Below are 55,214 nucleotides of genomic sequence, written 5' to 3' on the forward strand. Positions count from 1 at the left end.
CTCCGGCGGAGTAGAACAGCACCTGCCCTTCGGCCAAGGTCATTCCGCTGCCATCCGCCATCTCGACCGGGCCTCCGGTCAGAACCACCGCGTGTTCGTCGCCCGGGTGCGCGTGTTTTTCGATCCGCCCGCCCGGCATCACCGTCACGCGAGTGAGCACCAGCTTCAGATCCTCGGCATCGCTGACCGGCTGGTCCTGCAAGATCTCGCGTTTCACAAGGTCGCTGGCGACCACCGGCGCGGCGATCATCATCAATGCAGCAATGGTCAGGGCAGTTCTGAACATCTGGGTCCTCCAATCCTCGGGACCGGCCGGATAGGCCGGCGTGTGGCTCAGGCGAGCCAGCGCTTGCGGCGCCGGTAAGAGCGGACGTCACGAAAGGATTTGCGCCCTTCATCCGACATCCCAAGGTAGAATTCCTTGACGTCGGGGTTTTCCCGCAGCTCGGCGGCGGGCCCCTCCATCACCACGCGCCCGTTCTCCAGGATGTATCCCGAATGGGCATATTTCAGCGCGACGTTCGTGTTCTGCTCGGCCAGCAGGAAACTCACGCCCTCATTTTCGTTCACCGATTTCACGATCTCGAAAATCTGCTCCACCAACTGCGGCGCCAGCCCCATGCTGGGCTCATCCAGCAAGATCGTTTCCGGGCGGCTCATCAGGGCCCGACCGATGGCCGTCATCTGCTGTTCCCCACCAGAGGTATACCCCGCCTGCGACCTGCGGCGCTCCTTCAGGCGCGGGAAATAGGAATAGACCATCTCCAGATCCTGCTCGACGGCGGCTTTGCCGTCGCGGCGGGTATAGGCCCCGGTGCGCAGGTTTTCCTCGACGGTGAGGTGTTCGAAACAGTGGCGGCCTTCCATGACCTGGATTACGCCGCGCTTTACCAGCGCTGCCGGATCAAGGTCCTGCACTCGCTCGCCCTTGTAAACGATGGAGCCCTTGGTGACCTCGCCACGTTCCGAATGCAGCAGGTTCGATATTGCCTTCAGCGTGGTTGTCTTGCCCGCGCCATTGCCGCCCAAAAGCGCGGTGATCCCGCCCTTCTTCACGGTCAGGCTCACGCCTTTCAGCACGAGGATCACGTGATTGTAGATCACCTCGATGTTGTTGACCTCTAGGAGCGCCTCGTCCGTCCGGCCTGTATCCAGCATCATCTCACCTCGCACACCGGGTCGGATCCGCGCCGCCCCTTTGGCTTCTTCCCTTTGAAAATACGCAAGAAATCCCGGCGGCGCCCGCGCGCCGCCGGGACAGGACGCGATTACATCGCGTCACAGCCTTCGGCCATCGGCCAGGGCGCATTGGCGTCGGCGTATTCCTTCGCCTTTTCCTCGGCCAGCGCCTTGTAGCCGGCAACATTCGGCGTCAGGTGGTCAGAGACCTTGACGAACTTGGAACCGTCCCATTCCAGCATCCAGCCACCCGAGTGGCCGGTGTGGTTGGAACAGGAGGTCGAGAAGGGCGGCACCATGCCGGTCAGGCCCAGCTCGTCGATCCGTGCTTCGGTCATGTCGATGTTTTCCAGACCCCAGCGCAGCTGTTCGGCGCTGATCTCGGCGGTGCCGTATTCGGCCTGCGCCACGCGGATGCCTTCGGCAAGGATGGCCGAAATCACGATGCCGCGCGAATAGAACACGCCCGACATCTCGGTCGCGTCCGACTTGGACTTGCCTGCGTCGACAACGTGTTTTTTGATGTCGGCCATGACCGGCGCGTCCATGTTCGGGAAGGACCAGCTGATCGACTTGTAGCCCTTGCCGTCCTCACCGACGATGGCAAGGTCCGCGTCATGCCCGGACCACCAGACACCGACGAAGTTTTCCATCGGGAACTTGGTCTTGACCGCTTCGGTGATGGCGCCCGCGTTCATCGCGCCCCAGCCCCACATCACGACGTAGTCAGGACGCATCCGGCGGATCTGCAGCCACTGTGCCGACTGGTTCTGCATTTCCTTCAGGCCGACCGGGATCGGGTTCAACTCAAAGCCCTTTTCAGCGGCCAGCTGTTCCAGCACCGGGATCGGCTCTTTGCCATAGGGGTGATCAAGGTGAAGGAAGGCGATGGTCTTGCCATCAAGGCTGCCCTGCCCTTCGAGATACTGGATGATCATGTCGGCCGCATCCCAGTAACCCGACGGCGTGTTGAACGCCCACTGGAAGGTCTTGCCGTCCATCATCGGGCTAAAGCCATAGCCCGGCGCGAGGATCGGGATCATGTCGACGTTGGTCTTGGGCAGCACCTGCAGGGTGATCCCGGTCGACCACGGCTGCGTCACGATCGCCTTGCCCTTGGTCTTTTCATAGCATTCCACGCCCTTTTCGGTGGAATAGCCGGTCTCGCATTCCTCTGCGTTGACCGGAATGCCGCCAACGCCGCCGTCGCGCGCGTTGAGCATCGCCAAATAGTCTGCCTGACCGTTCATCAGCGGGATGCCGGTGGCGGCAAAGGGGCCGGTCCGGTAGGCTAGGTTCGGGGCAAAAAGCTCCTGCGCGTAGCTGGCTCCGGCGGTCGCTGCCGCCAGAGCACCCGCAAGCGCCAGTTTGGTGAAGTGTTTCATAACGTTCCTCCCTTGGAATGTCTCATTGATACGTGGTCTTCTTGGTCTTGGGCCGAGGTCATGCGGCCATCGGGGGCGTGCAGGCACGCCCCACAGTTCAGTGCGGGAATGGCCAGAGGATCAATTTCTCCCGGATCAGCCGCCACAGTTGCGCCAGCCCGTGCGGCTCGACGATCAGGAAAAACACGATCAGGCTGCCCACGATCATGATGTTCAGATGCTCGACCATGGACGACGAGATCGGAATGCCCAGCGCCTCGGGCAGCAGGTTCAGCACCACTGGCAGCCCGACGATCAGGATCGCCCCCAGGTAGTTGCCCATGATCGACCCCAGCCCGCCGATGATCGCGATGAACAGGATGCGGAAGGACAGCGGAATATCGAACAGGTTCGGCTCTGCCGCGCCGCGCCACATGAAGACGAACAGCGCACCTGCGACGCCCACGATGTAGGACGAAATGGCAAAGGCCGTCAGCTTGGACCGCATCAGGTTGATGCCGATCAGTTCGGCGGCGATGTCCATGTCACGCGTCGCCTTCCACGTCCGGCCAAGGGTGCCGCGCGTGAGGTTGATGCACAGCATAGTCAGCAAGCAAACGATGAACAGCACGACATAGTACTGCACCATCGAATCCGCCTGCGGACCGGACACATAAAGGCCGAAGATATCAAGGTTCGGCACCTGGATCGCGCCGGAGGCGTTGTAGTTGTAAAGCCAGGCCCATTTCTCGAACAGCCAGACAAGAAAGAACTGCGCCGCCAGGGTCGCGATGGCCAAGTAAAATCCCTTGATCCGCAGGGAGGGGATCCCGAACATCACCCCCACACCGGCGCTGAACACCCCCGACAGCAGGATCGCGATGATCGGGTTCATCCACGGCATGATCGTGATCATCTTGTAGCAGGCGTAGGCACCGACCCCCATGAAGGCCGCCGTCCCCAGCGACAACTGCCCGGCATAGCCGGTCAGGATGTTCAGGCCCAAGGCGGCCAGCGAATAGATCAGGATCGGGATCAGCAGCGTCTGGAAGGTGAACTCGCTCGCCGTCAGCGGAAAGATCACCCAGACGAACAGCAGGATGATCCCCAGCAGCACGGCATCCTGCCGGACCGGGAACAGCGCCTGGTCGGCCTCGTAACTCGTCTTGAACTGTCCTGCGGTGCGATAGAGCATCCGCCCCTCCCTCTTGTTTGCCGCGATTCAGGCCGCGGCGTCGTTCATTTTCCCGCCGGGTGGCACAGGCCATCCCCGCAGGCAGAAAATTCCCAGCGCAATCAGCGCCGACAGCGGCACCAGCAAAATCGCCCCTGGAAGTGCAGCCAAGACAAGAACGCTCCACCCCTGCCAAGGTGCTGGCCCGGGATTGGCCGGTTCCCGTCTGGTATCATGGAGGCGAACAAGACCCCCAAACACCAGCCAGGGCACAATCGCGGCGAATAACAGTCCCAAAGGCCACCATTGCAGGTGCGGTGCGTCAAACAGCCGGGCAACAAAGAATGCCGCCGGAAGCAGGGCGCAAAGGCCTGTGACCACGGCAGAAATCAAACCCGCCCTTAGCCAGCCGTTATTGCACCGGGCCCGCTCCATGCGTCAGACGTCCTCCCCGTCGCGGCGCCCGGATCCAAGGCTCCAGACTCGCGCCGCCGTCGTCGCGGCCACACTCATCCCCGCCAGTGACAGGGCCGCCATGTTCCAGAAACCCGCCGTGACCAGCCCCGCCATCGGTAGCCCCCCCCGGTTGACCGCTTCTTCCGGTTCCCCTACCCCGTTGGCACTGCGCGCCAGATCGGCGATTGCCGGATCTGGGCGGTTGACGGGGCGCGCGCTGGCGCTTTTGTCCATGGGCAGCGTCATCTCAGGCATCCAATCCTTCATCAGCCTCGAACCGCGGACGGCTGGTGCTGCGTTTCGCATAGCCGGTCGCCTCCGTGTGTTTGACCAGCCAGAAATAGGCCCACATGCCCACCGCCGCCCCTGCCGCCGCCAGCAGCAGCGCGATGACCATGCTTCCGCCCTGCGCCGGATCGGCGGTCAGCGCGAGGTAGCCGAAGGCCCAGAACCCTGCCCAGGCAATCACGTTCAGAATTGCGATCAGTTTCGACATGGCAGTTCGATCCTTGTTTTGCCGTTTTCCGTAGGGCGGGGTTCACCCCGTCGCCCTCGGCGCGTATTTTGGCGCGGCGGGGTAAACCCCGCCCTACACCCTTTCAATGATACGTTCCCCGAACAGCCCCTGAGGCCGGAACAACAGCACGATCAGCGCAAGGACAAAGGCGAACCACGTCTCGGTGTTGCCACCAAGGATCGGCTGGCCCCAGTAGATCTCGAACAGCTTTTCCGACAGCCCGATGAGAAGCCCGCCAATGATGGCGCCGGTGATCGACTCCAGCCCGCCCAGCATCAGCACCGGCAGCGCCTTGTATGCGATCACCTCCAGCGCAAAGGACACCCCTGCCCGCGCGCCCCAGGCGATGCCTGTGACCAGCGCGATGATGCCCGCGATGAACCAGACTAGCACCCAGATCGTCTGCAGCGAGATGCCCACCGACAGCGCGGCCTGATGGTCGTCGCCCAGCGCCCGGATCGCGCGGCCCATCTGCGTGTAGTTCAGGAAGGCCAGCAGCGCACCCACCAGCAGCACGGCCACCGCAACCACCGTCATGTCGAGGTGCTGCAGGATCAGCAATCCGCCCCAAGGCTCCAGCACCGTGTCGCCGGTCGGGATGCCCAACTCGGCGGAAATCATCTGCTTGTTCTCACCGCCAAAAATGATCTCGCCCAGACCGATCAGGAACAGCGTGATCCCGATGGTCGCCATGAACAGGATAATGTCCGGCTGACCCACCAATGGCCGCAGCACCACCCGTTCGATGCTGACCGCCAGCACGAACATCACGCCCAGGGTCAACGCCACCGCGATCCAAGCCGGGATGCCGAAGGCATGCAGCCCCACCAGCGTCAGCGCGGCAAACACCACCATGATGCCCTGCGCAAAGTTGAAGATACGGCTCGAGCGGAAGATCAGGACAAAGCCCAGCGCGATCAGTGCATAGAGCACGCCAGACACCAGCCCCTCCCACAACACCTGCAACAGGAAATCCGGAGCGGCGACCATGTCGACAAAGGGCGCGACGAAGATTTGATTCAGAAGGTCCAACTCAGCTCTCCCCCGCCGAAATTTCAGGATGTACGATTTGTCTGGAAGCCATGGTCAGAACGTAGGTCTTGTACAAAACAGGCGTCATCAGTGCGGCACCCCCAGATAGGCGTCGATCACGTCCTGATTGCCGCGCACCTCGTCCGGTGTGCCGTCGCCGATCTTCTTGCCGTAATCCATGACCACGACCCGGTCGGACAGGTCCATGACCACGCCCATGTCATGCTCGATCAGGCAGATCGTGGTGCCGAACTCGTCGTTCACGTCCAGGATAAAGCGGCTCATGTCCTCCTTCTCCTCGACGTTCATGCCCGCCATCGGCTCATCCAGCAGCAGGATCGACGGCTCCGCCGCCAAGGCGCGCGCCAGTTCCACCCGCTTTTTCAAACCGTAGGGCAGCCTGCCGACAGGCGTCTTTCGGATCGACTGGATTTCCAGGAAGTCGATGACCTTCTCGACGATCTCGCGGTTCGCCATTTCCTCGTTGCGCGCCCGGCCCCACCACAGCGCCTGCGCCGGGATAGAGGCGTTCATATGCGTCAACCGGCCCGTCATGACGTTGTCCAGAACGGTCATGCCCTCGAACAGGGCGATGTTCTGGAACGTCCGCGCCACACCCATGCGGGCCACCTCGTAGGGCTTCATGGGGGGGCGTTTCGCGCCCTTGTACCAGACCTCGCCGATCGTCGGCGTGTAGAACCCCGAGATGATGTTCAGCATACTGGACTTGCCGGCCCCATTCGGCCCGATGATGGCGCGGATCTCTCCTTCCCGCACATCAAAGGAGATGTCGGAAATCGCCGTGACCCCGCCGAATTTCAGGGTGATGTTCTTCATCTCCATCAGAACGCCGCCGATCTGGCGCCCATCCGCGGTGACATATCCTTCGGTGTCTTTCACGCACCTGTCCCTTTTTTATTGTAATTGGGCTGCGCCATCGAAAAAGCGCCGCTGTTCAGGCAGCGCCCTGCGGGATGGCGGGCGGGGCGATCCGCGCAGCGGGAGCGTCCGAACATCATTCCGCCGCCATCGCCTTGGGCGTCACCGGCACGACCTTGGCGTCGCGAATCTGCAGCGTTGCCTTGATCTTGCCCTTGCGCCCGTCTTCGTAGGTCACTTCCGTCTCTGTGTAGACGCTCTCGGAGCCATCGTACAAAGCGGTCACAAGGTCGGCGAATTTCTCTCCGATCACCTTGCGGCGCACCTTACGCGTCCGCGTCATCTCTCCATCGTCCGCGTCCAACTCCTTGTGAAGAATAAGGAAACGGTGAATTTGGCAACCAGACAGCATCTCGTCTGCGGCGACACTGACGTTCACCTCTTCGACATGCTTTTGCACGGCCTCCAAAACCTGCGGGTGCTGCGCCAGTTCCTGGTAGGATGCATAGGCGATGTTGTTGCGCTCGGCCCAGTTGCCCACAGCCGTCAGATCGATGTTGATGAAGGCCGTGCAGCGATCCTTGTCCGCGCCGAAAACCACGGCCTCCAGGATGTTGGCGTAGAACTTCAGCTTGTTTTCTACGTACTTGGGCGCGAACAGCGCCCCATCGGCCATCTGACCCACATCCTTGGCCCGGTCGATGATCCGCAGATGCCCGCTGCTCTCTTCGATGAAACCGGCATCCCCGGTGGCGACCCAGCCCTCCGGGTCCTTGGTATCCGCGGTGCTTTCCGGGTTCTTGTAATACTCCACAAACGCCCCGGGCGAGCGGTAGAAAACCTCGCCATTCTCGGCGATCTTCAACTCGACGCCGGGCGCTGGCACCCCAACGGTGTCCGAACGGACCTCTCCATCCGGCTGCACGGTGATGAAGACGCTGGCCTCAGTCTGGCCATAGAGCTGTTTAAGGTTGATCCCCAAAGAGCGATAGAAATCAAAGATTTCCGGCCCGATCGCCTCGCCGGCGGTATAGCCCACGCGGATCTTCGAGAAGCCCAGGGCATTCTTCAGCGGGCCGTATACCAGGAATTCACCCAGCGCGTATTTCATCCGGTCCATGATCCCGACGGGTTTTCCATCAAGGATCGCGGGACCCACCTTGTGGGCATGGGCCATGAAATGGTCGAACAACCGCTTCTTGAAGGTCCCCGCATCCTCCATGCGGATGGTGATCTGCGTCAGCTGCGTCTCAAAGATCCGCGGCGGCGCAAAATAATAGCTGGGCGCGATTTCGCGCAGGTCCGTCAGCAGGGTCTCTGCCGATTCCGGGCAATTCACGCAGAACCCCGTCCAGTAGCCCTGACCGATGGAAAAGATGAAATCGCCCACCCATGCCATCGGCAGATAGGCCAGCACGTCATCGGTGCGCTGGATGTTGTCGAATTCGGAGGCGGCCCGCGCGCTTTCGATGATGTTCCGGTTCGACAGCACCACGCCCTTCGGCTTGCCCGTGGTGCCCGAGGTATAGAGCATCACGCAGGTGTCGTCATAGGTCAGCCCATCGCGGCGGCGGCGCAATTCCTTTTCATATTCGTCACGGGCAGCCCTGCCCTGTTCCTGCACATGGCTGTACTGGTGCATATGGCTGTGGTCATATTTCCGCAGGCCGCGCGGATCGACATAGATCAGGTGCTCGAACTGGTGCAGGTCGTCCTGCACTTCGATCACCTTGTCCGCCTGTTCCTGGTCGGCCACGATGGCAAATCGCGCGCCGCAATGGCCCAGAACGTATTCCATCTCTTCGGCAACGGCGTCCTGATACAGAGGCACGGGGACGGCGCCCACGCTCTGCGCGGCAACCATCGACCAGTACAGGGTGGGGCGGTTGCGCCCGATGATGGCGACGAAATCGCCTTCGTTCACGCCAAGGTTCAACAGACCAAGCGCCAGCGCCTCGATCTCGGCCTCTGTCTCGGCCCAGCTCCAAGTTTGCCAGATCCCGTATTCTTTTTCACGGTAGGCAGGCGCCGAACCGAATTTGGTGGCGTTGCGGTGCAATAGCGCCGGAACCGAGCGCAGACCCTCTGCGCCCTCAGCCTGATGTGCCAAGTCTATTCCTCCCCATGCCGGTTTCCCCGACATCCCTCGTGGCCCGTCGTTGCGTGCCGATCGTGGTTCTCCCACGATTCTGACCGCCATTTGGGCAATTCAAACACTCGGGGTCAACTTTTTCCTGAGGTTTTCCGAATTGTTACGAATCCTTTCAGCGCCAGTTGCGTCCCTGAACGCGGGGGGCGACCGGAGCGAAGGTGCTCAAAAGCAGCAGCCGGACCCTGCCAATCCACGCGGCCCTCCACTGCCTCCGCTCCGTTCCGCCCCCATCCCTCTGGCCAGCACCGCCAAAACCCGCTAAAGCGCAACCTTCCGCATCCTTAGCCAAAGCCAGACATGACCAAACGCGCCGGTTTCATCGCCCTGATCGGAGAGCCCAACGCGGGCAAATCCACCCTGACCAACCGCATGGTCGGGGCCAAGGTCTCTATCGTCACCCACAAGGTTCAGACCACCCGCGCCCGCATTCGCGGCGTGGCCATGGAAGGCGACAGCCAGCTTGTCTTTGTCGACACACCCGGCCTGTTCAAACCCCGCCGCCGTCTGGACCGCGCCATGGTCGCCGCCGCATGGGGCGGGGCTGCCGACGCGGATGTAATCGTCCTGCTGATCGAAGCGCACAGAGGCATCACCGAAGGGGTCGAACGCATCCTGGACGGCCTGAACGAGCTGCCCAAGGGCCGCACCGTCGCACTCGCCATCAACAAGATCGACCGGGTCGAGGCGCCCAAGCTACTGGCTCTGACAAAGGATATGAACGAGCGCTTTTCCTTTGCGCAGACATTCATGATCTCGGCGGAAAAGGGCTATGGCATCGAGGAACTGCGCACATGGCTGGCCGGGGAAGTCCCTGAAGGCCCCTGGCTCTATCCCGAAGACCAGATCGCCGATCTGCCGATGCGCATGATCGCGGCCGAGATCACGCGCGAAAAGCTGACCCTGCGACTGCATCAGGAACTGCCCTACCAGCTGACCGTCGAAACAGAGAGCTGGGAGGAACGCAAGGACGGCTCTGCGCGTGTGGATCAGGTGATCTACGTCGCCCGCGATGGCCACAAGGGCATCATCCTTGGCCACAAGGGTGAAACGATCAAGGCGATCTCCAAGGCCGCGCGCGAGGAACTGACCGAATTCGTCGGCCGTCCGGTCCACCTCTTCCTGCAGGTCAAGGTGCGCGAGAACTGGCTCGAAGAGGCCGAGCGCTATTCCGAAATGGGTCTGGATTTCAAGGACGGCAACGCCTGATGGCACGGCTGACCACCCGTTTCTGGGTCGATGCCTACCTTGCCCGCCTGCGTCTGTTCGATATCCCGGCTTATGTGACGTCGCACGGCGACGATCAGGCCGGCGCGGTTCTGGTCAAACTCTGCCCGCTCGACGGCAGCGCCCGCGCCTTTACCCGCGGATTCGACCTGACGACCGGCGACCGCCAGTGGACTGAACTGACCACCGGACCAGAGGCCGTGGTCGATGCCACCGTCTCCCGCCAGCGCAGCTTTGACCCCGATCTCTGGGTGATCGAGGTCGAGGACCGGCAGGGTCGCCATCTGCTGGACGATCCCTCGCTCGCCTGACCTGCCCCTCAGTCTGGTTGGGAACGCCCCGGCCCGAGGCCCTGCAAAGGGCCGAGATATCCTGTGCGGCCGCAGGCTGCGCCTTTGGATCACGGCTTGCCAAACCGCCGCCACATCCCGATCTTGACGCCATGGACTGGCGCGACACTGGCATTCTTCTCAACACCCGCAAACACGGAGAGACCTCGCTGATTCTAGAGGTATTCACGCCGGAACACGGACGACATGCGGGCGTCCTGCGTGGCGGCACCTCGCGCAAACTTGCCCCGCATCTGCAGCCCGGCGCACAGCTGGACCTCAGCTGGCGCGCGCGGCTTGAGGATCATATCGGAAGCTTCACCGCTGAACCGCTCCGATCCCGCGCGGCCAGCGCGCTGTCGGACCGGCTGGCGCTGGCGGGGCTCAACGCCGTGACCGCCCTGCTGGCCTTCTGCCTCCCCGAACGCGAACCGCATCCCGGTCTCTATGCCCGCTCGGAAAAGCTGCTGGATCTGCTCCCCCACCCCGAACTTTGGCCACTGGCCTATCTTCACTGGGAACTGGCCCTGCTCGAGGAGATGGGTTTTGGGCTCGACCTCTCCGCCTGCGCCGTGACGGGTGCATCCGAGGGGCTGGCTTTTGTCTCGCCAAAATCCGGGCGCGCGGTTACTCACGCAGGCGCAGGCGACTGGTCGGACCGCCTGTTGCCGTTGCCAGAGGTGCTGTTGGGTCGCGGAGAGGCCAGTGATGCGGACATCCTGCAGGCGCTGGCGACCACTGGCTATTTCATGGAAAACCGGTTGGCCCCTGAACTGCGCGACAAACCCCTGCCCGCTGCACGCTCGGCCTTTCTGAGCCGGCTCAGGGCGCGCGCGGCATCCTGACCTCACACGCCCCGACCGCATCGCCAAGCCTTCCCCCTTCCCCGAGAACCGGCTAGAGAAGGCCACGATGAAACTCACTCTGCCCAATATCCTGACCATCCTGCGTCTGCTCGCCGCCCCCGGGCTGGCGATCATGTTCCTGTATTTCTCGCGCCCCGTTGCAGACTGGTGCGCGTTGATCTTGTTCATGGGCGCGGCCATCACCGATTGGTTTGATGGCCACCTTGCGCGCAGTTGGCAGCAAATCACCAAGCTCGGCACCATGCTGGATCCCATCGCGGACAAGGCGATGGTGCTCATCGCGCTGACCGTCATCATCGGGTTTTCCTCCTGGTCGCCTTGGCTGGTGTTGCCGGCCACGGTCATCGTCTTCCGCGAGGTATTTGTATCCGGCCTGCGGGAATTCCTTGGTGACACGGCGGGAATGCTCAAGGTGACAAAGCTGGCCAAATGGAAGACCACGGCCCAGATGGTTGCGATTGCTGTGCTCTTTGCACAGGGCATATTCGAGCACTATCTTGTCGTATCAAGCATCGGCATGGGCGATGAGATCATCGGTCAGGTCCTGCGCGGAGAGGTCGAGGACGTGATGGGCCTGCGCTGGAAATATCAGGGGATGGTCTGGTCCGGGCAGGGCGGGCTGGCGCTGCTCTGGGTCGCTGCCGCGCTGACGCTGATCACCGGGTGGGACTACTTCCGCAAGGCCATGCCGCATCTGAGGGAGGATCGCTGATGGACGTTCTCTATTTTGCATGGGTGCGCGAACGCATCGGTTTGCCCCGCGAAACGGTCGAGACCGGGGCGGCCACAGTGGCCGACCTTGTGGCGGAATTGAAGGCCCGCGAAGAACGCTATGCCGCCGCTTTCGAAGACCTCAGCGCGCTTCGGGTCGCCGTCGATCAGGAACTGACCGATTTTGACGCCCCGCTGAATGGCGCCCGCGAAGTTGCCTTTTTCCCACCGATGACCGGGGGCTAAACGATGCGCGTCGTCGTGCAGGAGCACCCTTTCGATTTCGGGGCTGAGGCCGCTGCCTTTGCTTCAGGACACCATGATATGGGCGCCGTCGTGACCTTTACGGGCATCGTGCGCGATCTGGCCGAGGGCGGCCTGCAGGCGATGGAAATCGAGCATTACCCGGGCATGACCCAGAAGGCGCTGGAAAAAATCGCAGCAGAGGCGGTTGAACGCTGGTCGCTGGGGGATGCACTGGTGATCCATCGCTTTGGCCGGATGGAACCCGGTGCGCAGATCATGATGGTTGCCACCGCCGCACCGCATCGCAAAGATGCCTTCGAGGCCGCGGAATTCCTGATGGACTATCTCAAATCGCGCGCGCCGTTCTGGAAAAAGGAACACACAGCGCAGGACGCCGGATGGGTAGCAGCAAAAGACGAGGATGAGGCCGCGCTGACGCGCTGGTAACGTCCTCTTGCTCCGGCGCGATGGTGGTCATATCATCTGACCAATTCGCGCAGGACACACATGCCTTTTCAGCCCGTCACCCCGGAAAAGTTATCTACCGCTGTCGTTCGGCAGATCGAGCTTTTGATCCTGCGCGGCGTTCTGCGCCCCGGAGAACGCCTGCCCTCAGAACGTGATCTGTCCGAGCAGTTGGGGGTGTCGCGTCCGTCGCTGCGGGACGCGGTGTCGCAATTGCAGGAACGCGGTTTGCTGACCTCCAAGGCGAATGCCGGCATCTTTGTCACCGATGTCCTTGGCTCCGCCTTTTCCGAACCGCTGATCCAGCTTTTTGCCAGCCATGATGAGGCGGTGTTCGATTACCTGTCCTTTCGGCGCGATATGGAAGGACTGGCCGCCGAGCGCGCCGCCATCCACGGAACGGATACCGATCTGGCGGTGATCGCTGCCGTCTTTGCCAAGATGGAAGCGGCCCATGCCAAGCGTAATCCGGCCGAGGAATCCGGGCTGGACGCCGAGTTTCATCTCGCCATCATCGAGGCCAGCCACAACGTCATCATGCTGCACATGATGCGGTCGATGTACCAGTTGCTGCGCGAAGGGGTGTTCTACAACCGCCAGATCATGTTCAAGCAGCGCACCACCCGCGACAGCCTTCTGCAACAGCACAGGGCCATCAATGACGCGCTTCAGGCCCGGGATGCCGCGGGCGCGCGCGCGGCGGTCGAGGCGCATCTGGGCTTTGTCGAGGCCGCGTTGAGCGCCGACCGAACCGCCGACAAGAACGAAGCAATCGCGCGCCAGCGCCTGCAGCGCGAGGCCGACAGGGGTTGACCGCAACTGGCCACCAAGAGGATCAGCTTTCGCGGAAGGCCTTGGCGAAATAGTCCGTGAAGGGTTTCACCAGATAGGCAATCGGTGTGCGGTCCTCTGTCCGGATAAACGCCTCCACCGGCATACCGGGGATCAGCACCGCGCCTTCGGGCAGGCGGTCGATCTCACCATCCCTCAGCACGATCTCTGCACGGTAATAACTGACCTTCGACGTCTCGTCGGTAAAGGCATCCGCCGAAATCTGCGTCACGGTCCCGAACAGCTCCGGGGTTTGCCGCTGATCCAGCGAGGAAAAGCGCAGAGACACCTCCTGTTTCACAAAGAGTTTGTCGATGTGGATCGGCTCGACCTGCGCAGCGATGACCAAGGGGCGATCCTGCGGGACAAGGAACAGGACCGGGTCGGCGGGCCGGATCACCGACCGTTCGGCGTACACCGTCAAGCCGTAAACCACGCCGGATACCGGCGCGCTGATATCCAACCGGTTCAGACGTTCGCGAATCGCAAGACGCTGTTCGGCCAGTTCGCGTTCGCGGAACAACAGATCACGCAGGGTGGTGATCGCTTCTTCGCGGCGCTTGTTCTGCAGGGTCAGGATCTGGATATCGATTTCCGTGATCCGCCCCTCGGCTTGCGCCTTGGTCGACTTCAGCTCACCTGCCGTGCCCGCAAGACGCGCTTCCTCACGCTTCAGCGCAAGGATTTCCGGCGCGCGGACAAGGCCCTGCCGCTCCAGTTCTTCCTTGTTGACCAGTTCCTCGCGGATCAGTTCCAGTTGGCGATCCAGCGCGGCCTGCTGCGCCTCGACCCCGATCACCTGATCGCGGATCTGATCGGCACGTTTGCCCAATTGCTCGATCTCGGCCTTGATCGACTCGCGCCGGGCAAAGAACTGATTGCGCTGACCTTCGACCAGTTCGGCCACTTCGGCGTTGATCTCCGCCCGTTGCAGGACCTCCTCGGGAAAGACGATCTCATCCTCCAGGTCGCGTTCCGCCTGCAACCGCGCCCGGCGCGCCATCAGTTCGAACAACTGACCTTCGATGATGTTCAATTCGGAGAGCAACAGGGTCGGGTCCAGACGGATCAGGGTGGCCCCGGCTTCGACCGTGTCACCCTCATCTACGAGGATAGACGCCACGACGCCGCCATCCGGATGTTGGACCACTTGCCGGTTCTGATCGACCTCGATGGACCCGCTGGCCACGATGGCGCCCGAAATATTGGTTGTCGCGGCCCATGTTCCAAATCCGCCCACAAGGACGGCCAGCAGCAGGATACCGCCAATCATCGGGCCGCGCATGGGAAATTGCTGTTCGGGTGTCATCGCACACCTCCCGGTCCGGCTTTCTGCAGTTGCTGGTGGTTCTTGACCATGGCCTGCAACACCTCATCCTTTGGACCAAAGGCGGCGCGCCCGCCGTTTTCGAGCATCAGAAGCACGTCGCATTCCTTGATCGCCGCTGGCCGGTGCGCCATGATCAGCACCGCCTTTCCTTCTTCCTTGAAACTGCGGATCGCCTTGTTCACGGCCTCTGACCCTTCGTTGTCGAGGTTCGAGTTCGGCTCATCCAGCACAAGGATGACGGGATCGCCGTACATCGCGCGGGCCAGACCGATCCGCTGCATCTGTCCACCAGACAGCCGCCCGCCCGCGGCGGAAACGCGCGTGTCATAGCCCTGCGGCAGCTTCAGGATCATTTCGTGGGCGTCGGCCTTCATCGCCGCCGCGACCACCTTTTCGGCGTCCGGCTGCGGAGACAGGCGGGCAATGTTCTCGGCAATCGTACCGTCGAACAGAGTGACCCGCTGCGGCAGATAACCGATGTGTTTTCCCAGCGTCTCAGGCCCGTATTGGTCCAGAGAGGCACCGTCCAGCCTGATCTTGCCGCCCGCAGGCCGCCAGACCCCGGTCAGGGCGCGCGCCAGTGTCGACTTGCCCGCCCCCGATGGACCGATGACGCCGCAGGCCTGCCCGGGATTGATGTTGAACGACACCAGTCGCAAAGCGGCCTGCTGTTCTCCGGGGGCCACGACGGTCAGTTGCTGCACGTCCAGCTTTGCCTGCGGACGCGGCAATTCCGTGCGGTCGATATCCGGCGGGATCTCGGACAACAGCTGTGCAAGGTTGTCCCAGCCTTTGCGCGCACGGGTCACAAGAGCCCATTGACCGATCAGCAGTTCGATGGGCGCCAGCGCGCGCCCCATCAGGATCGACCCCGCAATCATCGCCCCGGGCGACAGTTCTCCCTGAAGCACAAGATATGCGCCCAGACCCAGCATCGCGGATTGCAGCAGCATCCGGAACGTCTTGGTCAGGGTCGAGAATGTGCCGGTCAGGTCTGCCGACGTGATCTGTCCGCTCAACGATTGGCTGCGCGCGGTCATCCAGCGTTTGAAGGCGTCGCCGCGCATCCCTAGAGCCTGCACCATCTCCGCCTCTTGGCGGATCTGTTCGGCGGTCCGCTCGGCCTGCATGACGGCCATGTTCGATTTCAGTGTCGGTGTCTTGCTGATCAACTGGTTCAACAGCGTCACAAGGATCAGGGCCACGCCGCCGCAGATGGCCAGATACCCCATCCAGGGGTGAAAGATCATGATCGCGATGATGAAGAACGGCGTCCACGGGATGTCGAAAAACGCCATCAGCGCCGGCGAAGACATGAGCCGCTGCACCGATTCCAGATCGCGCAGCCCCGTCTGGGCCAATTCGTCATTCTGGACCGCTGCGCGCCGCACCACCGCATCGAAGACCCGCAGGTCCAGCGCCGACTGGAACCGTGCCGCCACGCGCCCCATGATTCGCCCGCGCACATAGTCGAGCATGCCCATCATCGAATAGAGAAACAGCACAAGGACCGACAGCGCGATCAGCGTCGCGACGGACCGGGAGCCCAGAACGCGGTCGTAGACTTGCAGCATGTACATCGGGCCCGTCAGCATCAGGATGTTGACGAACAGGCTGAAGATACCGACGAACCAGTAATAGGGACGACTTTTCCGACGGGCGGCGCGCAATTCTTCGCGGCCGTTGTCTTTCTGTGCGGTGCTCATGCGCCTCGGTCGCCCTTTGCTTTGTCACGGGCCGGAATGTGTGACAGTCTGATTCTGTCTTATACCTTGTCGCCATTGTGCCACAGGGTAAGGGTTTCCGGCATCCTACGTTGGGTACAATCGGATATGGAATTAGATAGCCTTTTACGGAAGCTTTCCGGCTTTCCCAAGTGCTTTGAAAAGGACGGGGCGCGCATGTTGCGTTTGAGGGCGGTCTTACTGACGGCAGTGGTATGTGGTGTGGCTGCCTGTTCGGTCCCCGGACCCGGCGACGCGCCGGACGGGATTCATGATCCCTACGAGAAAAACAACCGCAAGGTGCATGAGTTCAACCGCAAAGTGGACAAGAAGCTGTTTGCCGGTTCTGGTCCGGGATATGCGGAAACCGTGCCGCTGGGCGTTCAGCAGTCAATCTCCAGCTTTGCGGACACCGTTTCGCTGCCGAAAACGGTCGTGAACCAGTTGCTGCAGGGGCGCCTTGTGCGGGCCAGCAACAACACCGTGCGGTTTGCGCTGAATGCGACCATCGGGATCGGTGGACTGTTCGACGTGGCCAACGAATGGGGCCTGCCCCGCGATGAGACCGATTTCGGTGAAACGCTCGCCGTCTGGGGTGTGCCCGAAGGGGCCTTTGTCGAGGTGCCGTTCTTTGGCCCCTCGACCGAGCGCGACACGGCAGGCGATGTGGTCGATCTGTTCACCGATCCGCTGAGTTACGTGGTGCCAGCGCCGGATCGTTATATTGGCACCGTAGCCAAGACGCTGGACAAGGTCGGTGAGCGGTCGCGGTTCAAGGATACTGTCGACTCGATCCTGCACGACAGTCCGGACAGTTACGCGCAACTGAGGCTGATGTACCTGCAAAACCGCCGCTTCGAACTGGGCCAAGAGGCGCCGGGCGGCGATTTTGATCCACTTTCCGTGGATACAGAAGGCTTCTGAAAGCGTTAGAAACAAGTTATTCGAAAGGAGCCCGCCATGACGCACCTCACTCGCCGCGCGTTTTTTACCGGAAGCGTCGCGCTGGCCACGTTGCCAGCCCTTCCCGCCTTTGCCCTGACCGCCCAGCAGGCCGCGAACCTCGTAGGCGGGATGGTCAATGAAATCAATGCGGTGATCGCCTCGGGAAAATCCCCAAGCGCGATGTACCGGGATTTCGAACGCATTTTCAACAAATACGGCGACACCCGGGTGATCGCGGCAAACGCGCTGGGTGTCGATGCACGACGTGCCAGCAATGCCCAGAAGAAAGCCTTTACCGATGCTTTCACCGGCTACATTTCGCGCAAGTACGGCAAACGTTTCCGCGAATTCGAAGGCGGACGGCTGGAAGTGCAATCGGTCGGCCAGATCCGGCGCGGTTTCGACGTACGCTGCATTGCGTACCTGCGCGGATCCGATCCCTTCCGGGTCAGCTTTCACGTCTCCGATTCCAATCGGTTCTACAACCTGTTCATCGAAGGTGTGGACATGCTACTGACGGAACGCAGTGCCATCGGATCCATGCTGGACGCCCGTCGTGGCGATATCGACGCGCTGATCGCCGACCTGCGCAAGGCCAGCTGATCGGCCGCAATTGGCCTGTTTGGACAGTCAAAGGCCCCCGCCCCAATGGGACGGGGGCCTTTTGTCGGCTGGACCTGTGCCATGTAGCCTGTTTTGCGTTCCGCGCGCCCAAAGGCCAGGGCGTACCGCTCAGTTTCCGCCAAGGATGTCCCGCAAGACCTGCTCCAAAATAGTCTGGCGCTGCCGCCGCTGTTCCGGCTCCGAAACCGGCGGGGGGGCGGGCTGTGTGATCACCGGCGCGACCGGTTCAGACATGGGCAACCCCTTCGCCGGCAGGCCTTCGTGAACGCGGACCATCACCTCGTGCCAAATCTCGGCCGGCAGACCGCTGCCGGTCACGCCGGTCAGGGGGGTGTTGTCGTCATAGCCCATCCAGACCCCGGCGACGTAATCGGCGCTGAAACCCACGAACCAGGCGTCGCGCGCCTCCTGACTGGTGCCGGTCTTGCCCGCAACCTGTCGGTCCGGCAGCGCCGCGCGCCCGCCGGTGCCCTCTGTCACCACGCGGTTCATCATCCAGACCAACTGACGGGCGGCCTCTTCGCGGATCACCCGCTCTCCCATGCCGCCACCGGTGCCCATCAGCGGCTCACTTGCACCTTTCAACCGCAACACACGCAGACCGTAGGGCGTCACCGAGGAGCCGCCGTTCAGAATGCCCGCATAGGCCCCCGTCATTTCCAGTAGGGTCGCCTCTGCCGCGCCCAGCGCCAGCGCGGGCGTATCGGCCAGTTCGCGGTGAATGCCAAAATCCCGCGCCACCCGCAGAACAAGGTCCCGGCCCACGGCCTCGGACACCTTGACCGCCGGGACGTTGAGGGAACTGCGCAGGGCTTCGGCCAGCGTTACGGTACCATAGTGCCGGCGCGAATAGTTTTCCGGACACCACTGACCCGAGCCGGGAATGTTCAGGCAATAGGGTTCATCCACCACCGTATCCAGCGGCGAATATCCCAACTCCAGCGCGGTGGCATAGACAAAGGGCTTGAAGGCCGATCCGGTCTGCCGCACCGCCTGCGTCGCGCGGTTGAACAGTCCCGTGGCATCGGTATCGCGCCCGCCCACCATGGCCCGCACCGCGCCATCTGCGGACATCACAATCACGGCGACCTGCGCCTTTGACCCCGCCTTGACCTTCTCGGAAAAGATCTTGTCGACCGCCTGCGCGGTGGCCCCCTGAATGCGTTGATCCAGCGTGGTTTCGATGACCACGTCCTCTGTCGTGTCGCGGGTAAAGAAATCCGGGCCGGACTGCATCACCCAATCGGCAAAGTATCCGCCGCCAAGGTTCTCCGCATTGGTCGCCAGCGTTGCCGGATTGTCCTGATAGCGCTGCGTTTCCGCGTCCGACAGATAACCCTGATCGTTCATCAGGCGCAAAACCGTGGCTGCCCTTGCCTGGCTGCGTTCAAGGTCGGACGTCGGGGCCAGCGTCGACGGCGCCGTCAGCAGGCCCGCCAGCATCGCGGCCTCTGCCGGGTTCAGCGCCGACGCCGGTTTCGCAAAGTAACGCTGTGCGGCGGCCTCTGCCCCGTAGGCGCCTCCGCCCATGTAGGCACGGTTGAGATAGATCGAAAGGATCTCGTCCTTGCTGTATTTCGCTTCCATCGCCATCGCGAAAAGCGCTTCCCGCGCCTTTCGGCTCAATGACGTGCGACGGCAATCGGCCACATATTCGGCCTCGTTCTTCCACTCCGTCGGGTCGAACTCCACCCCAAGGCAGAGCAGTTTCGCCGTCTGCTGGGTGATCGTCGATCCGCCATGCCCTGACAGTGGCCCGCGCCCTTCGCGCAGGTTGATGCGGATGGCGCTGGCCACGCCACGGGGGCTGACGCCGAAATGCCAGTAGAAACGCCGATCTTCGGAGGCCACGACAGCGTTCTTAAGATGTGGGCTGACACTGTCGGCGGTCACGACACCGCCGAACTGGTCGCCGCGCAGGGCAAAAACCTCTCCGTTGCGGTCCAGCAATGTGACAGAGCCCCGGGCCCGTCCGTCCAGCAGCGTGGGTAGCTCGGGCAACGTGCTGTAGACATACAGGACGGCGCTGCCGACCAACAGGAAGGCAACGACCGTTGCCGTCAGGGTCAGACGCCAGATCAGCCGCAATACCCAGCGCACGATACCGGCAAAGAACCCGATGATACCGCCGCGCCCGCGGCGGACGGGTTTGCGCTTGGTACGTGTGCGGGCGGTCCGCGCCGTCTTGGACAATTTGGCAGCAGGCTTCGTGGCCGCACCGCGCGGATGACGCCGGTCAGCGACCAGGCGTTTGCCCTTTCCTCGTGTTGTACTCATCAACTCTGCCCGTGACAGTCCTGCTCTTTGGTCCGAGTCTACCGGGAAGCGCAGGGAATGTTGACCACCCCCAGCGCCTCGTTGACTTTATTTTCAGCCTAAATTTTCACCACTTTCCAATTTGTGCGCAAAAATTAGACGCTCAAAGGCCTTTTGCTGCCCGGAATCCGGGCTTCTCCCTTCTAATCCGGGCGGGCGACCCGTTTTGCTGCCGGTGCAAACAGCGGGGGACACCCTGCCAGACCGAAGGGGACCAAGGTGAAACTGATCATTGCAACGATCAAGCCGTTCAAGCTGGAAGAGGTGCGTGAAGCTCTCACCGGGATCGGCGTGCGCGGCATGATGGTGACGGAAATCAAGGGCTTCGGCTCTCAGTCCGGCCATACCGAAATTTATCGCGGCGCGGAATACGCTGTGAACTTCGTGCCGAAAATCAAGCTGGAAATCGTCGTCTCGGCTTCGATGGCCGACCAGGTGATCGAAACCATCAAGACCACCGCGCAGACCGGCAAGATCGGCGACGGCAAGATTTTCGTGCTCGACGTGCTTCAGGCCGTGCGCGTGCGCACCGGCGAAACCGACGCAGACGCGCTCTGACGCGCAGTTCATCGTGAGGGAAACAGACATGAAACTACTCAAGACGCTCGCTCCGGCTGCCGCGCTGACGGCCCTGCCGAGCCTGGGCTTCGCACAGGACGCGGTGGCGGGGATCGATGCCTCGTCCGACTCGATCTTCATCTTCAACTCGCTGCTGTTCCTGATCGGCGGCTTCCTCGTCATGTGGATGGCTGCGGGTTTTGCCATGCTTGAGGCCGGCCTCGTCCGGACCAAGAACGTGGCGATGCAGCTGACCAAGAACATCTCGCTCTTCGCGATCGCCGCCGTCATGTACTACCTGATCGGCTACAACCTGATGTACCCGCTGGGCAGCTGGTCCATCGGCACCGATGAAACCGGCGGCTACCTTGGCGCCTTCGGCGTTGCCGTTCTCGAAGCCGTTGGCGTTGGCCGCGACGCAGCCGATGACTATGGCTATGCCTCGACCGGCTCGGATTTCTACTTCCAGCTGATGTTCTGCGCCACCACCGCCTCGATCGTTTCCGGCACCCTGGCCGAGCGCATCAAGCTGTGGCCCTTCCTGATCTTCACCGTCGTTCTGACCGGCCTGATCTACCCGATCCAGGCGTCGTGGAAGTGGGGCGGCGGTTTCCTTGACAGCCAGTATGGCTTCCTCGACTTCGCCGGTTCGACAGTTGTGCACTCGGTCGGTGGCTGGGCGGCTCTGGCAGGCGCGCTGATCCTCGGCCCGCGTATCGGCAAGTACACCAAGGACGGTCGCACCGTGCCGATCATGGGTTCGAACCTGCCGCTGGCGACGCTGGGCACGTTCATCCTGTGGCTGGGTTGGTTCGGTTTCAACGGCGGCTCGCAGCTTGCCATGGGCACCGTGGGTGACGTTGCAGACGTGTCGCGCATCTTCGCCAACACCAACACCGCAGCCGCCGGTGGTGCCATCGCCGCGCTGATCCTGACGCAGCTGATGTACAAGAAGGTCGACCTGACCATGGTGCTGAACGGCGCGCTGGCTGGCCTCGTATCCATCACCGCCGAGCCTCTGACCCCGACGCTGGGTTCGGCCACCCTGATCGGTGCCGTGGGCGGTGTCATCGTGGTCTTCGCCGTGCCGATGCTCGACAAGCTGAAGATCGACGACGTGGTTGGCGCCATCCCGGTTCACCTGCTCGCAGGTATCTGGGGCACCCTCGCCGTTGTCCTGACCAACTCGGACGCCACCATCGGCGGCCAGCTGATCTCGATCATCATCGTCGGCGTGTTTGTCTTCGTCGTCTCGGGCGTGGTGTGGTTCATCCTCAAGGCCATCATGGGCATCCGGGTTTCGGAAGAGGAAGAAATCACCGGTCTCGACATGGCCGAGCTGGGTATGGAGGCATACCCGGAGTTCTCCAAAGGCTGAGGTTCTCCTTCCACTCAGTCTTTGATCCACTGGCCCGGGCGTTCGCGCCCGGGTTTTTTATTTTCGATCTGTTCCGTCCCGGTAACGGGCCACAGCTTGCGTGCCCGTCACCCCGCCGCTAGCGTGGCGCCAAACCTCACGGAGCTTCCCATGACCAATTCCATCGACGCGCGCCTTGCGGAACTGGGCCTGACGCTGCCCGACGCGCCCGCCCCTGCCGCCAACTACGTGCCCTTCGTCATCTCCGGCAACACGGTCTACGTGTCCGGCCAGATCAGCATGGGGCCCGACGGCCTGATTACCGGCAAGCTGGGCGACACCATGAGCGTCGAAGAAGGCGCGGCAGCGGCCAAGTCCTGCGCGCTGAGCCTGCTGGCACAGGTCAAGGCCGCCTGCGGCGGTGACCTGTCGCGGCTCAAGCGCGTGCTCAAGTTGACCGGCTTCGTGAATTCGACCCAAGACTTCACCGATCAGCCCAAGGTGATCAACGGCGCCAGCGACACGCTGGTCGAGATCCTCGGTGACGCAGGGCGCCATTCGAGATCGGCGGTTTCGGCGGCCTCCCTGCCCTTGGGAGTCGCGGTCGAAATCGAAGGCATCTTCGAGATCGCCTGATGATCCTCCTTCCGTCGGTCTTCCTTGACCGTCCCATCGCGCACCGTGGTCTGCATGGTCAGGCGGGTCCCGAAAATTCGCGCGCGGCGGTTCGGGCCGCCGTAGCGGCCGGATATGGCATCGAAATCGACCTTCAGCTGTCCAAGGACGGCTGCGCCATGGTCTTTCACGATTATGATCTGAAACGCATGACCGGCAGTTCCGGCCCGATCCAGCAGCGGTCAGCCGCAGATCTTGCCGATCTCACCTTGATCGGCGGGAACGAAGGCGTGCCAACACTGATCGAGGTTCTGCAAATCGTGGACGGCGCAGCGCCGCTCTTGATCGAACTCAAGGATCAGGACGGGCAGATGGGCCCGAACATCGGCACGCTGGAGGCAGCGACAGCTGCTGCGCTCGACGGGTACACCGGCCCCGTGGCCCTGATGTCCTTCAACCCGCATTCGGCGGCAGAAATGGCCCGGATTTGCCCAAGCCTGCCACGCGGCCTGACCACCTGCGCCTATACCGCCGATGACTACCCGACGCTGAAGGAGGAACGCCGCGACCTGCTGCGTCAGATGCCGGGGATAGAGACGATGGGCGCGAGTTTCATCAGCCATGACCACGATGACCTTGCCTCGCCGCTGGTGGCCAAGCAAAAGGCACGTGGGCTGAACATCCTGTGCTGGACAATCTGCTCGCCCGAGGAAGAGGCAGAGGCGCGGCGTATCGCCGAGAATATCACCTTCGAAGGTTACGCCGCTTGATCCGTGGCGCGGAGGTGCCAGATTGACAGGTGTCATGATGCACCAGAGCCCTTCGCCCACGCTGACCGTTTCGGTCCTGACCTCGCTCGATCAGATCGACGCTGCGGTCTGGGATGCCTGCGCCTGCCCGGAAACGGCAGAAGGCGGGCGTCCCATTGACCCGTTCACCACGCACCGTTTCCTGAAAGCGCTGGAGGACAGCGGGTCGGTCGGGCGCGGCACCGGGTGGGACCCGCGCTACCTGATGGTAGAGGCCGACGATGAGGTGATTGCTGTCGCGCCGCTGTACGCCAAGAGCCACAGTCAGGGTGAATACATCTTTGACCACAACTGGGCGCACGCCTTGGAAAGCGCCGGCGGGCAGTATTATCCAAAACTGCAGATCGCTGTTCCCTTTACGCCCGCCACCGGGCGACGGTTCCTGACCAAACCGGGGCGTGAGGTTGCTGGCATTTCGGCGCTGGTTCAGGGCGCGGTTCAACTGGCCTCTGAAAATGAGCTGTCGTCCCTGCACATCACCTTCTGCACCGAGGCCGAGGCGATTGCCGGGGAGGAAATGGGCCTGTTGCGCCGCACGACGCAGCAATTCCATTGGCAGAACCACGACTATCGGGATTTCGACGCCTTCCTTGCCAGCCTCAGTTCCCGCAAGCGCAAGAATATCCGCAAGGAGCGCGCCCGCGCGCAGGACTTCGGCGGCGAAATCTGGACCTTGACCGGCGACGCAATCAAGCCCGAGCATTGGGAGGCCTTTTGGCATTTCTATCAGGACACCGGTGCGCGCAAGTGGGGGTCACCCTATCTGACGCGCGCATTTTTCGACATCGCCCATGAAACCCTGCGCGACGATATCGCGTTGGTCATGTGTACGCGCGATGGCCACTACGTTGCCGGTGCGCTGAACTTCATCGGACGTGAGGCGCTTTATGGGCGCTATTGGGGATGTGTCGAAGATCATCCCTGCCTGCACTTCGAAGCGTGTTATTATCAGGCCATCGACTTTGCCATCGCCCACGGGCTGAAGTCGGTCGAGGCGGGTGCCCAGGGGGAACACAAGCTGGCGCGAGGCTACCTGCCGCGACAGACACACTCGCTGCACTGGCTGGCAGAGCCGGGCTTTTCGGATGCTGTCGCGCGGTACCTTCAGGCCGAACGCCGCGCGGTGGACGAGGATATCGAAATCCTCACCGCCTATGGCCCGTTCCGCAAGGACAGAAGGGAAGAGAGAGAATGACCGAGAAACTGTCGGACACCGCCCGCAAGACCGTGCTCGAACCCCTGCTGAACAGCGGCTGGACCATGGTCGAAGGACGCGACGCCATCTGCAAGACCTTCGAGTTCAAGGATTTCACGGAGGCTTTTTCATGGATGACCCGTGCTGCGCTCTGGGCCGAGAAATGGAACCACCATCCGGAATGGTTCAATGTCTACAAGACCGTGCAGGTCACGCTGTCGACGCATGACGTGGGCGGACTGTCAGCGCTGGACGCAAAACTGGCCCGCAAGATGGACAGCCTTTGATACGCGAAGGGGCGCCGCCGATGCAGCGCCCCGATGCGTTTTACCGGCCCCTGTGCACCTTCGTAGATGAACTACGCACAGGTTTCCGCCCGTGTTACATCGCCGCCAAAAGCGCCTCGCCGGACGAGGTCTCACACACACCGCGGCCCAGTTCCTCATGCAGGATCGTTACCTTGCCATCGTTCACAAGCATCGTGTAGCGCTTTGACCGGTCGAAAAAGCCCAGTTCGGGCACGCTGAACTCCATCCCAAGCGCCTTGGTATAGGCCGCGTCCAGATCGCTCAGCAGCAGGATCCCCGCCTTGTCTGCGCCGGTGTCCTGCGCCCAGGCTGCCATGACGAAGGGATCGTTGACCGACACGCAGATGACGTCCTGAACGCCTTTTGCTTCCATCGCTTCCTTCGTCCGGATCATGCTGGGCATGTGGGCGGTGCTGCAGGTGCTGGTAAAGGCCCCCGGCAGGCCAAAGATCACCACCTTGCGTCCTGTGGTCAGGCTGCTCAGCGGTACCTGTTCGGGTCCCTTGTCTCCCATACGAACCAGAGTTGCCTCGGGGAGGCTGTCGCCTTCGGAAATGGCCATTGTCCTGTCGCTCCTGCGAATTGCGTTTTACCTAATGCCGATTATAGGGTTGCCGTGGCCAAGGAAAATGGGGAACCGTCAAATGAGCGACGTCGTGGTGATCGGAGCGGGGCAGGCAGCGGCCTCTCTGGTGGCGCGTTTGCGCAACAAGGGCCATGAGGGCAAGATCACCGTGATCGGTGAGGAACCCGCCCCGCCCTATCAGCGTCCGCCACTGTCCAAGGCTTATTTGCTGGGCGAGATGGAGCTTGAACGGCTCTACCTGCGGCCCGAAAGCTTTTATGCCGACAGCGGCATCACCCTGCATCTGTCGGAAACCGCCATCGCGATAGACCGCGCCGACAAGAAGATTGTCGCAGGGGGCCAGTCGATTTCTTATGACCACCTCGCCCTGTGCACCGGATCGGTGCCGCGCCGCCTGCCCGCAGCCATCGGCGGCGCATTGGAAGGCGTGCATGTGGTGCGCACGCTGAAGGACGTGGACGAAATGGCCCCTGCCTGCACCGCCGGAAAACGCGTGCTGATCGTCGGCGGTGGCTATATCGGGCTGGAGGCGGCCGCGGTCTGCTGCAAGCTGGGCCTGAAGGTCACGCTGGTCGAAGCGGCGGAGCGCATTCTGCAGCGCGTGGCCGCGCCTGAAACCTCTGCATGGTTCCGCGAGTTGCACAAATCCCATGGCGTTGACCTGCGCGAAGGCATCGGGTTGAAACGCCTGATCGGTGACGGGCATGTGACCGGCGCGGAACTGGCGGATGGCACCACGCTGGAGGTTGATCTGGTGATCGTCGGCGTGGGCATCACCCCCGCCACCCAACTGGCCGAGTCCTGCGGGTTGGAAATCGACAACGGCATCGCCGTCAACGCGCACGGCCAGACCAGCGACCCGGCAATCTGGTCCGCAGGCGACTGCGCCAGCTTCCCGCAGGGCGACACCCGGATGCGGCTGGAATCGGTGGGCAATGCCATCGATATGGGAGAGTTGGTGGCAGACAATATCATGGGCGCAAACCGGGCTTATGAGGCCAAGCCCTGGTTCTGGTCGGACCAATACGACGTCAAGCTGCAGATCGCCGGCCTGAATACCGGGTATGACCACGTCGTGGTCCGCAGGGACGGCGAGGCGCTGTCGCACTGGTACTACGCGGACGACACCCTGTTGGCGGTGGATGCGATGAACGACAGCCGCGCCTACATGGTGGGCAAACGCCTGATCGAATCCGGCAAGAGCCCGGCCCCTGAGGTGGTTTCCGACCCGGAAACCAACCTCAAGGCACTGCTCAAGGCGTGAGGATCATTGCCGGAGATTGGCGTGGGCGGCGACTGACAACCGTGGGCAAGGGCGATGCGGGCGCGCATCTGCGCCCCACAACCGACCGCACCCGCGAAAGCCTGTTCAACATGCTAGCGGGCGGGCGCTTTGGCGACCCGTTCGAAGGCGCGCGAGTGCTGGACCTATTCGCCGGGACCGGCGCGCTGGGGCTGGAGGCGCTGTCGCGCGGGGCGGAGCACCTGACGCTGGTCGATGACGGGCGCGTGGCCGGAAAGTTGATCCGCGAAAACATCCGCAAGTTGGGCTGCGCGGACCGCACGCGCCTGATTGCCCAGAACGCTACCCGCCTGCCCCACGCAGATGCGGCCTGTGACCTGATCTTTCTCGATCCGCCCTATGGCAAGAATCTGGGCGGCAAGGCGCTGACCTCTGCCCAGTCCCAAGGCTGGATCACGCCCGGCGCGCTGGTGGTCTGGGAAGAACAAAGCCCCCAGGATGCTCCTGAGGGCTTTGCGTTTCTTGAAACGCGCCGCTACGGCGACACGCATGTGACGCTACTGGAGGCTCAGGAGCCCGACGCCTCCTCATGAGCTTCGGCCACAAAGGCGCGCGCATCATCGACCAGTTGTTGCGCCGGCAGTCCCTTATCGGTCTTGTCGGCGATCCACTCTGAAATCACCTCATCCCCAAGCGTCTTGATCCGCGCAGTTTCAGCTTCGGACAGGGTGGCGATCTGGTTGCCTGCGGCTTCCATCACCAATTTGCCCTCGGCATCGCCGGTGTCATGCGCGCGCCCAGCCCAGGCCGAGGCCATCAGACCGGAGTTGGCGTCGATGACAGCCCGCAGGTCGTCCGGCAGGCCTTCATAGACGTCCTTGTTCATCGCCCAGATGAAGTAGAGGTTGTAGAGCGAAAACTCACCGGCCACATCGGTGTGGCTGTCGGTCAGTTCGTCCAGCTTCAGCGAGGGCGACATCTCCCAAGTGATGACGCCACCGTCAACAACACCCTTGGACAGCGCCTCGGGGAAGGCCGGGACCGGAATGCCGACAGGCTCTGCACCCAATTTCTCAAGGAGCAGAGTCGCCGGGCGCGACGGGCCACGCAGCTTCAACCCTTCCAGATCTTCGACCGTCTCGATGGCCGGGCCTTTTTTGTGGACCAACCCGCGCCCGTGCATGTGCGCGGCGATCAAATGGACGTTCTCGAAATCATCGGCGAGATACTTTTGAGTAAAGTGCCACGCGGCGATGGAAGCTTCCTCGGCGGATTTGGTGACCATGAACGGCAGTTCCAGCACCTCGGCCTCGGGGAAACGGCCGGCTTGATAACCGGGAATGACCCAGCCGCCGTCAATGACGCCGTCCTGAATAAGGTCGAACTGGTCCGGCGCGGACCCGCCCAATTGCATGAAGGCGTAGATCTCGACCTTGATGCGTCCGTTGGAGTCCGCCTCGACCTTCTCGGCCCAGGGTTCGATGAAATGTTTTGGATTGGCAGAGTTGGGAGAGACAAAATGCTGGAAACGCAGCGTGACCTCCTGTGCCAATGCGGGACCGCTCAGCAGGCTGGCGGCAAGGGCAATAGCGGTGGTGCGGAAGGTCAGGTTCATGGCGATCTCCTTTAGGATCGTGTCTTCGCCGCAGTGCAGCGGCGGCACAGACATACGGCGCGTTTCGAACTGTCGCAACCGCCCCACAGGGACAAACCGCCGCAGAAACATCTTTAACCAATTGGTAAAAAACATTATTTTCGCTACCTCAGTGAATTCAGGATGTCTTTCCCTCTGGACGTATTGAACTGGAAATTTCGCCTTTCCCTGATATTATCTCATGCGAATGCATGAATGACTGGGAGGACTCATGTCGATTTTTCGCCCCTCGCGCCGCGAGATTCTCAGCCTTGCGGCAACGGCCCCGGCGCTGGCCCTGCCCGCTTTGACCGCCACTCCCGCTCGCGCACAGACGCTTGGCGCGCCCGCCGCCGCCAACCCCGCCCATTTTCGGTTCCAACTGGGAGAAGCAGTCCTGACCGTGGTCTCGGACGGACATCTTGAGATACCGGCAAACGGGCTGGGCGTGAACGCCGACCCCGAAGAGGTCAAAACCTTCCTCGAAAGCTACTTTCTGTCGCCGGAAACCAATTACTCACACACCAACCACCTCGTGATCGAGATCGGCGATGCGACGGTTCTGGTCGACGTGGGGTCCGGCAACCGTTTTCTGCCGACCGCGGGCAAGCTGATGGGAAACCTCGACAGCGCCGGGATCGATCCGGGGGCGATCACCGATGTGGTCATCACTCACGCCCACCCGGATCACGTCTGGGGCATCCGGGACGATTTCGATGAGGCCATCCTGCCCGACGCCGCCTACCATATCGGGGGCACCGAACGTGATTACTGGCTTCAAGACGGCCTGGCCAATCAGGTGCCGACAGAGATGCAGCAATTTGTCGTCGGGGCGGTGAATTCACTGAATGTCGACGGGGCGGATTGGTCCGTCGCCAGCGACGGGACAGAGATCGTGCCCGGTGTTCGGGTGATCGACACCCCGGGGCATACCCTGGGTCATATGTCGGTTGTGGTGGAGTCTGGCGGCAAACAGCTGATCGCGCTGGGGGACAGCATGAACCACGCCTGGATGAGCACGACGCGCCCCGACTGGGTCAGCAATTTCGACATGGATGCGGATCTGACCGTATCGACGCGCAAACGTCTTCTGGACATGGCGGCGACCGACCGGATGGCGGTTCTGGGCTATCACTTCCCCTTCCCCGGCGTTGGTCACATCGCGCGCGAGGGCGATGCCTATCGGTTCGTTCCGGCGCTCTGGCAGTGGTGAACCACCTGTAGGGATGAAACCGGGTCGGGCTCAGCCGTCGAACATGTCGGCCTGGCCCGGGGCCCGGGGCGCAGGCAGGCCAAGGTGTGTCCACGCCTTGGCCGCCAGCATACGGCCGCGCGGGGTGCGCTGAATCAGCCCCTGTTGCAGCAGGTAGGGTTCCACCACTTCTTCCAGCGCGTCGCGGCTTTCGGACAGTGCGGCAGAGATTGTCTCGATCCCCACCGGGCCCCCGGCGTAGTTTTCCGCCAGCAGGCTGAGATAGCGACGGTCCGCGCCATCAAGACCAAGACCGTCCACGCCAAGGCGCGTCAGGGCGCTGTCGGCAAGCGCGCGGGTCACCACGCCGCCCCCTTCGACAACGGCAAAGTCCACCACGCGGCGCAGCAACCTCCCGGCGATCCGCGGTGTCCCGCGCGCCCGGCGCGCGATTTCCATGGCACCGTCTCCTTCGACACGCACGCCAAGTTTGACTGCGTTGCCGGCAACGATCGTCTCAAGTTCCGGAATGGTGTAGAAATTCAGCCGCGTCGGAATGCCAAAGCGATCGCGCAACGGCGTTGTCAGCAGGCCCAGCCGCGTCGTCGCCCCGACCAGAGTAAAGGGCTGCAACTCGATCCGCACGGTGCGGGCCGCCGGCCCCTCACCAATGACAAGGTCCAGTTCAAAATCCTCCATCGCGGGATAGAGCACTTCTTCGACCGCCGGGTTCAGGCGGTGGATCTCGTCGATGAACAGCACGTCGTTGCGCTCGAGGTTCGTCAGGATCGCGGCCAGATCGCCCGCCTTGGCCAGCACCGGACCGGAGGTCATGCGAAAGCCGACGCCCAACTCGCGCGCCATGATCTGCGCCAGAGTGGTCTTGCCCAGCCCCGGAGGCCCGTGGAACAGCGTATGGTCCATCGCCTCGCCCCGGGTACGGGCGCTGGCAATGAAAACGCGCAGGTTGGCGCGCGCCTCGGCCTGCCCGACAAAATCGACCAGCATCTGCGGGCGCAGGGCGCGGTCGCGGTCCTCTGGCAGGGTCTCGGGGCGAAGTGCGGGATCAGGCTCGGCCATGGTCATTCCCTGTTACCCCTTGGGCGCCAGCAAGCGAAGGGCGGCGCGGATCAACTCGGCCGTTTCGGCCTCCGGGGCGGTGCCTGCGGCCTCGGCAACGGCACTGGCCGCCTCTGAAGGCGCATACCCAAGGTTGCCAAGGGCCGAGAGCGCCTCGGCCTGCGCATTGGCGCGCGCGGGTGGCGGGTTGGATACAGTTGATGCCGCTGAAGGTGCATCTGTCACCGGCTCGGTGAGCGCCATTTCGCCCCCTGTCGGAGTCGAGACACCCATCGCCATGATTGCCGGGGCCTTGTCTTTCAATTCATTCACGACGCGCTGCGCAGTCTTGGGACCGATGCCCTTGGCCGCCTTGATCGACGCCCAATCGCCAAGCGCCAGCGCCCGGCTGACCCCATCCGCGCCCAGTGTGCCTAGAATGGCCAGAGCGGCCTTGGCGCCGACGCCCTGAACGGACATCAACAGCCGGAACCATTCCTTTTCGACCAGCGTGGGAAAGCCAAAGAGCTGCAACAGGTCTTCGCGCACCAGCAGATCGGTGAACAGCGCGGCAGCCTCTCCGGGACCGGGAAGCGCCGCACGCACCCGGTCCGTACAGTAGACAACATAGCCGACACCGCCCGTATCGATCAGCACATGATCCTCACCGTGGTAGACGATCCGCCCTGCGATGCGCCCGATCATGCCAACACCTTAATGCGCCGGGTTCCCATGTGATGCGCATGGCAGATCGCCACCGCAAGCGCGTCCGCCGCGTCAGGACCGGCGGGCATCGCACCCGGCAGCTGCAATTTCACCATGTGTTCGACCTGATGCTTTTCGGCGTGTCCGACACCCACCACCGTCTTCTTGACCGAGTTCGGAGCATATTCGCCGATTTGCAGCCCAAACTGCGCCGGCACCAAAAGGGCGATGGCGCGTGCCTGACCAAGCTTCAGGGTGCCCGCCCCGTCGCGGTTGACGAAAGTCTGTTCAACCGCCGCCTCCTGCGGTTCCATGCGACGGAAAATGTCGGTCAGAAGCTCATGCAAGGACAAGAGCCGTTCGGCCAGTTCCTTGCCCTGCGGCTTGCACAACCCGTTGTCCACATGCCTGAGTCGGCTTCCCTCGACCTCGATCACGCCCCAGCCAAGGGTTCTCAGCCCCGGATCAATGCCCAATATCCGCATGGATGCCTGCTTTTGTTGTTATTCCGCCACGAGTAGCACGAAAGGCGAACAAAAGCCAAGGTTAATGCGTTGGCGTCAGTTTGCGACACCTGTCGTTTCACGACCGACACACTGCGTCTGGATGCGGCATACGGCGGCTTGAAATCGACATTGAAAAGGCGATTTTTAATGAATAATCAATGTGGTTAAGCACTGTTTCTGCCATGCAGAAACTGCATGTGACCCATGCAAATTTTGCGGCTTGTTGAGGCACAAAGCCCAAACTATGTGCGGTTTCAGAACGAAACACGGACCTCACCGTCACAACATCTTATGCAAGGAGACCAGCGATGGCCGCATATGACATCAACCGCCCGTACGCCGCTGCAAGCTCCGCCGCACGCATCGGCGGCCTCTTTTCCGCAGCTATCGGCGCATTCGCCGCTTGGAATGACGCACGCCTGACGCGCAACAGCCTGTCCACCCTCACCGACCGCGAACTGGACGATATCGGCCTGCATCGTGGTGACATCGAAGCTGTGGCACGCCGCTACTGAACTGAACGCCTGGGCTCGCCGATTGGGATGACCCGGCGGCACAGGCGTCCGACACCACTCACGACACAGAGAAACGACCGCGCTCCAATCTGGACGCGGTCGTTTTTTTTGGATCGGTGTCAGCCGAAGAAAGGTGCGACCAGGTCGGACAGCAATTTCGTCACGGGGTCGATCTGCATGATCCAAGCACCGGCGCGTTCGTACAACGTACCGACGGACAGGCCATTCAGGGTCGCCACATAGGCTTCCTGACCCAGCCAGGACAGCACAAGCACCTTGAACGCCAGGATAACCAGAACCAGCTTCATGGCCAGTCGCAGGCCGATGCTGCCCGCCTTGTTGTCGGGGACCTGAATGATCAGGCCAGCGTGATCCATCTTGGTGGTAAAGCCCTGTGCCATACGCATGTGCTTGCGGCGCAGCGCGCTTTCACGCTTTCGGAAATTCGTCATTGCGTCAGACATGACAGCCTCGTCTCAACCAGCCCCCACCAGTTGAGACAATTTTTAGACAATCATTGCGGCAAAATTGAGGCAAACCCCTTCAATTTGGGCAAAACGGCCTTGGTTAAGGCCGCGTTAATGCAGGTTACGGGTTCTTTCGCATAGTCAGGGTTACCCAATCGCCGATCACATCACGGCGGATTTGGGGCATGCCCAAAGCGGTATAGACCTCGACCACCTCATCCGCTTGCCGCGTCAGGATACCCGACAGGATGGCATAGCCGCCTGGGGCCAGATGCGTAGACATGTCTGGCGCAAGATCGATCAGCGGTTGCTTCAGAATGTTCGCAAAAACAAGATCATAGGGGGCACGTCGGTGCAGGTCCGGATGATCGAAACCCGCCGCCTCGACACAGATCACCTTGTCGGTCAGGTCATTGGCGCGGACGTTGGCCTCTGCCACGTCCACCGCGACTTCGTCGATATCCGAAGCGATGGCCGTGTCAGGCCAGATCCGCGCGGCGCCCATCGCTAGAACAGCCGTTCCGCAGCCGATGTCGGCCACGCTACGCCCGACAAAACCTTCGTTGGCCAGACGATCAAGCGCCTCCAGACAGCCCTGAGTCGTTCCGTGGTGGCCCGTACCAAAGGCCATTGCGGCCTCGATCAGCAGCGGTTCCGCGCCTTCGGGGATCTTGTCGGCGTCGTGGCTGCCGTAGACAAAGAATCGCCCCGCCTCCACCGGCGTCAGTTCGCGCCGGACCTTGTCGACCCAATCGGTGTCCGGCACTTCGGAGACCACAAAGGGTTTGGCGGAAAAGGCGGCTGCCAGCAGAGCCAGCTCCACATCGTTGGGTTCTTCGGTGAAATAGCCCCCCACCTCCCAGGTGCCAGAGCCGTCTTCGATCTCGAAAACGCCGACACCTGTCGGTTCCGGGTCAAGCTCTTCCATGGCGAGGCCCAGCGCCTCTGCCTGGTCCTGCGTGGTCAGCTTGGTAAAGGCGGTGTAGGTGGGCATGGCGTATCCTGTCAGCGGCGACGATAGCGGTTCGGGTCCCGGTAGGCCCGTCGCTCGCTCAGGTCAAGCCATGGCAATGGTCCGTCGCCAATGGAGCGCACGTAGCGCCAGCCAATCAGACCGGCCACGAGGCCCATGATGACCCCGACCCCCGCCTGCGCGTAGACGACGCCGGGCGCGGCAAAGACGGCGGAGAACCACAGCGCCGCAGGCCACATCAGCGCCCCCTCGCGCAGCCAGCTGAGAGCGGATGCCCAGAGCGGACGACCCAGCGTGTTGAGCGCCGCATTCGACACGAACAACAAGCCGCCCAGCGTGAAGGACGCCGCGCCGACATGTGAAAAGGCGCGCAGCACCTCGGCTGCCTCCCCCGACAGGCCGAAACCCTCCGCGATGAAGCCCGACAGCGTCATGAGGATCCCCCAGGCCGTCGCGGCGTAGACGATGCAAAACAGGGCGGCATCGCGATAGGTCTGGCGCAGCCGGTCGAACCGCCGCGCGCCAAAGTTTTGACCGAAGATCCCGCCGATGGCCCCGCCGAGGGACATCAACCCCGCAAAGGCCACAACCGTCAGCCGGTTGACCACCGCCCAGCCCGCAACGGCGGTATCACCATAGCTTGCGATAACGCTGGTCAGCAGGAAATTCCCGAACGGGGTCGCCATCTGGGTCACCATGGCCGGAATTGCCACGGCCAGCAGCGTTCTGCCATGACGCAGCACGATCCCGACCGCAGGGCGCGCCAGCAGGTTGTTCCGGCCTACCGCGAACCACATCGCCAGACCGGCCATGATGATACGAAACGTCCAGATGCTCAGCGCCGCCCCGTCCAGACCCAGTTCCAGAACGTAGATCAGCACGGGATCCAAGACGAGCATGACAAGCCCGCCGCCCATGGTCACCATCATCGCCTGCCGGGCCAGCCCCTCGGCCCGCAGGACCGCGCTGCCGGTCAACCCGACCGCCATGATCGCCAGTGAGGGCATCGAAAGCGCAACATAGCGCGCGGCGAGCGCCAGCGCCTCGCCCTCTGCCCCGACGCTCTGTAGGAACGGCACGCGAAAGGTGACGATGATGGCAGCGGTCAGAAGTTGCACCAATACCGTCAACAGCATCCCGGCTGCGCCCTGCTCACGCGCCAGCGCCCGTTCTCCGCGCCCGATGCTGCGCGACACCACCGCCGTTGTGGCAATCATGAGGCCGACGCCGATCGAGACCGCAAAGAACTGCACCGCAAAGGCGTACCCGATGGCCGCCATCAGAATCGGCTGATCCAGTTGCGACAGCCAGAACAGGTTGGCCGCATCGACGACAAAAACGAAGGTGATCCCGGCCGCGCCGGTCAGCGTCATGCGGATCACATGCCCAAGGGTCGAGCCGCTCAGAAACCGTCCTTCGCCCTGCGCCGCTGTATCGGCCACGGATTACTCTGCCGGGGTCGGCAAGGCCGCGCTAAAGATCGTTTCGTTGCCTGGTTCGGGATGCCGCGGGATCATCATGGCCAGCGCAAGACTGCCCAGCGCCATGCCGGTCGCCATTCCGAATACCGCCCCCGGAGAATAGAGCCAGAGATACCCAAGCAGCGCCGGCAGAAAGACCGCCGCAATATGGTTGATGGTAAAGGCCACGGCAGCGGTGGGCGCGATATCACCGGGATCTGCGATCTTCTGGAAATAGGTTTTCAGCGCCAGAGCCATCGCAAAGAACAGGTGGTCAATCACATAGAGCGCCGCAGCAAGGAACACGCCCCAGCCGAACCAGTAGATCCCGCCGTACAGGAAGAACACGATGGCAAGCCCGACGTATTCAAATATCAGGGTATTGCGCTCACCGAACTTGAACACCGCCCGGCCAAAGACCGGCCCGATCACCATGTTGGCCACAAGGTTGATCAGGTACAGCGCCGTGACTTCATGCACCTCGAACCCGAAGCGTTCGACCATCATGAAACCGGCAAAAACGACAAAGATCTGCCGCCGCGCGCCCGACATGAATTGCAGGGCATAATACAGCCAGTACCGGCGGCGCAGGATGAACTTCTTGACCTGCGGGTTGGGGCTTTCGAATTGTGGATAGGCCAGCGCGGCAAAGGCCACGATGGCGAGAGTCAGCCCCCCCGACACCATGTAGACAAAGTTGTAGGACAAGTCCCACGCTTCCCACGTCATCACGATGGCGCCATAGGCGATCAGCGTGGCCCCCGATCCAGCGGCGATCAGCCAGCCCAGCATCTGCGGCGCGCGATCCTTGGGCAACCACTGCAATTGCAGGCTCTGGTTGACCGTCTCGTAATAGTGGAACCCGATAGAACTGAGCAGCGTGATGAACAGCAACCCGCCCATGCTGGGAAACAGCGCGGTCAGCGCCGTGGCCACGCCCAACAGGACAAGCGACACCAGCGCCAGCACCTGTTCCCGCATCACCAGCAGGACGGCGATCACACCAATTGCCAGAAAGCCGGGGATTTCGCGCACCGTGTGCAGCCAGCCGATGTCCTTGCCGTCAAAGTTCGCCGCTTCGATGACAAAGTTGTTCAGCAGCGCCGACCAGGTGGCAAACGAGAGCGGCATGGCAATCGCCATGAGCGTCAGCAGCGCCGCAGGGCGGCGCCACAGGGGCAATGTGTGTGCGTCGTTCAGGGAAACCGGGGTCATGGCTTCGCTTTACGCCCTGCACGCGGGTTTGGCGAGTAGGCTAATTCTGCGTCAGCGCACAGTCTTCAGGCCATCTGCGCAGCGCTGAACCGGTATTCCACATCGGCGAAACGGTCGCGCGGGAACACATAGAGGAACCGCAAACCGTCCGGACCGGCCACTGTTCCGTGCTCGGCATCTCCGGGAATGTAAAGCGCCGTGCCCGGCGTCAATTCATGCGCCACGCCGTCGATCGTGACCACACCGGAACCGTCGAGCCCGAAATAGATCTCAGCCGGGCTGTGCCGGTGCGGCAGCAGCGTGCCGCCCTCGCCGAATTCGGCAACGCCCATCACCATGCTCGAGGTCGCAGTCTTGTCGCCCGAAAACAGCGTCCGCCAGCGGACCGTGCCAAAGGCGGGATCCTCTCCCCCTTCCAGCGGTGCGTGGTTGGCGTTGGACACAACGGGGATTGCAGCCAATGCGGCAGCGGTCAGGTCGAATTGCAGAGTATCGGTCACGGCGCCCTCCATTGGCTTGTTCTGTTTCGCCTCGTCGCCCGAATCAGCCACCCCCGACGCGCCCGGAAACGACCACGGCGTCGCAATTGAACCGTGATGCCAAATTCGCCATGCATCGCAGTCAAATCGCGACTTCGCGCGGCTTTTCAACGACATGGGCGCGGCTGATCTGAATCAAGGCAAGCAGGCTGCACTTGCAGCAAAACCGCTGAAATCGCGCAAGGAGACCCCATGGATATCGTTCCCCTGATCGACCGGATCGGAGAGAGCCCGACCGCAGCGCTGTTCGGCCTGCTTACTGGCGTGATCTTTGGCGTCGCGGCCCAGCGTTCGCGATTTTGCCTGCGTGCGGCAGTTGTCGAATTCGCCCGAGGCATGATGCAGGACAAGGTCGCGGTCTGGCTCCTGACCTTTTCCACCGCCGTGGTCTGGGTGCAGGGCGCGCAATTGCTGGGACTGGTCGACACCGCAGAGGCACGGATGATGGCAGTGCCGGGCAGCTGGTCCGGCGCGGTGATCGGCGGCCTGATGTTTGGCGCCGGCATGGTTCTGGCGCGCGGCTGTTCCGGCCGGTTGCTGGTGCTGGCGGCCACCGGCAACCTGAGGTCTGTCGTGTCAGGCCTGATCTTTGCCGTTGTGGCGCAGATGTCGCTGACCGGATGGCTGGCCCCGGTGCGGGACAAGCTGGCCGCGCTCTGGATCACATCCGGCGGCCGCAACATGGACCTGCTGGCCGCCTCGCACCTGCCCCGAGAGGCCGGGCTGGTCATCGGTCTGGCGGTGGCCTTGCTAGCGCTGGAACTCAGCCGTCGCAATCGCATCGGCTTTTCGCGGCTGGTGTTCGCCTCCGGCGTCGGATTTGCCGCCGCCGTGGGGTATGGCCTGACCTATGAACTCAGCCGGGTCGCCTTTGACCCCGTTCAGATCGAAAGCCTGACCTTCACCGGCCCCTCCGCCAACACCCTGATGTTCTTCCTTGATCGCAACGCCCTGTTGGAATTCGACATCGGCCTCGTGCCCGGTGTCGTTGTCGGGTCCTTCCTTGCGGCCTGGGTGGGTGGCGATCTGAAGTTTCAGGGTTTTGAAGGCCCGACCCCGATGCGGAATGCCATGGTCGGTGCCGCCCTGATGGGCTTTGGCGGCATGCTGGCAGGCGGGTGCGCCATTGGCGCGGGCGTTTCCGGCGGCTCGATCTTTGCCGGAACCGCGTGGCTGGCGTTGTTCTGCATGTGGATCGGCGGGATGAGCATGGATGCCATCCTTGGCGGTCGCGGACAGCCCGCGCACGTCTGATCCGCAATAAGGTAAGGCCCCCGCGTCAGGTGACGCGGGGGCCTTTTTCTGTGGTCCGAAGGTTCAGCCGTTGGCTGCGCGGTCCGGTTTGAAGCTGATGGTCTCAGCCGCCGTGAACCGCCCGCCCGAGGTCTTGCGGATCTTGCCCTCACGCAGCAGCTGTCCAAAGCTGCGCAGCCGATCCTCACGAGAGCTGTCCGTGACCTCGGCCTGCCGCAGGGTCGTCATCAACTGCGGACGCGAGAACTGATCGCGGCCTTCGACGTAGGACATATAGGCCGCTGCCGCTTCCAGCAATTCCGGCAGATCCGACGCGCCGACACTTTGCGCATAGAGGGCGAATTCGCTGTTTTCGCCATCGGGTCCCGCAGAGGTCTGCTCGACAGGCGGGTTGGCGCGGCGCACCCGGCGCGGACGAACCGGCGCGGCGGGGGTCGCTGCAACGGTTTCCGCCTTGGGCTGCGGGGCCTCTACCGGCCGCACAAGCTGATCAGCCACCAGTTTCAGCGGCGACCCCGGCGCAGGGGCCGATTCAGGGCGGGCCTGCCGCACACCGGTGCTTTGCGGGCGGCGGGGACGCACCACGCTGGCAAGATCCTCACGGTAGGGTTCCTGCTCTTCGGCGGCATCCGACTTGCGGCCCAACAGGCGGTCGGCCTTGGTTGCAGCGACTGCGGCGCGCAGATGCGCGATGGCGCTGCGGCGGCGATTGCCTTCCGGCTCGTCCAGCTCCGAGTTGGTCTGATCCAGAAGACGCGAGGTATCGTCGTCCGCCACCTCCTGCTCTGTCAGAAGGGCGCGCGCCGGGCTGGCCATCTTGACCGCCTTGCGGGCCGAGTCGTGAACCGCCTCCCGCTCTTCGTCGTCCCACTCGTCGTCCAGATCGTCTTCCAGCTGGTCGTCCGCCTCTGCGGCCCAGTCTTCGTTCCAGTCCTCGTCCGAGGTTTGAACGGGGTGCTCAAGGCGCAGAGGAGCCAGGGCTTCAGGGGCGTCGACCTCTTCCGGCACCTGTGCGGCTACGGCCGCTTCCAGGATTGCTGCGTCGTCCAAATCCTCGTCGTCGTCCAGCTCCAGCTCAACCTCATCATCGAACACCAGCTCGTCTTCGCGCTTCAGTTCCAGCTCGTCGTCGTCAAACCGCAGAGCCTCACGTTCGGGCCCGTCGGCCTCGGCGCTGTCTGTCTCGGGCTCGACTTCATCTTCGTCCCAGGCACCGAAATCGCTCGCCAGTTCGGCCTTTACGGCGGCCAATTCGCGGGCAAGCTCTTCTTCCTCTTCCGGCGTCAAGCTGCTTTCCGAAACCGGCGCAGGTGTCGGGGCCGGTTCGTCCAAGATCTCTTCCAGCCTGCCGTCGTCGATCGCTTGCTCAAAGGCCGCGCGCTTGACCTTGACCACACGGGCACGCACCGGCGCCACACCCGGAACCTGCTCAGGCATCGGGGTGAAGGCGGCGGGTTCGTCCTGCTCGGCCTCGGCCAGGTCCGCTTCCGGCTCGGGCTGGTCGATCTCGTCTTCTTCGAACTCCTCGAACATGGGCTTGGGCGCAGCCTCTGCGGCCCATGCCTGATCAAGCGCGGTTTCTGCGGCGTCGAAATCGTCGAAATCTGCCTCGGCCCGGTCGAAATCTTCGTCCGCGTCATCGTGCTCGGCGTCATCTTGCGATGCGATTGCTGCGCCACCGACCAAGGCGGCAACGGCCGCGGTTGCCGCGGCGACGGGGGTCACGGCGTCACGCTCGTCGTCGTCATCCTCATCGACCATCAGGTCGGCAACGGCGGCATCCAGTGCGCCATCGTCCGTTTCCGGATCGCTGTCGTCCTCCAGGGCCTCTGCCGTCAGATCGGCGGCATCGGCGTCGCCGCTTTCGACCACCAACTCACCCAGCAGCGACTCGAGCGCATCGGGGACATCGCCCGGCTCTGCCGCGTCCAGGTCCAGCGCCTCGGGCTCCGTTGCTAAACCCGTTTCCGGCACGGGCTCCACCTCTGGAGTCCAATCCATTTCCGGTGCGAGATCCGTCTCCGGTGCAAGGTCCATTTCCGGCGCATAGTCCGTCACCGGCGCAAAATCCGTCTCCGGCGCAAGCACCATGTCCGGTGTAAGGTCCAGCGGCTCCTGCATCTCCGGCTCTGGATCAGCCGCAACCGGCTCCGGTTCCACTGCCTCGATTTCCTGGGTCAGCGACTCAGCGATGAGCACGGGATCCGGTTCCGAGACAGGCTCGGCCACGGGTTCCACGGCCTCCATCTCTGGCTCGTCGATCACGTCAGGTTCGGCAGTCTCTTCGTCTTCTTCGGCCTGCGCCACGACGGCGCGGATGCGGTCCAGTTTGGCCGCGATATCGTCCGGAGCGGAGGCTAGCGGAGCAAGCGCAGCCTCCGTTCCGTCGAGTGCCGTTTCGCCCAGATCATCCCCCAGCGAGGGATCGGCGTCATCCAGCACGGTTCTTTCGGTCAGAACGGCGGTCGCTTCGATGGTGTCATCGTCTGGCAGCAGCGCATCGGTGTCCGTCACGTCGGCGGGGCCGGCGTTGAACGCCGCCGCCATCGCCCCGGCAGAGGCCGCTGCGGCCATCACACGGGGCGGGCTGCCCAACGACAGGGTGCCGCCGGTCTTGCCGCTGTCGGCCAGCCGGTCACGCAGGTATTCGGATGCGAGTTCCGGATCGAACTGCGGCGGCTCGGCCCCAAAGAAGCGGTCTTCGCCCACGACGCCCCGGAAAAAATGCGTAGTTTCCTTGACCACATCGAGGGGATCGTCAAATCCTTCGGCGGTGCAGGAGAACGTGCCGTAGGAAACGGTCAGGATCTTGCTCGAACTCGACATCGTGCTGCTCACTTTCTTTCGTTCTGCAACAGTGTGTTTACTACGTTGACCGGGACGAAAGCTGACCGAATCTGTGCCCGCAAGCGTATCATTTCGTGACCGGATTGTGATCTGTTTCCCAAAACGCCATTAATCCGCCATGAAAACTAAAATTGTTCAAAGCGGCAATCCCGTAGTTCTGATCGGCGGAGGAGCCTGTGATCCTTCGGTTTTGGCCACTGTTGTCGCCGCTGCGGAAACGGTTGTGGCGGCAGATGGCGGCGCGCTGCGGGTGTTGGAACTCGGGCGGATGCCAGACGCGGTTTATGGCGACATGGATTCGCTGCCCCCCGAGATACAGAATCAGCTTGCCCCCGGAGTCCTGCGTCCCATCGCGGAACAGGACAGCACCGATTTCGACAAATGCCTGCGCCATGTCGATGCGCCTCTGATCCTTGGCTACGGCTTTCTGGGCAAGCGTCTGGACCACCAGCTGTCTGCCATGACGGTGCTGGCACGACGGCCCGACAAAAGGTGCCTGCTGATCGGGGACGAGGACGTGGTGGTATTGTGCCCGCCAGAGCTGTCGCTGGACCTTACGCCCGGGACACGCCTGTCTCTCTACCCGATGGGGGCTGTTACGGGGCGATCCACGGGGTTGCGCTGGCCCATCGACGGGCTGACTTTTTCGCCTGCGGCAACAGTCGGCACCTCGAACGAGGTCACAGGCCCGGTCCATCTGTCGCTGGACGAACCGCTGATGCTGCTCATCCTGCCGGTGGCGTGCCTGAATGAACTGCTTGCGGGGCTGGCCGCTTCGCCCGGTGCATGGCCCGCTCACGCATGACGATATAAAGGCCCGAGGCCATCGTCACCGCGATCCCGACAGTGGCCAGCGGGCCGGGCAAATCGCCGAACAGCGCAAATCCGACCGCCGTGGCAAAGGGGATTTCAAGGTACTGCATCGGCGCAAGCGTGGACGCCGGCGCATAACGCAGCGACCATGTCATCAAGAGGTGCGCACAGGTTCCGGCTGTTCCCATCAAGGCAATCAGCCACCAGCCATGGCCCGTCGGCTCTGTCCATGCAAGTTCGGGAAGGGCCTCCGCCGAGGTGAGTGCCATCAGCGGCCCCATCAGGACCAATGCGATCAACGCAGACACCGCCTGCATACCGATCGGGTCCGTATGTCCGGCAATCCGGCGCGTCACCAGCATGAAAAACGCAAAGACAACCGCCACGCCCAAGGGCAGCAGCGCGGGCCAGCCCACGTCCGAAAACGCCGGCTGCACCACCAGCAGGGTCCCCACGAAACCGACCGCACAGGCCGCAAGGCGCCGCCAGCCGACCTCTTCGCCAAGAAACCAGAAGCCCAGCAGCAACATGATGAAGGGCATCACATAGGCGATGGCGATAGCATCCGCCAAAGGCAGGTACAGCAGCGAGGTGAACACCAGTGCGATGCCGCAGATATGCAGCAGGGTCCGCAGGAACACGAACCCAAAGGTCGGCAGGTCCATCCGCCAGACCCGCCCGGTCATCACCGTCAACGGCACCAGTATCAGTGCCTGAAAGGCAAAGCGCAGCAAGACCAACTGCCCCACCGCCATCTCCGGGCCCAGCAGCTTGGCCAATGCGTCGGCAAAGGGGGCCAAAACGCAAAAGCCAAGCATCAAGGCAATGCCAAGCAGCGGGCGATCAGTATCGGAGGTGTTCATGCGGGGACACTAGGCCGCGCTGCCCGGGATTGAAAAGTGGAAAGGCACCCCGCGTTTCAAAGCGTTCCCGCCTGCCGCCGTGCGGCACGGTCCGACCAGATCATTGCCCCCAACGCGGCGATAGCCACCACTGAGGCCACCGGCCCAAGAACCATTAATCCGCCCGTCTCCACGACCAGGCTTCCCAGGGCAGAGCCAGAAGCCACACCCATGTAGATCGAGGCCGCATGCAGTGACATCAGGACCGGCGCCAGTTCTGGCGCCAAACCGACCAGCCGCAACTGCTGCGAGGGCGAAAAACACCAGCCGACCAGTGACCAGGCAAAGATGAACCCCAGCAGCAGGACACCGGGCATGGGCAACAAGCCGTAGACCGGCAGGCACAGCGCCTCGAGGATACAGATCAGGCCAAGGCTGCGCGCCGGGCCAAGGCGATCGGCCATCACTCCGCCCAGCAGGTTGCCAAGCGGTGCGCCGAATCCGAACAGCAGCAGGGAAAGGCTGATACCGTCCCGCCCGTAACCCATGGTCTGCGACAACAGCGGCGGCAGATAGGTGTAGACCATGTAGATCGCCGACAGGAACACCACCGTGAACCCGACGGTCAGCAGGGTGACGTGATCTTTCAGCCTGCCGCCCAGATCACGCAGCGACACCGGAGAGAACCGCAAGCCGCGCGGCACATAGGTCCAGACCAGCCAGATGCAGGCCGCGCCCATGGCGGAGACCAGCACAAAGACGCTGCGCCAGCCAAAGGTGTAGGACAACCAACTGCCCACCGGCACCCCTGCCACCTGCGCAAGGGTCAGACCCAGGAAAACCTTGGACATGGTCCGCCCGCGACGTTCGGGCGGCGACAGGACGGCGGCAATGGCCAGCGCCACCGGCGTCACCATGCCCGCGCCCGCTGCAGCGATCACACGGGCCGGATAAAGCAGCGCCATGCCCGGCGCCAGCGCCGCGCCAAGTGTCGCCAGCGTGAAGACACTCAACCCCATCGCCAACACCCGGCGCCGCCCCATCTTGCCCGACAGGGCGACAAGAACCGGTGAGGTCAGCGCATAAGCCACGGAATAGACGGTCAGCAGCCCCGCCACCGATGTCACCGAAACCGACAGCCCCTCTGCCATGGGTTCGATCATCCCGATCAGGGCAAAGGCCCCCATGCCGATCACGAAATTGCAGATGGACAGGATCAGGTAGACGCCTGTCGGTTCGGTTTCGCCGGAATGGTCCGATGGGGGCGTGGCGGTCAAACGCTCCGCGCTCAGTAGGTCGGGTGGAATCTGTCCGCAGGCGACAGGGTAAATATCTCGACCCCGTCCGCCGTCACGCCAACCGAATGCTCGAACTGCGCCGACAGGGATTTGTCCCGCGTGACAGCCGTCCAGTCATCGGCCAGAACCTTGGTTTCCGGACGGCCAAGGTTTACCATCGGCTCGATGGTAAAGAACATGCCCTCTTCCAGCACCGGGCCGGTGCCTTCGCGGCCATAATGCAGGACGTTGGGTGGCGCGTGGAACACCGTTCCCAGACCGTGACCGCAGAAATCGCGCACAACCGACATGCGGTTCGCCTCGACAAAGCTCTGGATCGCATAGCCGATGTCACCGAACGTGTTGCCGGGTTTCACCGCCTCGATCCCTTTCATCAGGGAATCATGCGTCACCTGGATCAGCCGCTCTGCCCGGCGCGACAGCTTGCCCGCGACATACATGCGGCTGGTGTCGCCGAACCAGCCATCGACGATCACGGTGACGTCGATGTTCAGGATATCGCCATCCTTCAGCTTCTTGTCGCCGGGGATACCGTGGCAAACCACGTGGTTCACGCTGATGCAGGTGGCGTGCTGATAGCCCTTGTACCCAATGGTTGCCGATGTGGCCCCCTCTTCAGTCACGCGGCGTTCGATAAAGGCATCGATCGCGCCGGTGGTCTGTCCGGGGTAGACATGCTCCGCCACCTCGTCCAGCAGCTGCGCGGCCAGCCGCCCGGCCACGCGCATGCCTTCGAAATCCGCGGGGGAATGAATGCGAATACCATCACGCGTCAAACTGTGGCCCGACTTGTCTTTCACGTCTCGTCCTCGGATGTTTTCCCCTATCTAGCGGTCAACGACCGGATTTGCCAGTAGGGGCGGCCATGCACAGGTGCAATGGCTGTGACACTTGCCCTTTTTCCGGTCCCCCCGCTACTCTTTGCCCAAACCCCAATCGGAGGATACGCCCATGGCCGCCCCGCTCCGCCTGATCGCGACCACGCTGCTGGTAGCGGCAACCGCCCTACCCGTCCAAGCGCAGGACAGCGCCTGCCACGACCGCATCGCCGCCATGTTCACCGGCGGCGCGCTGGACCCGTTTGTGCGTCCGCCCCACCGGTTCACCAACACCGTAACCAGCCCCGAAGGCGACACGCGCTATGCCTTCCTGACCATCTGGGACAGTCCCGCGCGCAGCATTTCCGGCATTATCGGCACCGGCCCTTTCACGCTGGTGATCGACGGCGACAGCTGGACCGGTCCAGCCCCCGAAGGCCCGTGGACCGCCGCCCCCAACATGCTGCCCGACGATTATGAGGGTTTTCAGCGCGCGCAACTGGCGCAGATGCTGGCCAATCTCACCGACACCACCTGTCACGGTACGGTCGAACTGGACGGGACGACCTACGACAAGGTGGAATACGTCTCGCGGACCGACCCGAATGAGGACATGGGCGGCGCATGGTTCGGCGGACGCAACATTGTCTACCTCGATCCCGACAGCCAGCGGGTCATGCGCTGGGAACTGACCGATTTCGTCAGCTCTTTTGCGCCTGAGTTGAACAAGGATATCCACGTTCAGGTCTTTACCTACGATCCGTCGATTTCCCTGTCGCGTCCGGACTGACCCTTTCCCTCGGCCCGCGCCCGGCGTATCAGCGCCTCGCGCATTGCAGAGGCTGACCGATGTCCTTCATCACGCTCGTCCGCCACGGACAGGCCATTTCCGCCGCCCGGACAGAGGGCGAATATGACCGTCTCAGCGATCTGGGCTGGCAACAGGCCCGCTGGCTGGGCGGGTATTTCAAACAGACCGGCGACACCTTCGCCCGCGTCTACACCGGCACCCTGCGCCGCCATATCGAAACCGCCGAGGGCATCGCCGCCAATTGCGCTACGCCGCCGGTCAGCGACCCGCGCCTGAACGAGATGGCCTATTTTGACCTGTCGGCGCTGATGGAGGCGCAGCACGGCATTGCGATCCCCGACGGCCGCGAAGAATTCATCCGCCACATCCCGATACTGCTGGACTACTGGCGCGAGGGACGGATCAAGGATGCCCCGGAAAGCTGGGACAGCTTTGAGGCCCGCGTGAACGAAGCGTTGACGGAAATCGCCGGGGGCGACGGCCGTGCGCTGATCGTGACCTCGGGCGGGCTGATCGGGATGGCGATGCGGATCATCATGCGGCTGGACATCCCCGCAATGGCCCATGCCTGCCTCGCCATCGAAAACAGCTCTCTGCACCGGATTCAGCCGCTGTCCACCGGGCTGGCGGTGACGCAGTTCAACGCGATCCCCCATCTCGACACGCCGGAACGGCAACACGCCCGCAGCCACCTTTAGGCCCGATACCCCTTGCACCCGGCCTTTGGGACGGGTTCTCTGCCCCGAAAACCGCAGGATACGCCATGACACATCTCTGGATCCGAGCCGAAAGCCGCCCCAACGAGGAACGCACCGGCATCACCCCCGAAGGCGTCGCCGCGCTGATTGCCAAGGGCTTTCGCGTCACGGTCGAGGATTGCCCCCGCCGCATCCTGCGCCCGCAACCCTACATCGACGCCGGGGCAGAGATCGCCGCGCACGGCAGTTGGCCCGATGCGCCCAAAGACGCCATCATTCTCGGCCTCAAGGAATTGCCAGAGGACGACACGCCGCTGATCCACCGCCACATCATGTTCGGCCATGCCTACAAGGGCCAGTCGGCGGGCGCCCGCCTGTTGAAGCGTTTCGCCGCCGGTGGCGGCACACTCTATGATCTGGAGTACCTCACCGATAGCGAGGGCCGACGCGTCGCGGCCTTTGGCTATTGGGCGGGCTATGCGGGCGCCGCCGTGTCGCTGTTGGCATGGGCGGCACAGGCCGATGGCAAGACCTGCCCGCCGGTCGACACATGGCGCACCGCCGACGCGCTTCAGGACGATCTGCGCGCCGCGCTGGACATTGCTGCCTGCCCCTCAGTCATCATCATTGGCGCCAAGGGGCGCGTCGGGTCCGGCGCGCGCGACCTGTGCACGGAACTCGACATTCCCGTGACCGAATGGGACATGGCCGAAACCGCTCATGGCGGACCCTTCCCCGAAGTGCTGGACCACAGCATCTTTCTCAACTGCATCCTTGCCACCCCCGGCGTGCCGGTCTTTGTCCCGGCAAGCGCGCCAACGGACGAACGCAACCTGCGGGTCATCGGCGATATCGCCTGTGACCCGGACAGCCCGTTCAACCCGATCCCGCTGTATGATGCGGCGACCAGCTGGGCACAGCCCACAACCCGCGTCTGTGGCGCACCGCCGCTGGATATCATGGCGATCGACAACCTGCCGTCCCTGCTACCGCGCGAAAGCTCCATGGACTTCGCCGATCAGTTGCTGCCGCATCTGATGGCGCTGGACACCATAGATCAGGGCGTCTGGGGCCGCGCGCGGGAAACCTACCTGAAACACAAACCGAAGGACACGCAATGACCATCCACTGGTGCGGCACCGGCCTTTCATCCGTCCCCGGCCTGCGCCGTCTGATCGAAGGCGGCCACCCCGTCACCGTCTGGAACCGGACAGAGGCCAAGGCCCGCGAGGCGGTGGGCGATCTGACCGATGATATCCGGACCTTTGACCGCGACGCGCTGGCCGCAGATCTGCAGGCAGGTGATGTCATTGTCTCCATGCTGCCGGGTGACTGGCACGTACCGCTGGCGGAACTGGCGCTGGAGAAAGGCGCGCAGTTCGTTTCGTCCAGCTACATCTCGCCCGAGATGCGCGCGCTGGACGCCAAGGCCAAGGCAGCCGATGCGCGACTGGTGAACGAGGTCGGCCTTGATCCCGGCATCGACCACCTGATGGCGCATTGGCTGGTGGCCGACTACCGCGCCTCGGACGCCTTCGATCCGGACAACGCCCTGTCCTTCACCTCTTACTGCGGTGGCGTGCCGAAGATCCCCAATGCTTTCCGCTACAAGTTCAGCTGGGCACCGGTCGGCGTGCTCAAGGCGCTGCGCTCGCCCTCACGCTCGATCCGCCATTTCAGCGAGTTGAATGTGAACCGCCCCTGGGACGCGATCAGCCGCTATGACGCGCCGCTCTCCGCGCCCGAAAGCTTTGAGGTCTACCCAAACCGCGACAGCCTGCCCTTCATGCAGGATTACGGATTCGAAGACGCGTGGAAGGTCAAGAACTTCGTGCGCGGCACCCTGCGCCTGAACGGCTGGGCCGAGGCATGGGCCGATATCTTTGCCGAGGCCGGCACCGCCACGGACGCCCGCCTGCAGGAGATCGCCGACAAGCTGCTAGAGGAAAACGCCTATGACGAGGGAGAGCCGGACCGCGTCGTGCTCTGCGTCGCGCTGGAGGCGGAGCGGGACGGCAAGACCGTCTATCACAAGACCTACGTGATGGATGCCTGGGGTGACGCGCGCGGCAGCGCCATGGCGCGGCTGGTCTCGATCCCGGTGTCGCTGGCGGTGGAGGCGGTCCTGAACCGCGCGGTCCCCGCCGGTGTCTCCGCCGCCCCCTCTGACCCCAAGCTGGTGGCGGAGTGGATGGATGAGGTGCAGACTTTGGCCCAGCACCTGAACGTGGTGGATCATCTGGCATGATCTCGCGGGCGCTCTGCCTGACTGCGTTTCTGGCGTCTCCGGCCCTGGCCGGGGACGTCTGCCACGACATCGACGCCCGGCAGGGGTGGCAAGCCGCGGATTTCCCGGCGGGGCTGGTGCAGGGCGTTCACGCAACCGGGTTCTGGTCCGTGGCGCCTGATCTTGTCCCGGCGGGCACAAATGGCCACGGCGGGATGGACGGCAAGATGCTGGAAACCCGCGCCGAGGCGCGGCAACTGGTCAGCGCCCGCTATGGCGCCCTGCTGGTGCGGTTTGACGTACAGGGGGCCGCGCAGACGATGGACTGGGCCCGCTTTCACAGCGCCATCGACATGGCCGGCACGTTCAACATGAACCTCGACGTGATCGAATTCCGCATCAACGAAGGCAATGCAGATCTGACCGACAACAGCGGTGCGCTGTCGGTCTGCTTTCGCTACCCGAACTGAGGACCAAGGCCCACGCCTTTTTCAGTTCATCTGGAAATGCAGCTCGTAAGAGCCATTTTCAAAAGCCCCGAAAAGATCGGGAATGTCCGGGTGGTCCACCGGCTCGTTCGAATAATCGGCAACCAGGTTCTGTTCGGAAACGTAAGCCACGTAAAAGCTTTGATCGTTCTCCGCCAGAAGGTGGTAGAACGGCTGCTTCTTCGACGGGCGGCTGTCCTCGGGAATCGCCTCGTACCATTCGTCCGTATTCGAAAATTCGGGATCGACGTCAAAGACAACGCCACGGAACGGGTGCCTGCGGTGGCGGACGACTTGGCCGAGGTGATATTTCGCGCGCTTGTGCATCATCTTTTCGAACCTCTCTTAATCCTTAGTACCGCCAAGGCCGGGGTAATGTCCAACTTTCGCCTCAAATCAGAGAGAAACACACTGTGAATCACCCGCCAACAGTGCCGACTCTGCCTATCTCGCAACCAATCTCCGGCGGCAAGCCTGCAAAGGCGTCGTCTCGCCGGGGTACAGGAAATGTGATTCCCTCCGTCCGCGCAATCGGCTAAAATACCGGACAATAAAAAGACAAACCGAGGCGAGTGACAAATGAGCAGAGTCCTACGCGCCCTGGTGATCGTGTTGCTGGCTGGTTCCTGCGGTGGCGGAGGGGGCGGCCAAGGCACGTCCCCGCGCAACCTGGACAACGCCTGTTCGATTCTCGAACAGCGACCGGGCTATTACAGCGCCTTCCGCGCCGCAGAGCGGCGCTGGGGTGTACCGGTGCATGTGCAGATGGCGACGATCTACCAGGAAAGCAAATTCGACAGCGACGCAAGAACCCCCTTCCAGTACCGGCTGGGCGTGATCCCGGTGGGCCGTCAGAGTTCCGCCTTCGGCTATAGCCAGGCGCTGGATGGCACCTGGAAGGAATACCTTGCCGCCGAAGGCAAACGGAACGCGCGGCGTGACAATATCCGCGATGCGACCGATTTCATGGGCTGGTACATGAAGCTGTCCAACGAACAACTGGGCATCTCGTTGTGGGACGCGCGCAACCAGTATCTGGCCTATCACGAAGGCCGGTCCGGCTATCGGCGGGGCAGCTACAACGCCAAGTCGTGGCTGCTGCGGGTCTCTGCCGAAGTCGGAGAGCGGTCCCTGGTCTATCAGCAACAGCTGAAGAACTGCCGGGCGGCGCGCTGACGCCGCCCCTGCAGGGTCTCAACGCTTGAGACGATCCAGTTCGAGGTCGATCGAGAACACGCTGTTCTTGAGCGATTTGTTTTCCAGACCACCCAGGATCACGGTGGTCTGGGCCCCGTTGCCATCGGTGATGACCCACTGCCGCAATTCCGGCGACGGGCCGGTGAATTTCAGCTGAATCGTACCGTACTCGGGATTGTCGGGGTCCTGCGCAGTCACCGTGGTGGCCGTTCCGTCATAGGAATGGCCCACCACCATCCCGGCTTTGCTCAGGTTCACGTTGCGGGCAAGGATGATCGACAGCGGCGTCTTGCTCAGCGGATAGGTGTCCGGCTGGCCGCCCAGTTTGCGGTCAAGGATATACACCGCCCCGGCCGATGCCATGACCAGCGCGCTCTCGGGCGGATTGTAATCGAACCGCACCTTGCCGGGGCGTTTGATCGCGATCTCGCCGGTAGAGATTGTGCCGTCGGAGTTGATCTGCGTGAAGGTGCCCGTCGCGGACGTGATCGTGTTCAGATACTTCGAGATCTGGTTCAACGACAATTGCTGCGCCGAAGCCGGGGCGGCAAAGGTCAGAAACGCCAGTGCGGCGAATAGCGTACGGATCATGTTGGTCCTTTTCGATTCGTTGCGTCTCGGATCCCGCACGAAAACGCGTGGATATGCGATAGCGCGCTGTTTCCGTCAGATATCGGCGTCTGGTCCCGACGGATCAAGCCCGCCTCGCACACAAGAGCGGCAATGCGCCGGTGTCCGCAGGCCCCGGCCAAGCCGGGAGATCGCCAAGCTGTCGCTGACAGAGGCCCCGCGGGCCCCGCTATTTCAGGATCCATGCAACGGCCAGCAGGACAGGCCCCGGAACCAAGGGTAACAGCAGGTTGGCGAATTCCCACGCGCCGTAATGTGCGACGTACCCCGCCCCACCCCCGATGAAAAACAGGAACAATAGCGCCCCCGTGGCCAGCACGCCAAGGGCCAGCAGAGCCAGCCCCGCGATCAGGAACACCCAGTAGACGACGCGACGCATCTTCGACGCTCCCTGTCGTCCTGTGGTCCCCTCAGGCTTCTTCCGGCACCAGGATTTCGCGCTTGCCCACGTGGTTGGCCGAAGACACGACGCCCTCGTCCTCCATCTGCTCCACAAGGCGCGCCGCCTTGTTGTAGCCGATGCCCAGCTTGCGCTGGATGTAGGAGGTCGAACACTTGCGATCCTTGATGACGATGGCCACCGCCTGATCGTAAAGCGCGTCTTCGCCGCCGGTATTGCCACCGGTGTTCAGGCCCAGAACCGCGTCGATGTTGTCGGCTTTTTCGTCGTCGGGTCCCTGCACCACGCCGCCCACGTATTCCGGCGGACCAAAAGCCTTGAGGTGGTTGACGATTTCCTCGACCTCCTCATCGGACACAAAGGGACCGTGACAGCGGGTGATCTTGGCGCCGCCCGCCATGTAGAGCATGTCGCCCATGCCCAGCAGTTGTTCGGCGCCCATTTCGCCAAGGATGGTGCGGCTGTCGATTTTCGACGTCACCTGAAAGGAAATCCGCGTGGGGAAGTTCGCCTTGATCGTGCCGGTGATCACGTCGACAGAGGGACGCTGGGTGGCCATGATCAGGTGAATGCCCGAGGCACGCGCCATCTGCGCCAGACGCTGGATGCAGGCCTCGATCTCCTTGCCCGCCACCATCATCAGGTCGGCCATCTCGTCAACGATGACGACGATGTAGGGCATCTTCTTGGGCTCGATCTGTTCGGTCTCGAACACCGGTTCGCCGGTTTCATCGTCGAACCCGGTCTGCACGGTGCGCTCGAACATCTCGTTCTTGTTCAGCGCATCCTGAACGCGGCTGTTGTACCCGTCGATGTTCCGCACGCCCATCTTGGACATCTTGCGGTAACGGTCCTCCATTTCGCCCACGACCCATTTCAGCGCCACAACCGCCTTTTTCGGGTCGGTCACGACCGGCGACAACAGGTGCGGGATGCCGTCATAGACCGACAGTTCCAGCATCTTGGGGTCGATCATCACAAGACGCAGGTCCTCGGGCGTCAGCTTGTAGAGCAGCGACATGATCATGGTGTTGATCGCCACCGATTTACCCGAACCGGTGGTCCCCGCGATCAGCAGGTGAGGCATCTTGGCAAGGTTCGCCACAACCGGCTCACCGCCGATGTTCTTGCCCAGCGCCAGCGGCAGCTTGTGCTTGCCATCGCCGAAATCGCGCCCGGCAAGGATCTCGCGGAACGACACCATCTCGCGGTTGTCATTGGGCAGTTCGATTCCGATCACGCTGCGGCCCGGCACGGTCGAGACGCGGGCGGACAGGGCCGACATGCTGCGCGCGATGTCATCGGCAAGACCGATTACGCGGCTCGCCTTGAGACCCGGCGCGGGTTCAAGTTCGTACATGGTGACGACAGGGCCGGGGCGGACAGAGACGATCTCACCCTTCACGCCATAGTCGTCCAGCACGGTTTCCAGCATCCGCGCGTTTTCCTCCAGCGCCTCGTCGCTGAGGACATGACGCTCGATCTTGTCCGGCGACATCAGCAGCGACAGCGGCGGCAGTTCGTATTCCGGCTTGTTGTCGTCAAACCGCAGGCTGGGCTGCGCTTCGGCCTGCGCGCGTTTGGAGGGCAGGATCGGTTTACGGGCCGGTTGCATGACAACCTTCTTCGGCTCCGGCATCGGCACTTGGGTCCGCGCCTGCGTCACGGGCTCCGCTTCTGCGTCATAGTCCGGCCCGTATTCGTCGGTCAGGATCTCGGCGTCGTCCTCGTCGCCGTAGTCATCGAAATCGCTGAGGTCGGAATACAGCCCCTCATCCACGGTCGGCGCCTGCCGGTCCGGCGCAGGCGGCACAACGCGCGCGGCGGGCGACAGCTCGACCGGCTGGTCAAGGGTGTCCACCTCCAGATCCTCGGCCATGTCGGGCTGCATGTAATCGACCTGTTCCGACACCGGCATCCGGCTGGCGGTCAACGGCGGTTCCGGCGGCAAACCACGCGCGGCGGCGGTCAGCGGCGGTTCCGGCGGCAGATGGTCGGAAACCCTCGGCGTATCGCGGAACACCAGCGGCTGCGGGCCATGGCCCCGTCCCTTTGTCAGCGGACGAGAAGCGGCCAGTGCCGGTGCCTGACGGCCGGGCAGCGTGGTGCGGCGGGTCTTGACCGCCTTGGCGATCTTGGCGCGGATGCGATCCTCTCCTGGGACTTCGACGTCGTGATCGATCAGGCCCTCGACCAGTTCGGGCTCCGGCATCCGGTCCGGCTCTGCCCGGCGAAAGACAGAAGGCATCCGCGCAAGGAAACCGGTCTTCTCCGGCTGCGGGGCATAGTTGTCCTCGAACAGGTCGTCGTCCAGATCGTCGTCGTAATAGTCCGCCTCGGGCGACGGGGGCACCGCAGTGTCGGCCCGCAGCACCCTTGAGGCCGACGGAATGGCAGGCGACAGCGGCGCCAGGTCCTGCGCCGCGGCGGCTTCGGCACGGGCGGTCACGCGGGCCTCGCGGCGTTCGGCCTGGGCCACCTTCACACGCTGCGCCACATCCGCAGCACCGGTCGCCCCGCGGCCCAGCAGGCGCACGAGGGTTGCGTAAACCATGACAAGACCCACGATCAGGAAACGCGCGATACTGGTCAGCTCCACCCGGGTAAAGCCCAGCACAAAGGCGCCCAGCGCAAGGATCCCGCCGCCAAGAACCAGTTGCATGAACTTCAGACCGATGGCTGGCGACAGCGGCAGCACGTTCAGGGCCGATCCCATCATCATGTCACCGAACAGACCGCCCAGACCAAAGTTATGCGTCCATCCGGCGGATTCGGGCAGTCCAGAGGCATAGACCGCCGAAAGCGCCACCCAGATGGGCGAAAAGATCAGGCAGGAAAAGGCCCGGCTGTTGCCGCGGTGCAGGGCCATGCGCACACCCCAGACCGTGAACACCGCCGCCAGCGCCCAGCTGCCCAACCCGATGATCATGAACATCGGTGCCGCGACATAGGCGCCAAGGCGGCCCATCCAGTTCTGCACCGGCGCATCCGTCGCCGACAGAAAGGACGGATCGTCCGGGGTGTAAGAGGCGATCATGGCAGCCACCATCAGCCCCAGCGCCACCAGCGCCAGACCGATCAGTTCCCGCCCACGCTTTTCCAGCGTTGCGGCGGTGTTGGTGTCGAACAGGGGGTCGCGCCCCCGTGCCTGAAAAGATGCCATCTTCGCCTCGTCGTTTTTTGTTATGTAAACAGGCAATCCCGTATCCGGATCAGCCCGTCCCGTGTTTCATCCCTGGGCGCAACCAGCGCCACGCGCAGATACCCCTGCCCCGGGTTTCCGCCTGTTGTATCGCGCGACAAATAGGCCCCGGGCAGCGCCCGCACCCCTGTTTCGCGCCAGAGTTTCAGCGCCGCCGCCTCGCCATCCTCGACCGGCAGCCAGAGAAACATGCCCGCCTTGGGCGACATGTATCCCGGCACATGGCCAAGGATCTCATCCGCCAGCACATATTTCTCGACCCAGAGCCTGCGGCTCTCGGTGACGTGTTGTTCTTCGTTCCACAGCGCCTCGGAGGCGTGCTGCAACGGCAGCGGGATCGGCGCACCGGCATAGGCACGCAACTGTTTCATCCGTGCGATGCTCTGCGGG

The 55,214-nt window shown here is 62.9% G+C and carries 58 protein-coding genes (2 of these 58 cut by a window edge); 27 read left to right on the forward strand and 31 right to left on the reverse strand.

Annotated features, from left to right (window positions below):
• From ACTXGA_RS08695 to ACTXGA_RS08735, 9 genes are all read right to left on the reverse strand, one after another.
• Positions 1-286: the 5' portion of a cupin domain-containing protein gene (locus tag ACTXGA_RS08695; protein ID WP_443392760.1), read on the reverse strand. Its footprint begins 101 nt before the window's first position; only the first 286 of its 387 coding nucleotides appear in the window; the start codon lies at positions 284-286; the stop codon falls past the left edge of the window.
• Positions 287-333: 47 nt separating this feature from the next.
• Positions 334-1,158: an ABC transporter ATP-binding protein gene (locus tag ACTXGA_RS08700; RefSeq protein ID WP_443393138.1), complete on the reverse strand. Its 825-nt coding sequence runs from the start codon at positions 1,156-1,158 to the stop codon at positions 334-336.
• Between the two features lie 110 nt (positions 1,159-1,268).
• Complete coding sequence (locus ACTXGA_RS08705) at positions 1,269-2,564, reverse strand: ABC transporter substrate-binding protein (protein WP_443392761.1); 1,296 nt, start codon at positions 2,562-2,564, stop codon at positions 1,269-1,271.
• Positions 2,565-2,661: 97 nt separating this feature from the next.
• Positions 2,662-3,738, reverse strand: coding sequence for a branched-chain amino acid ABC transporter permease (locus tag ACTXGA_RS08710; protein ID WP_443392762.1), 1,077 nt, complete (start codon positions 3,736-3,738; stop codon positions 2,662-2,664).
• 417 nt (positions 3,739-4,155) lie between these two features.
• On the reverse strand, positions 4,156-4,428 hold the full coding sequence (locus tag ACTXGA_RS08715) for a hypothetical protein (RefSeq protein WP_443392764.1): 273 nt from the start codon (positions 4,426-4,428) through the stop codon (positions 4,156-4,158).
• A complete protein-coding gene (locus tag ACTXGA_RS08720) occupies positions 4,421-4,669 on the reverse strand; it encodes a hypothetical protein (RefSeq protein ID WP_443392765.1) in 249 nt (82 codons plus the stop codon). Before ACTXGA_RS08720 ends, ACTXGA_RS08715 begins: the two co-directional genes overlap by 8 nt.
• Positions 4,670-4,762: 93 nt before the next feature.
• Positions 4,763-5,680, reverse strand: coding sequence for a branched-chain amino acid ABC transporter permease (locus ACTXGA_RS08725; protein ID WP_443393140.1), 918 nt, complete (start codon positions 5,678-5,680; stop codon positions 4,763-4,765).
• A 129-nt stretch (positions 5,681-5,809) separates the two neighbouring features.
• Positions 5,810-6,565 carry an ABC transporter ATP-binding protein gene (locus tag ACTXGA_RS08730; protein ID WP_443393142.1) on the reverse strand — a complete coding sequence of 252 codons (756 nt, stop codon included), beginning with the start codon at positions 6,563-6,565 and terminating at the stop codon, positions 5,810-5,812.
• A 172-nt stretch (positions 6,566-6,737) separates the two neighbouring features.
• Positions 6,738-8,711, reverse strand: coding sequence for an AMP-binding protein (locus tag ACTXGA_RS08735; protein WP_443392767.1), 1,974 nt, complete (start codon positions 8,709-8,711; stop codon positions 6,738-6,740).
• 339 nt (positions 8,712-9,050) lie between these two features.
• Between ACTXGA_RS08735 and era the strand changes: the two genes are divergently transcribed.
• The 7 genes from era (at position 9,051) to ACTXGA_RS08770 (ending at position 13,407) form a co-directional block, all read left to right on the forward strand.
• The gene (gene era / locus ACTXGA_RS08740; RefSeq protein ID WP_443392769.1) at positions 9,051-9,959 is read left to right on the forward strand and encodes a GTPase Era; all 909 of its coding nucleotides are present in this window, start codon (positions 9,051-9,053) and stop codon (positions 9,957-9,959) included.
• The gene (locus ACTXGA_RS08745; RefSeq protein ID WP_443392771.1) at positions 9,959-10,288 is read left to right on the forward strand and encodes a DUF1491 family protein; all 330 of its coding nucleotides are present in this window, start codon (positions 9,959-9,961) and stop codon (positions 10,286-10,288) included. Before era ends, ACTXGA_RS08745 begins: the two co-directional genes overlap by 1 nt.
• A gap of 131 nt (positions 10,289-10,419) precedes the next feature.
• Positions 10,420-11,151 (forward strand): DNA repair protein RecO, encoded by a 732-nt coding sequence (gene recO, locus ACTXGA_RS08750; protein ID WP_443392773.1) that lies wholly within the window; start codon positions 10,420-10,422, stop codon positions 11,149-11,151.
• A gap of 67 nt (positions 11,152-11,218) precedes the next feature.
• Positions 11,219-11,884 carry a CDP-diacylglycerol--glycerol-3-phosphate 3-phosphatidyltransferase gene (gene pgsA / locus ACTXGA_RS08755; protein ID WP_443392775.1) on the forward strand — a complete coding sequence of 222 codons (666 nt, stop codon included), beginning with the start codon at positions 11,219-11,221 and terminating at the stop codon, positions 11,882-11,884.
• On the forward strand, positions 11,884-12,129 hold the full coding sequence (moaD, locus tag ACTXGA_RS08760) for a molybdopterin converting factor subunit 1 (protein ID WP_443392776.1): 246 nt from the start codon (positions 11,884-11,886) through the stop codon (positions 12,127-12,129). The genes pgsA and moaD overlap by 1 nt, the downstream gene beginning before the upstream one ends.
• Positions 12,130-12,132: 3 nt before the next feature.
• A complete protein-coding gene (locus ACTXGA_RS08765; protein WP_443392778.1) occupies positions 12,133-12,576 on the forward strand; it encodes a molybdenum cofactor biosynthesis protein MoaE in 444 nt (147 codons plus the stop codon).
• Positions 12,577-12,636: 60 nt separating this feature from the next.
• Positions 12,637-13,407 (forward strand): FCD domain-containing protein, encoded by a 771-nt coding sequence (locus ACTXGA_RS08770; RefSeq protein WP_443392780.1) that lies wholly within the window; start codon positions 12,637-12,639, stop codon positions 13,405-13,407.
• A 22-nt stretch (positions 13,408-13,429) separates the two neighbouring features.
• Here ACTXGA_RS08770 and ACTXGA_RS08775 read toward each other — a convergent pair whose 3' ends face one another.
• Both ACTXGA_RS08775 and ACTXGA_RS08780 read right to left on the reverse strand, forming a co-directional pair.
• Positions 13,430-14,734 carry an HlyD family type I secretion periplasmic adaptor subunit gene (locus ACTXGA_RS08775; RefSeq protein ID WP_443392782.1) on the reverse strand — a complete coding sequence of 435 codons (1,305 nt, stop codon included), beginning with the start codon at positions 14,732-14,734 and terminating at the stop codon, positions 13,430-13,432.
• Positions 14,731-16,461, reverse strand: a complete 1,731-nt coding sequence (locus tag ACTXGA_RS08780) for a type I secretion system permease/ATPase (RefSeq protein ID WP_443392784.1) — start codon at positions 16,459-16,461, stop codon at positions 14,731-14,733. Before ACTXGA_RS08780 ends, ACTXGA_RS08775 begins: the two co-directional genes overlap by 4 nt.
• Before the next feature lie 195 nt (positions 16,462-16,656).
• Between ACTXGA_RS08780 and ACTXGA_RS08785 the strand changes: the two genes are divergently transcribed.
• Positions 16,657-17,403: an MlaA family lipoprotein gene (locus ACTXGA_RS08785; RefSeq protein ID WP_443392786.1), complete on the forward strand. Its 747-nt coding sequence runs from the start codon at positions 16,657-16,659 to the stop codon at positions 17,401-17,403.
• A gap of 36 nt (positions 17,404-17,439) precedes the next feature.
• Positions 17,440-18,027 carry an MlaC/ttg2D family ABC transporter substrate-binding protein gene (locus tag ACTXGA_RS08790; RefSeq protein ID WP_443392788.1) on the forward strand — a complete coding sequence of 196 codons (588 nt, stop codon included), beginning with the start codon at positions 17,440-17,442 and terminating at the stop codon, positions 18,025-18,027.
• Positions 18,028-18,156: 129 nt separating this feature from the next.
• Here the strand turns inward: ACTXGA_RS08790 and ACTXGA_RS08795 are convergent, their stop codons facing one another.
• Positions 18,157-20,325, reverse strand: a complete 2,169-nt coding sequence (locus ACTXGA_RS08795) for a transglycosylase domain-containing protein (protein WP_443392790.1) — start codon at positions 20,323-20,325, stop codon at positions 18,157-18,159.
• Positions 20,326-20,583: 258 nt separating this feature from the next.
• Here ACTXGA_RS08795 and ACTXGA_RS08800 point away from each other — a divergent pair, with 258 nt between their 5' ends.
• From ACTXGA_RS08800 to ACTXGA_RS08825, 6 genes are all read left to right on the forward strand, one after another.
• Complete coding sequence (locus tag ACTXGA_RS08800) at positions 20,584-20,922, forward strand: P-II family nitrogen regulator (protein ID WP_094033158.1); 339 nt, start codon at positions 20,584-20,586, stop codon at positions 20,920-20,922.
• A gap of 28 nt (positions 20,923-20,950) precedes the next feature.
• Complete coding sequence (gene amtB / locus ACTXGA_RS08805; RefSeq protein ID WP_443392792.1) at positions 20,951-22,300, forward strand: ammonium transporter AmtB; 1,350 nt, start codon at positions 20,951-20,953, stop codon at positions 22,298-22,300.
• 150 nt (positions 22,301-22,450) lie between these two features.
• On the forward strand, positions 22,451-22,915 hold the full coding sequence (locus ACTXGA_RS08810; protein ID WP_443392794.1) for a RidA family protein: 465 nt from the start codon (positions 22,451-22,453) through the stop codon (positions 22,913-22,915).
• Positions 22,915-23,664, forward strand: coding sequence for a glycerophosphodiester phosphodiesterase family protein (locus ACTXGA_RS08815; RefSeq protein WP_443392795.1), 750 nt, complete (start codon positions 22,915-22,917; stop codon positions 23,662-23,664). Before ACTXGA_RS08810 ends, ACTXGA_RS08815 begins: the two co-directional genes overlap by 1 nt.
• Positions 23,665-23,698: 34 nt before the next feature.
• Positions 23,699-24,898 (forward strand): GNAT family N-acetyltransferase, encoded by a 1,200-nt coding sequence (locus ACTXGA_RS08820; RefSeq protein ID WP_443393144.1) that lies wholly within the window; start codon positions 23,699-23,701, stop codon positions 24,896-24,898.
• Positions 24,895-25,185, forward strand: a complete 291-nt coding sequence (locus tag ACTXGA_RS08825; RefSeq protein WP_443392797.1) for a 4a-hydroxytetrahydrobiopterin dehydratase — start codon at positions 24,895-24,897, stop codon at positions 25,183-25,185. The genes ACTXGA_RS08820 and ACTXGA_RS08825 overlap by 4 nt, the downstream gene beginning before the upstream one ends.
• A 94-nt stretch (positions 25,186-25,279) precedes the next feature.
• On the opposite strand, the gene ACTXGA_RS08830 is transcribed toward ACTXGA_RS08825, so the two are convergent.
• Positions 25,280-25,768, reverse strand: coding sequence for a peroxiredoxin (locus tag ACTXGA_RS08830; protein ID WP_443392799.1), 489 nt, complete (start codon positions 25,766-25,768; stop codon positions 25,280-25,282).
• A gap of 82 nt (positions 25,769-25,850) precedes the next feature.
• On the opposite strand from ACTXGA_RS08830, the gene ACTXGA_RS08835 reads away from it, so the two are divergent.
• Together ACTXGA_RS08835 and rsmD are read left to right on the forward strand one after the other, a co-directional pair.
• A complete protein-coding gene (locus ACTXGA_RS08835) occupies positions 25,851-27,056 on the forward strand; it encodes an NAD(P)/FAD-dependent oxidoreductase (RefSeq protein WP_443392801.1) in 1,206 nt (401 codons plus the stop codon).
• Entirely contained in the window at positions 27,053-27,628 is a 576-nt protein-coding gene (gene rsmD / locus ACTXGA_RS08840) for a 16S rRNA (guanine(966)-N(2))-methyltransferase RsmD (RefSeq protein ID WP_443392803.1), read from the forward strand. The genes ACTXGA_RS08835 and rsmD overlap by 4 nt, the downstream gene beginning before the upstream one ends.
• Here the strand turns inward: rsmD and ACTXGA_RS08845 are convergent.
• Complete coding sequence (locus ACTXGA_RS08845; protein ID WP_443392805.1) at positions 27,604-28,650, reverse strand: TRAP transporter substrate-binding protein; 1,047 nt, start codon at positions 28,648-28,650, stop codon at positions 27,604-27,606. The genes rsmD and ACTXGA_RS08845 overlap by 25 nt on opposite strands.
• A gap of 250 nt (positions 28,651-28,900) precedes the next feature.
• On the opposite strand from ACTXGA_RS08845, the gene ACTXGA_RS08850 reads away from it, so the two are divergent.
• Positions 28,901-29,881 carry an MBL fold metallo-hydrolase gene (locus ACTXGA_RS08850; RefSeq protein ID WP_443392807.1) on the forward strand — a complete coding sequence of 327 codons (981 nt, stop codon included), beginning with the start codon at positions 28,901-28,903 and terminating at the stop codon, positions 29,879-29,881.
• 30 nt (positions 29,882-29,911) lie between these two features.
• Here ACTXGA_RS08850 and ruvB read toward each other — a convergent pair whose 3' ends face one another.
• The 3 genes from ruvB to ruvC are packed head-to-tail and all read right to left on the reverse strand — an operon-like array spanning position 29,912 to position 32,109.
• A complete protein-coding gene (gene ruvB, locus ACTXGA_RS08855; protein ID WP_443393146.1) occupies positions 29,912-30,940 on the reverse strand; it encodes a Holliday junction branch migration DNA helicase RuvB in 1,029 nt (342 codons plus the stop codon).
• Between the two features lie 12 nt (positions 30,941-30,952).
• Entirely contained in the window at positions 30,953-31,624 is a 672-nt protein-coding gene (gene ruvA, locus ACTXGA_RS08860; protein ID WP_443392808.1) for a Holliday junction branch migration protein RuvA, read from the reverse strand.
• Complete coding sequence (gene ruvC, locus ACTXGA_RS08865; protein ID WP_443392809.1) at positions 31,621-32,109, reverse strand: crossover junction endodeoxyribonuclease RuvC; 489 nt, start codon at positions 32,107-32,109, stop codon at positions 31,621-31,623. The genes ruvA and ruvC overlap by 4 nt, the downstream gene beginning before the upstream one ends.
• Positions 32,110-32,438: 329 nt before the next feature.
• Between ruvC and ACTXGA_RS08870 the strand changes: the two genes are divergently transcribed.
• Entirely contained in the window at positions 32,439-32,645 is a 207-nt protein-coding gene (locus tag ACTXGA_RS08870) for a DUF1127 domain-containing protein (RefSeq protein ID WP_443392810.1), read from the forward strand.
• Positions 32,646-32,764: 119 nt separating this feature from the next.
• Here ACTXGA_RS08870 and ACTXGA_RS08875 read toward each other — a convergent pair whose 3' ends face one another.
• The 5 genes from ACTXGA_RS08875 to ACTXGA_RS08895 all read right to left on the reverse strand — a co-directional run bounded on the left by ACTXGA_RS08875 (position 32,765) and on the right by ACTXGA_RS08895 (position 37,260).
• Positions 32,765-33,109 (reverse strand): hypothetical protein, encoded by a 345-nt coding sequence (locus ACTXGA_RS08875; RefSeq protein ID WP_443392812.1) that lies wholly within the window; start codon positions 33,107-33,109, stop codon positions 32,765-32,767.
• Positions 33,110-33,233: 124 nt separating this feature from the next.
• Positions 33,234-34,106, reverse strand: a complete 873-nt coding sequence (locus tag ACTXGA_RS08880; protein ID WP_443392813.1) for a 50S ribosomal protein L11 methyltransferase — start codon at positions 34,104-34,106, stop codon at positions 33,234-33,236.
• Positions 34,107-34,117: 11 nt separating this feature from the next.
• Entirely contained in the window at positions 34,118-35,527 is a 1,410-nt protein-coding gene (locus tag ACTXGA_RS08885; protein WP_443392814.1) for an MATE family efflux transporter, read from the reverse strand.
• Positions 35,528-35,530: 3 nt separating this feature from the next.
• Positions 35,531-36,760: an MFS transporter gene (locus ACTXGA_RS08890; RefSeq protein ID WP_443392816.1), complete on the reverse strand. Its 1,230-nt coding sequence runs from the start codon at positions 36,758-36,760 to the stop codon at positions 35,531-35,533.
• Between the two features lie 65 nt (positions 36,761-36,825).
• A complete protein-coding gene (locus ACTXGA_RS08895) occupies positions 36,826-37,260 on the reverse strand; it encodes a cupin domain-containing protein (protein ID WP_443392818.1) in 435 nt (144 codons plus the stop codon).
• Positions 37,261-37,491: 231 nt separating this feature from the next.
• Between ACTXGA_RS08895 and ACTXGA_RS08900 the strand changes: the two genes are divergently transcribed.
• A complete protein-coding gene (locus ACTXGA_RS08900) occupies positions 37,492-38,553 on the forward strand; it encodes a YeeE/YedE family protein (protein WP_443392820.1) in 1,062 nt (353 codons plus the stop codon).
• 63 nt (positions 38,554-38,616) lie between these two features.
• On the opposite strand, the gene ACTXGA_RS08905 is transcribed toward ACTXGA_RS08900, so the two are convergent.
• Positions 38,617-41,379, reverse strand: a complete 2,763-nt coding sequence (locus ACTXGA_RS08905) for a hypothetical protein (RefSeq protein WP_443392822.1) — start codon at positions 41,377-41,379, stop codon at positions 38,617-38,619.
• 139 nt (positions 41,380-41,518) lie between these two features.
• Here ACTXGA_RS08905 and ACTXGA_RS08910 point away from each other — a divergent pair, with 139 nt between their 5' ends.
• Complete coding sequence (locus ACTXGA_RS08910; protein WP_443392823.1) at positions 41,519-42,205, forward strand: thiamine diphosphokinase; 687 nt, start codon at positions 41,519-41,521, stop codon at positions 42,203-42,205.
• On the opposite strand, the gene ACTXGA_RS08915 is transcribed toward ACTXGA_RS08910, so the two are convergent.
• From ACTXGA_RS08915 to map, 3 genes are read right to left on the reverse strand one after another with little or no spacing between them, the layout of a single operon-like run.
• The gene (locus ACTXGA_RS08915) at positions 42,126-43,076 is read right to left on the reverse strand and encodes a DMT family transporter (protein ID WP_443392825.1); all 951 of its coding nucleotides are present in this window, start codon (positions 43,074-43,076) and stop codon (positions 42,126-42,128) included. The genes ACTXGA_RS08910 and ACTXGA_RS08915 overlap by 80 nt on opposite strands.
• A gap of 56 nt (positions 43,077-43,132) precedes the next feature.
• Positions 43,133-44,332, reverse strand: a complete 1,200-nt coding sequence (locus ACTXGA_RS08920) for an MFS transporter (protein ID WP_443392826.1) — start codon at positions 44,330-44,332, stop codon at positions 43,133-43,135.
• Positions 44,333-44,343: 11 nt separating this feature from the next.
• A complete protein-coding gene (gene map / locus ACTXGA_RS08925) occupies positions 44,344-45,153 on the reverse strand; it encodes a type I methionyl aminopeptidase (protein WP_443392828.1) in 810 nt (269 codons plus the stop codon).
• A gap of 151 nt (positions 45,154-45,304) precedes the next feature.
• Here map and ACTXGA_RS08930 point away from each other — a divergent pair, with 151 nt between their 5' ends.
• From ACTXGA_RS08930 to ACTXGA_RS08950, 5 genes are all read left to right on the forward strand, one after another.
• Positions 45,305-45,961, forward strand: coding sequence for a hypothetical protein (locus ACTXGA_RS08930; protein ID WP_443392830.1), 657 nt, complete (start codon positions 45,305-45,307; stop codon positions 45,959-45,961).
• Between the two features lie 59 nt (positions 45,962-46,020).
• Positions 46,021-46,680: a histidine phosphatase family protein gene (locus ACTXGA_RS08935; protein WP_443392832.1), complete on the forward strand. Its 660-nt coding sequence runs from the start codon at positions 46,021-46,023 to the stop codon at positions 46,678-46,680.
• A 65-nt stretch (positions 46,681-46,745) separates the two neighbouring features.
• Complete coding sequence (locus ACTXGA_RS08940; protein ID WP_443392834.1) at positions 46,746-47,801, forward strand: saccharopine dehydrogenase; 1,056 nt, start codon at positions 46,746-46,748, stop codon at positions 47,799-47,801.
• Positions 47,798-48,928, forward strand: coding sequence for a saccharopine dehydrogenase C-terminal domain-containing protein (locus ACTXGA_RS08945; RefSeq protein WP_443392836.1), 1,131 nt, complete (start codon positions 47,798-47,800; stop codon positions 48,926-48,928). Before ACTXGA_RS08940 ends, ACTXGA_RS08945 begins: the two co-directional genes overlap by 4 nt.
• On the forward strand, positions 48,925-49,377 hold the full coding sequence (locus tag ACTXGA_RS08950) for a hypothetical protein (protein ID WP_443392838.1): 453 nt from the start codon (positions 48,925-48,927) through the stop codon (positions 49,375-49,377). The genes ACTXGA_RS08945 and ACTXGA_RS08950 overlap by 4 nt, the downstream gene beginning before the upstream one ends.
• A 21-nt stretch (positions 49,378-49,398) precedes the next feature.
• Here the strand turns inward: ACTXGA_RS08950 and hspQ are convergent, their stop codons facing one another.
• Entirely contained in the window at positions 49,399-49,725 is a 327-nt protein-coding gene (gene hspQ / locus ACTXGA_RS08955; RefSeq protein WP_443392840.1) for a heat shock protein HspQ, read from the reverse strand.
• Positions 49,726-49,974: 249 nt separating this feature from the next.
• Here hspQ and ACTXGA_RS08960 point away from each other — a divergent pair, with 249 nt between their 5' ends.
• A complete protein-coding gene (locus ACTXGA_RS08960) occupies positions 49,975-50,571 on the forward strand; it encodes a transglycosylase SLT domain-containing protein (protein WP_443392842.1) in 597 nt (198 codons plus the stop codon).
• Between the two features lie 18 nt (positions 50,572-50,589).
• Here the strand turns inward: ACTXGA_RS08960 and ACTXGA_RS08965 are convergent, their stop codons facing one another.
• The 4 genes from ACTXGA_RS08965 to ACTXGA_RS08980 all read right to left on the reverse strand — a co-directional run.
• Complete coding sequence (locus tag ACTXGA_RS08965; RefSeq protein ID WP_443392844.1) at positions 50,590-51,183, reverse strand: LolA family protein; 594 nt, start codon at positions 51,181-51,183, stop codon at positions 50,590-50,592.
• A 208-nt stretch (positions 51,184-51,391) separates the two neighbouring features.
• A complete protein-coding gene (locus ACTXGA_RS08970; RefSeq protein WP_443392846.1) occupies positions 51,392-51,601 on the reverse strand; it encodes a hypothetical protein in 210 nt (69 codons plus the stop codon).
• Positions 51,602-51,632: 31 nt separating this feature from the next.
• Complete coding sequence (locus ACTXGA_RS08975) at positions 51,633-54,785, reverse strand: DNA translocase FtsK (protein WP_443392848.1); 3,153 nt, start codon at positions 54,783-54,785, stop codon at positions 51,633-51,635.
• Positions 54,786-54,805: 20 nt separating this feature from the next.
• Positions 54,806-55,214, reverse strand: partial view of an aminotransferase class I/II-fold pyridoxal phosphate-dependent enzyme gene (locus tag ACTXGA_RS08980; RefSeq protein WP_443392850.1) — the end only. 767 nt of this gene lie beyond the right edge of the window; 409 of the gene's 1,176 nt are visible here — the last part of the coding sequence; the start codon falls outside the window, past its right edge; its stop codon occupies positions 54,806-54,808.

Origin of the sequence: Antarctobacter jejuensis, assembly GCF_052266595.1 — a bacterium.
Classification (GTDB): Bacteria; Pseudomonadota; Alphaproteobacteria; order Rhodobacterales; family Rhodobacteraceae; genus Antarctobacter; species Antarctobacter jejuensis.

Excerpts from the sequence above, each read along its gene's own strand:
- ACTXGA_RS08700 (WP_443393138.1), bottom strand. The coding sequence starts at position 1,158 with ATGCTGGATACAGGCCGGACGGACGAGGCGCTCCTAGAGGTCAACAAC.
- ACTXGA_RS08705 (WP_443392761.1), bottom strand. The coding sequence starts at position 2,564 with ATGAAACACTTCACCAAACTGGCGCTTGCGGGTGCTCTGGCGGCAGCG.
- ACTXGA_RS08710 (WP_443392762.1), bottom strand. The coding sequence starts at position 3,738 with ATGCTCTATCGCACCGCAGGACAGTTCAAGACGAGTTACGAGGCCGAC.
- ACTXGA_RS08715 (WP_443392764.1), bottom strand. The coding sequence starts at position 4,428 with ATGCCTGAGATGACGCTGCCCATGGACAAAAGCGCCAGCGCGCGCCCC.
- ACTXGA_RS08720 (WP_443392765.1), bottom strand. The coding sequence starts at position 4,669 with ATGTCGAAACTGATCGCAATTCTGAACGTGATTGCCTGGGCAGGGTTC.
- ACTXGA_RS08725 (WP_443393140.1), bottom strand. The coding sequence starts at position 5,680 with ATGGTCGCCGCTCCGGATTTCCTGTTGCAGGTGTTGTGGGAGGGGCTG.
- ACTXGA_RS08730 (WP_443393142.1), bottom strand. The coding sequence starts at position 6,565 with ATGGAGATGAAGAACATCACCCTGAAATTCGGCGGGGTCACGGCGATT.
- era (WP_443392769.1), top strand. The coding sequence starts at position 9,051 with ATGACCAAACGCGCCGGTTTCATCGCCCTGATCGGAGAGCCCAACGCG.
- ACTXGA_RS08745 (WP_443392771.1), top strand. The coding sequence starts at position 9,959 with ATGGCACGGCTGACCACCCGTTTCTGGGTCGATGCCTACCTTGCCCGC.
- recO (WP_443392773.1), top strand. The coding sequence starts at position 10,420 with ATGGACTGGCGCGACACTGGCATTCTTCTCAACACCCGCAAACACGGA.
- pgsA (WP_443392775.1), top strand. The coding sequence starts at position 11,219 with ATGAAACTCACTCTGCCCAATATCCTGACCATCCTGCGTCTGCTCGCC.
- moaD (WP_443392776.1), top strand. The coding sequence starts at position 11,884 with ATGGACGTTCTCTATTTTGCATGGGTGCGCGAACGCATCGGTTTGCCC.
- ACTXGA_RS08765 (WP_443392778.1), top strand. The coding sequence starts at position 12,133 with ATGCGCGTCGTCGTGCAGGAGCACCCTTTCGATTTCGGGGCTGAGGCC.
- ACTXGA_RS08770 (WP_443392780.1), top strand. The coding sequence starts at position 12,637 with ATGCCTTTTCAGCCCGTCACCCCGGAAAAGTTATCTACCGCTGTCGTT.
- ACTXGA_RS08775 (WP_443392782.1), bottom strand. The coding sequence starts at position 14,734 with ATGACACCCGAACAGCAATTTCCCATGCGCGGCCCGATGATTGGCGGT.
- ACTXGA_RS08780 (WP_443392784.1), bottom strand. The coding sequence starts at position 16,461 with ATGAGCACCGCACAGAAAGACAACGGCCGCGAAGAATTGCGCGCCGCC.
- ACTXGA_RS08785 (WP_443392786.1), top strand. The coding sequence starts at position 16,657 with ATGTTGCGTTTGAGGGCGGTCTTACTGACGGCAGTGGTATGTGGTGTG.
- ACTXGA_RS08790 (WP_443392788.1), top strand. The coding sequence starts at position 17,440 with ATGACGCACCTCACTCGCCGCGCGTTTTTTACCGGAAGCGTCGCGCTG.
- ACTXGA_RS08795 (WP_443392790.1), bottom strand. The coding sequence starts at position 20,325 with ATGAGTACAACACGAGGAAAGGGCAAACGCCTGGTCGCTGACCGGCGT.
- amtB (WP_443392792.1), top strand. The coding sequence starts at position 20,951 with ATGAAACTACTCAAGACGCTCGCTCCGGCTGCCGCGCTGACGGCCCTG.
- ACTXGA_RS08810 (WP_443392794.1), top strand. The coding sequence starts at position 22,451 with ATGACCAATTCCATCGACGCGCGCCTTGCGGAACTGGGCCTGACGCTG.
- ACTXGA_RS08815 (WP_443392795.1), top strand. The coding sequence starts at position 22,915 with ATGATCCTCCTTCCGTCGGTCTTCCTTGACCGTCCCATCGCGCACCGT.
- ACTXGA_RS08820 (WP_443393144.1), top strand. The coding sequence starts at position 23,699 with ATGATGCACCAGAGCCCTTCGCCCACGCTGACCGTTTCGGTCCTGACC.
- ACTXGA_RS08825 (WP_443392797.1), top strand. The coding sequence starts at position 24,895 with ATGACCGAGAAACTGTCGGACACCGCCCGCAAGACCGTGCTCGAACCC.
- ACTXGA_RS08830 (WP_443392799.1), bottom strand. The coding sequence starts at position 25,768 with ATGGCCATTTCCGAAGGCGACAGCCTCCCCGAGGCAACTCTGGTTCGT.
- ACTXGA_RS08835 (WP_443392801.1), top strand. The coding sequence starts at position 25,851 with ATGAGCGACGTCGTGGTGATCGGAGCGGGGCAGGCAGCGGCCTCTCTG.
- ACTXGA_RS08845 (WP_443392805.1), bottom strand. The coding sequence starts at position 28,650 with ATGAACCTGACCTTCCGCACCACCGCTATTGCCCTTGCCGCCAGCCTG.
- ACTXGA_RS08850 (WP_443392807.1), top strand. The coding sequence starts at position 28,901 with ATGTCGATTTTTCGCCCCTCGCGCCGCGAGATTCTCAGCCTTGCGGCA.
- ruvB (WP_443393146.1), bottom strand. The coding sequence starts at position 30,940 with ATGGCCGAGCCTGATCCCGCACTTCGCCCCGAGACCCTGCCAGAGGAC.
- ruvA (WP_443392808.1), bottom strand. The coding sequence starts at position 31,624 with ATGATCGGGCGCATCGCAGGGCGGATCGTCTACCACGGTGAGGATCAT.
- ruvC (WP_443392809.1), bottom strand. The coding sequence starts at position 32,109 with ATGCGGATATTGGGCATTGATCCGGGGCTGAGAACCCTTGGCTGGGGC.
- ACTXGA_RS08870 (WP_443392810.1), top strand. The coding sequence starts at position 32,439 with ATGGCCGCATATGACATCAACCGCCCGTACGCCGCTGCAAGCTCCGCC.
- ACTXGA_RS08875 (WP_443392812.1), bottom strand. The coding sequence starts at position 33,109 with ATGTCTGACGCAATGACGAATTTCCGAAAGCGTGAAAGCGCGCTGCGC.
- ACTXGA_RS08880 (WP_443392813.1), bottom strand. The coding sequence starts at position 34,106 with ATGCCCACCTACACCGCCTTTACCAAGCTGACCACGCAGGACCAGGCA.
- ACTXGA_RS08890 (WP_443392816.1), bottom strand. The coding sequence starts at position 36,760 with ATGACCCCGGTTTCCCTGAACGACGCACACACATTGCCCCTGTGGCGC.
- ACTXGA_RS08900 (WP_443392820.1), top strand. The coding sequence starts at position 37,492 with ATGGATATCGTTCCCCTGATCGACCGGATCGGAGAGAGCCCGACCGCA.
- ACTXGA_RS08905 (WP_443392822.1), bottom strand. The coding sequence starts at position 41,379 with ATGTCGAGTTCGAGCAAGATCCTGACCGTTTCCTACGGCACGTTCTCC.
- ACTXGA_RS08910 (WP_443392823.1), top strand. The coding sequence starts at position 41,519 with ATGAAAACTAAAATTGTTCAAAGCGGCAATCCCGTAGTTCTGATCGGC.
- ACTXGA_RS08915 (WP_443392825.1), bottom strand. The coding sequence starts at position 43,076 with ATGAACACCTCCGATACTGATCGCCCGCTGCTTGGCATTGCCTTGATG.
- ACTXGA_RS08930 (WP_443392830.1), top strand. The coding sequence starts at position 45,305 with ATGGCCGCCCCGCTCCGCCTGATCGCGACCACGCTGCTGGTAGCGGCA.
- ACTXGA_RS08935 (WP_443392832.1), top strand. The coding sequence starts at position 46,021 with ATGTCCTTCATCACGCTCGTCCGCCACGGACAGGCCATTTCCGCCGCC.
- ACTXGA_RS08940 (WP_443392834.1), top strand. The coding sequence starts at position 46,746 with ATGACACATCTCTGGATCCGAGCCGAAAGCCGCCCCAACGAGGAACGC.
- ACTXGA_RS08945 (WP_443392836.1), top strand. The coding sequence starts at position 47,798 with ATGACCATCCACTGGTGCGGCACCGGCCTTTCATCCGTCCCCGGCCTG.
- ACTXGA_RS08950 (WP_443392838.1), top strand. The coding sequence starts at position 48,925 with ATGATCTCGCGGGCGCTCTGCCTGACTGCGTTTCTGGCGTCTCCGGCC.
- hspQ (WP_443392840.1), bottom strand. The coding sequence starts at position 49,725 with ATGATGCACAAGCGCGCGAAATATCACCTCGGCCAAGTCGTCCGCCAC.
- ACTXGA_RS08960 (WP_443392842.1), top strand. The coding sequence starts at position 49,975 with ATGAGCAGAGTCCTACGCGCCCTGGTGATCGTGTTGCTGGCTGGTTCC.
- ACTXGA_RS08965 (WP_443392844.1), bottom strand. The coding sequence starts at position 51,183 with ATGATCCGTACGCTATTCGCCGCACTGGCGTTTCTGACCTTTGCCGCC.
- ACTXGA_RS08970 (WP_443392846.1), bottom strand. The coding sequence starts at position 51,601 with ATGCGTCGCGTCGTCTACTGGGTGTTCCTGATCGCGGGGCTGGCTCTG.
- ACTXGA_RS08975 (WP_443392848.1), bottom strand. The coding sequence starts at position 54,785 with ATGGCATCTTTTCAGGCACGGGGGCGCGACCCCCTGTTCGACACCAAC.